Source organism: Chitinophaga solisilvae (assembly GCF_009928525.1).
Lineage (GTDB): Bacteria > Bacteroidota > Bacteroidia > Chitinophagales > Chitinophagaceae > Chitinophaga > Chitinophaga solisilvae.
In genome coordinates, this window is the sequence record NZ_JAABOK010000004.1 from 173,015 (window position 1) to 230,685 (window position 57,671).

Below are 57,671 nucleotides of genomic sequence, written 5' to 3' on the forward strand. Positions count from 1 at the left end.
TAAAAGCATTTTTATACATCACGACGAGGAATGCCTGCATGGATTTTTACAGGAAGAGCCAGCGGCAGGCGCAGTCGAAGAAAGACCTGACATATATCATCGGAGATGATATGGAGGATGAAACAGTGATGGAGAATGAGATGATCCGGGCGGCAGTACTGGGAGAGATTTATAAGGAGATAGAAAACCTGCCGTTGCGGGCGCGGCAGATTTTCAAGCTGAGTTATATCGATGGCATGAAGAACCAGGAGATAGCAGATGAAATGGGGATAGCGATTAACACGGTGAAGAACCAGAAGGCACGGGCGATCCAGCTGTTGCGGGGGATGATGCTGAAGAAGGATGTATGGGGCTTTTCAGCGCTGGCATTACTTTTATCTACCCTGTTACGCCGGAATTAGCGGAAATCCCAGTTTATCCGGATGGGCATAACGTATCAGGAAATGGAGTATGCCGGTATTGCCCACCATGAAATCAGCAGTAGGGAACATATGATTGTCAGCCAGCCAGTAGCATTCATTTTCATTTTCCCCGGTAATTTTCAGATTTTGTAATACCTCTACAATCCAGGTGGCGCGATCCAGCCATTCCTGGTCCCTGAATATCCGGTAGGCCTCCAGATATACTTCTCCCAGGCCGCTTATACCATGACAAATACCCAGGTTATTCATGATTACTCTGGGAGGATGGGCGCGCATCGCTTTTTCAGCGATGGTTTTGTAGGACGGGGTGTTGGTGATTTCGTAGGCGCGCATAAAGGTAAGGGCGATACCGGGAGAGCCCTGGCACCAGGTTTTTTTGATGCTTTTATCCTTGTTGCTTATTGGCCATAACCAGGCATCTTTTTCCTTAATAGCAGTTTTCATGAGCCATTGCAAACCCTTTTGAGCAGCAGCTAATGTTAAGGGATTTTTGAATCTGCGGTAAGAGTCCAGCAGGAAGTTGATGATACCTGCGGCGCCATGCGCAAAGCCGGTTATTTTGGCGGGTTCGTTATTGGCAGAGACAGGAGGGAATATCCAGGAGCCATCTTTTTCCTGACATTGTATAAGAATGTCAGTAATATTAGTGACGGACTGTCGAAGGAAAGCCGGATCCAGGTGTTGTTCGCAAAGCAGCAGGGCTTCGCCTTTGCCGGCGATACCATAAAAAATGTCAAGGAAGTTATTGTCCTGGCTGAGGCATTGAGTGATGAGAGGCAGGGTTTCTTCAGCTGCTGTTATCAGCCCGCTGCGGATAGCAGCAGACAAGGCTACCGCGATACCGGCGCCGCCAACATGAAGGCTGGAGAAGATATTGGGATTGTCCGGCAGGTAGCTTTTAAGCAGGTATGTGATAGTATTGTTCAATAGCTCCTGTATAATTGATTTATCATAATTGAAAGAATCAACCAGTGCAAAGAATAATATTGTCCCTGCTGCGCCTCTGTTAATATATTCGTATTTTACTCTCTGAGATTGAGGACTAAACTCATGAACAGCATCGGTGAAAATCTGTGAGATCCAATAGTTGTCAGTAATACCCATGAAATTATTTAGGCCGGTTATTCCATGTTGAATGAGTGGTGGGATATATGTATTTACCTGATGAGCGGTTTGATTATTAATTGTTGGATTTGTACCTAACAGAGTAATAGCATTTTTTATTACAGATATTTCAGGCCGGTTTTCAGGGTCATATTCGAGGCATTGATAGATTACACCGGCAGTTGTTGGGTTACCGGTTAACCATGCTATTTTGGCGAGAAGTGACCTTTTATCCTGTTTTAAAAGTTTATCCGGATGAATACCGGAAAGGATGTATAACATCATGGCGCCAAAGGAGTAGATGTCATCCTGGGGAACAGGATGTATAAACTCTCTTCCTTCAACCCAGAAGGTCCCTTTCCCGAAGGGCGGATAAGGGTATTGACGTTCCGTACAATAAGCAAGTTCGAAATCAATAATTGTTAATTTATCGTTTTTCCCGACTAGGAAATTATTGGTAGACAGATCTCTGAAAACGATTTTTTCAGCATGTAGTTTATCCGTGATGTCAAGTATTTGTATCAGGTAGTTGATTAATTTTTTAATGATGGGGGCAGGAATATCCAGCCAGTAAATATTGCGTGTTAACTTTTCAATAAGATCGTACAGAGATTCCCCCTTTATGAATTTTATTGCAATGTATTCATCTCCGTAATCGCTGAAAGCGTCTATCAGCCCGGGTAATGGAATGATTTTCTGCAGCTGCAGATGAAGCTGGTATTGCCATCGTATACGGTCGCACATATCTCTGCCGGCTGGATCTATAAACATGCACCAGGTACCTCCTTTTAGTACACATTTGCCGAACCGGAGGAGGTTTTTGATATAGAATCCCTTATAGACATTTCCTCTCAGGTCGAATTTCAGTACTTTCAGGATTCTATGTCCCGGTCCTATGATTGCACCAGGCTTGTATGTTGGCTGGGGTATCTCTGGAATGTCAAATACATTGGCTGCCCACTCAGGAAGATAATGAGGTGTTTCATACCGGTCAATTACATATTGATTTTGGTTGTTGATCAGAAGATTACAGATATTACCCATCGGATCTTCTCCCTGGAGTGTGCCATAGCTTCCAAATCTTGCAAATAGTACCGGCCCCAGCTTGATATCGGTAATGGGGCGTGGGGCCTTAAAATTTCCGGTAAGAGACAGTAAAAGCCGGGCAATAGTTTTCGTGTCTTCATCTGTCTGCGTATAAATAGTAATAGCTTTTCCGATTAGGTGTTCCCCGAATTCTCCCATATTGAGCTGGTAAACAGAAAGGTCTGTTTTCAATACTCTGAAGGCAATGTCGAAATCCTTTATTGCGTTAAAAACCAGTTTATACAAGTCCTGTATGGTGCCAGGGATAGCGGATAAATGAAGAATCCATCCCTGATCCCGTTTTTTGAGGCCTCCATATATCCATTTATCATCTTCAGTTATCGGACAGGTAAGAATACCCTTTATGAAACCGGTGAAATTGAATGCAGTTGGGGACTTTTCGGTAAGCATACAAAATGGAATTTCAAGGTATATAAGTTACTATATTAAGGTTTTTGCCTGCAATCAGCTTGCATGTTCAGTAAGGCGTAATGGTAGCCGCTTAACGATCGAATAACAAATTGTTCAATAAAATTCATTAGTACCGCAGGGATTATATGCGTTTTTAAATTGCAGCTGGATAATGATAAACTTATTACTATGGAGAAAGAAGAACAAGCGTATGCTAATGTAACAAATGTCACGCGTCTGATAATTGCATATTTGCAAAATACCTTAACGGCAGAAGAAAGTATTGAGCTGAATGAATGGATATCGCATGATGAACGGAACCGTATTTTGTTTGTTGAATTGGTTAATGATAAAGGAACCGAGGGGGCTATTAATTATATGCTTGAGGTGGATAAGCCATCCGGACTTAACGGTATAATGAGTCGGATTGGATCAGAAATATCTATTGTCCGTAGTAAATCAGGAAGGTGGATGTATGCCGCTGCAGCAGCTATGTTGATATTAATCAGTGCCTTTACTGTACTCTATTTTGTTAGCCGGGACAATAAAGTTGATTTATCAGTTAAACCTCTGTCCGGAAAGTATAACTATGATGTAAAACCTAATGGATATAAGGCTACCCTGACGCTGGGAAGTGGAAAACAGATAAGATTAGGTAAGGGGGAGGATAGTAGTTTTGTTGTTGATAATAACATTCCGGTAGTAAAGAGGAATGGTGTTATCATGTATGACAGAAATCAAAATGGTATTGTGACGTATAATACGCTGAGTACTCCGGTCAGTGGAACATTTAAGGTTTGGCTAAGCGACGGAACGGAAGTATGGTTGAATGCTGGTTCATCTTTACGTTATCCTACGTGTTTCAATGGAAATGAAAGGAGAGTGTATTTAACAGGAGAAGGATATTTTAAAGTCAAGCGGGATGAGAATATGCCTTTTGTGGTGAATTCCCCCAGATCGACAGTAGTGGTGCTGGGAACGTCCTTTAATGTGACAGACTATGTAGGAGAAACGAAATCCATAACCACCCTGGAAGATGGGCTGGTAAAAGTTTCGAATGGCAGGAGGGCCAAATTACTACGACCTGGTAATGCAGCTGTCACTGATGCAAAGGAGCAGATAGTTATAGAAGCAACGAACGTAGCTTCAGCAGTCGGATGGAAGAATGGTTTCTTTACCTTCAATAATTCAGATATTGATGATGTAATGAAGCAGATTTCCAGGTGGTATGATGTCAGGGTAAAGTATAGCGAAGGTAAAGCTCCTCCGGTTCATTTTACCGGAGATATTAACAGGGAGTCTTCATTGTCGGAAGTGTTGAAAATGCTGGAATCAACGGGAGGCGTGAAATTTAGTACTGCCGATAAAACAATTATTGTATTACCCTGATCAGTATAATTCTTTATAGATTTTTAGGCATATAATTTCCTATTGTTAGAACTGAGTCCCTCAGTCCATCACTTTTTTATCAGTTAGCAATACGATTGATTACCCCGGTTGTATCTTATCAACCTTAAATTATCCGCAAATATGGACATGAATTTTACTGGCCATCAGTGTGGCAGGGGATTTCCTTGCCTGAATAAACCAAGATTTGTACTGCGTTTGATTGCGGTGATAATTGTTGTAAACTGGCTGAGTATTTCGGCTACCGCGGCGTTACAGGCACAGGGCGGGATAACGCTTACCATGAGGAATGCTGCTTTGAAAAATGTGTTTCAGGAGATAAAGAAGCAGAGTAGGTATACTTTTTTGTTTAATGATGAAGTAATGAAGGCGGCTAAACTTGTAAGTATTGAAGTGAGAAATGCAACCATTGAGCAGGTGCTTAAATTGTGTTTTATTGCTCAACCGTTGGATTATGTTGTTAATGGACAGACAATTGTAGTAACTCCCAAGAAGGAGGAAAAGGGTACATCGGAATCATCGGAGGGGGCTTTTAATATTAAGGGAAAGGTAGTAGATGAGGATGGCAACCCTTTGGCTTTTGCTACAGTTAAGCTAAAAGGGGCGAGTACCGGAACACTTACTGGTTCAGATGGTACCTTTCAATTAAAAGGTCTCGATAAATCGCGTGTAATCCTGGAAGTGTCGTTTATAGGATATGAATCAAGGGAAGTCGTTTTTACGCAAGGGAATGAGAATAATGTTTTAAATTTTAAGATTGTATTAAAGAGAGGGAATGGGAAACTGGATGAAGTACAAATCATTGCTTATGGAGAAACAACCAAACGACTGAATACAGGTAATGTAACTACGATAAAAGGGAGCGATATAGCTAAACAACCTGTTAGTAATCCTTTGCTGGCATTAGAAGGACGTGTGCCAGGGCTCTATATTACTCAGAGTACAGGTTTGCCGGGAAGCGGTGTGACAGTTCGGATTCAGGGTCAGAATAGTATTGGATCCGGTAATGATCCCTTGTATGTAATTGATGGTGTTCCCTATATATCCCAGTTACTGCCCAATATGAACGCAATAGTGGGAACATCAACCCCCGGGGGAAGTAGCGGGAGCCCGCTCAGTTACATCAATCCTGCCGATATTGAATCTGTAGATGTCCTTAAAGATGCTGATGCTACTGCGATTTATGGCTCTAGAGCGGCAAATGGCGCTATTCTGATTACAACGAAAAGAGGAAAGCCAGGCCGGACCAGTCTGCACGTTACTTTCCAGAAGGGAATTGGAAAAGTACCAAGAAAACTGAATCTACTTAATACATCAGAATATTTGCAGATAAGACGTGAAGCATTGAAGAATGATGGGTTGACGCCAAGTCCTTACCAGGATTACGATCTGCTGCTTTGGGATACAACACGAAATACTGACTGGCAGAAGGTTTTAATTGGTGGTACAGCTCAATATACAGATGTGCAAGCTACAATTTCAGGCGGTAGCGGAAACACGCAGTTTAGTGTTGGCGCGAATTATCATAAGGAAACGACAGTGTTTCCAGGCGATTTGTCTGATCAGAAAGGAGGTGTCCATTTTAATATCAGCAATACGTCGCTTAACCAAAAATTCCGGATTAAGTTAACGGGTAATTATCAGCTTGATTACAGCCAGTTAATTTACACTGATTTAACTGGTTCTGCTGTATCTACACCTCCCAATGCACCAGAACTGTTTAATGCTGATGGCTCTTTAAACTGGGGGCTGACTGCATCCGGAACTTCTTCCTGGAAAAACCCATTTGCCTATCTCAATCAAAGAAATAAGAATAAAACGAATAATTTAATAGCTAATACATTATTAAGCTATCAGATTATTCCGGGATTAGAAATAAGAGCAAATCTTGGGTATACAAATTTGCAAACAAACGAGCTTACCATTGGAACTTTGGATACCTATGCGCCTGAAATCAGACCATACCTGCAACGGGCAACATTTTTCGTGGATAATAATGTTAATTCATGGATTGTTGAACCTCAGATTAGTTATGAAACCAGTATAGGAAAAGGTAAATTGGATTTCCTGGCCGGAACAACCATTAACAGGATTAATTCAAATGGTATTAATCAAATTGGCAGAGGATTTATTAGTGATGATGTAATGGAAGATATTCATTCAGCAGCAACTGTTAATATTTCTGGTACTGTCATTTCAGTATATAAGTATAATGCATTGTTTGCAAGACTGAATTATAATTGGGCTAATAAGTATATAGTTAACCTTACGGCGAGAAGAGATGGGAGTTCAAGATTTGGTCCGGAAGAACAGTTCCATAATTTTGGATCTATTGGAGGCGCCTGGATCTTTTCAAGTGAGCCTTTTGTTAAAGACAATTTACCATTTCTAAGTTACGGAAAGATTAGAGGTAGCTTCGGAATTACAGGAAATGATCAGATTGGTGATTATAACTTTGTTAATAGATTTAGCAGTAGCCTTTCTAATGTTTCAGTTCCATATCAGGGTAGCCCTGGCGTTCTTCCTATTAATCTGTATAACCCTTATTTACAATGGGAAGAAACCAGAAAGTTACAAGCAGGTATAGAATTGGGTATATTAAAAGATAGATTTCTAATTAACATTAATTATTACAGGAATCGTTCTTCTAATCAGTTGTTATCCTATACACTCCCTATTAGCACAGGTTTTGGGCAAATTATGAGAAATTTCCCGGCTTTAGTTCAGAATACCGGAGTGGAAGTAAGTATTAATGCCACTAATATTAAAAATAAAGATTTTACCTGGAACGCTAATGTGAATTTGACCGTACCCAGAAATAAACTAATCTCATTCCCATCTCTTGAAACCTCTTCATATGCCGCTGACCTGATTGTTGGAGAGCCTATTACAATTTTGAAGGTGTTACATTTTCTGGGAGTCGATCCCATTACAGGTGTCTTTCAGTTTCTGGATAAGCAGGGGAAGCCAACTTTACAGCCATCGTTTCCGGATGACAGAATTGTTTTAATAGATCCCGCTCCAAGGTTTTTTGGGGGAGTGCAGAATACTTTCAGGTATAAGGGCATTGAGTTGGATTTTTTGTTTCAGTTTGTAAAACAAAAGGCCAGAGATTATTCCTTAGGATTTTATCCGGGATCATTACCATATGGCAATCAACCTACATCTGTATTGAATCGTTGGCGGAACCCTGGAGATATAGCATCTATACAGAGGTATAATACTAACTATGAGTTAATCGGAGCTTATTCCAATGCAGAATCATACAGTGATGCAAATTGGGTTGATGCGTCTTTTATTCGCCTTAAAAGTTTGTCGCTCTCATGGCAATTGCCTGAAAGTTGGATGAAGTTATGTCATCTGGCCACCGGAAGGATCTTTGTAAATGGACAGAACCTTTTAACGATTACTAATTATCTTGGATTTGACCCTGAGAATAAAAGCCCGGCGTTATTGCCCCCCTTGCGCGTTATGACAGCTGGTGTTCATTTGACGTTGTAATATTTGTTGGTATTATGAAACTTTAATTTTATGAATGGGTTTAATAGAAATTATTGTACTATGATCCGATTCTTCTGGATTTCAATATTACTGTTTTTGTGTACCTCATTTTTTAGCTGTAAAAAGTTAGTAGATGCCGGTGCACCTATAACAAGCATAAATGGTGGTAATGTATTTAATACAGATGCAGGTGCCGCTGCCTTGCTAACGGGTATTTATACAAAGATGAGTGCCAGTGATCTTGGATTTACAATGGGGGAATGTTTTACGAATTTGTCCTTATTATCGGGATTGTCTGCGGACGAACTTGTATTGTTTAATACGTCCAATAGCGATCTTAGTATGTTCTATTTTAATAGATTGACTAATAGAAACTCCGGTCCATGGGATTTCTGGTCTATCCTGTATCCATACATTTATTACGCCAATACTGCCATCGAGGGGTTAAGCAGTAGTTATACTAAAGTAACACCCGTCGTGAGAAAGCAATTGCTTGGGGAAGCACAATTTGTCAGAGCATTTTGCTACTTCTATCTGGTTAACTTATATGGTGAAGTCCCTCTTGTTTTGTCTACTGATTATAATAAGAATTCAACTGTTTCAAGAGGCACTAAAGAAGAAGTATATAATTTAATAATAGCTGATTTGATAAATGCACGCGGGAACCTTAGTCCGAATTTCCTGTTGGCAAATGTGGTTGAAACTACCACAGAGAGAGTGAGGCCGACAAAATGGGCTGCGATGGCTCTGCTTGCCCGTGCTTACTTATATACAAATAAGTTTGTTGATGCTGAGAATCAGGCGTCGGAAGTCATAGAAAATAAAGGATTGTTTGATCTTGATTCTTGCCAGTATGTGTTTCTTAAGAACAGTAAAGAAGCAATCTGGCAGCTGCAGCCTGTTGGAAATGAGACTGGTGCAAATACCGGAGCTGGAAGGACATATGTTTTGCCTTCAACCGGTCCGGATAACATCGGATTTCCTGTTTATTTGAGTGATAGAATCGTTAATAGCTTTGAGGTAAAGGATGAGCGGAGAATTAATTGGATTAAAAGTATTCATCCTACAGGGTCAAATAATATATATTATTATCCATTTAAATATAAGGTAGGGGCAGGAATAGCTCCTTCGCAGGAGTACATAATGGTGCTCCGTCTGGCCGAATTATATTTAATCAGATCTGAGGCCAGAGCAATGCAATCTAAGCTGGTGGCCGCAATCAGTGATATAAATGTTATCCGGGAAAGGGCGGGGCTTAATAAAACAACTGCCTCTACATTGGGAGGAATACTATCCGCAATTAGACAGGAACGTAAAGTAGAATTATTTGCAGAGTGGGGAGACCGGTGGTTGGATTTAAAAAGAACGGGAACTGTGAATGATGTGATGAGAATTGTTACCCCGATTAAAGGTGGAGGAGTATGGAATAGTAATGCTCAGTTGTATCCTATAATATTAAGAGAATTGAATGCAAACAAGAATTTATTACAGAATCCAGGTTATTAAAGCTGATTACTCCATCCTAAATTAATAAAGATCAAATGAAGTGTGCCTTCTATTTCCTGTGTTTTCTTTTTTTTATGCCAGTGATAGGTGTTGCTCAAAACACTGGTGGGATTAATTTTGATAATCAATTGAGTTGGAGCCAATTATTGGAGAAAGCTAACTCAGAGAGTAAGTTTTTGTTTGTTGATTGCTATACTACATGGTGTGGGCCTTGTAAATCGATGGAAAGGGATGTTTATCCGGCCAGGGAGGTTGGAACGCTTTTTAATACATCATTTATCTCAGTGAAAATACAAATGGATACATCAAAGAACGATGATGCTTATATCCGGAGCAGATATGCGGATGCGGCGTATCTACAAAAGAAGTATAATATTTATAGTTTTCCCACTTTTTTGTTTTTTTCTCCGGGTGGGCAATTAGTACATAAAGAAGTGGGCGCATGTAATCCTGCGCAATTTGTTCAAACAGGAAATAATGCATTGGATTCCACAAAGCAATATTATTCGCTGCTGAATAGATACAAAAGAGGTATAAGGGATACTGCTCAATTGCTGTTGCTTGCTGTCACAGCGCGTAGATTAGAAGATAAACAAGTATCTGATGATATTGCGAAGGAGTACCTGGATAAAATAGTAAGTAACTATTCAGATGAAGAGTTATGTACCCCGGAAAGACTTGCTTTCATTTTTGCTTTTCCTGAGCTCTTATACAAAACAGGGTCTGAAGGGAGGTATTTCAAATTATTGTATAGCAAAGGAGATCGAATTGATAAGATGATGAAGTCAGATATTTCAGGTTTCTATGTTGCGAATATAATTTTAAAAGAAGAGATATATGACAATATAATGAAGAATGATAAGCCGGTACCACATACCCCGGACTGGGATGGGATGAGAAAGAACATAGAAAGAAAGTATAATGTTCATTATGCAGATACCTTGCTGCCGGCTGCTCAAATGGTATATTATAAAATGAAAAAGGACTGGACCTCGTTTGCGAAATTAAAAGACGAAATGATTAGGAAGTATCCACCTAAAAAAGGGGGTGGGGTAGATGGCGATGCATGGAGGTTGAACGATGATGCCTGGACTATATTTATAGGATGTGATAAAAAAAATGTTATTGCTTCTGCAATTGAATGGGTCGATATTTCCATCAGCCTTGAGCCGACCGATTTTCAGGTTGTAGATACTAAAGCTAACCTTTTATTCAAATATGGTAAAGTAAGAGAGGCAATTGAAACGGAAAAGAAAGCGATCAGGATGGCAGCTGAAATTAAACAGGAGCATTATGTAAAAGAGTATACAGAGGTATTGGAAAAAATGCAGAAGAAAATACCAACATGGCCCGTTAAATGAGTATTAGATTTGATTCGGAGGAATTGCCATGGCAGTATAAAATTGTACCTTTCTGTTGTTAGCTGTAACGTGAATAATTGGTAATATTAAGTGATTTATGCTGAAATATTTATTGATATTTTTAAGCTGCTTTTTTCTTGGGATGCCGTCACGCATATTCGGACAAAAAAGAATGCTGGATACAAGTCTTATTAATAAGTGGCCATCCATGGGAAGGGCGGAGATTTCTAATGATGGACGCTATTGTATGTATACAATAGATAACATGCCAGTTGGTAAGACCACCACAATATTACAGTCTACGGATGGAAGAAAGAAGAAGGTACTCGAAAATGTTCATAATGGTATTTTTAGTTCAGATAGTAAGTTTTTTTTCTTTGTTAATAGAAATGACAGTTTGTGTGAATTGTCTCTTTCCGGATTTTATATAAAGTATTATCATAAAGTATCTAGTGTACGATTGATAAAGATGGGTAATGATGAATGGATCGTTTATCAAAATTCTGGTTTCGATAAATCACTTGTTTTTAAACAGTTGAAAACGGGCAAAGAGCAACGATATTCGTATGTGTCGTCATATAAATTGGATGCTGATAATAAAATGATGGCGTTGCTGACAGATACTGTAAGAAGTGATCTGTTATCATTGTACTGGGTGTCACTCCCATCTGGAGTTGCAACCAAAGTATGGAGTGATAGGAATATAACGGAAACCATTATTAGTCCATGTGGAAATCAAATAGCTTTTAGTACTTCATATAAATCAGAATCAACTTACTTTTTATATAATAGGCCGACTGATAAGGTAACCAGATTACTGCATAATGAGCATATTATTCCGGATGGTATGACGCCTGATAGAATTACGCGGTTTAGCAGGAATGGTAAACTGTTGTTCTTCACGCTTAAAGATACAGTGGTAATGAAACCTGATCCTGATGCAGCCCCTGTAGATGTGTGGAGTTATAGTGACGAGATTATACAGTCGGTGCAGCTGAAGTCAATTGATGCCAGGAGTTACCTGGCAGTTCTGGACCTTAATAGCCACAATGTCAACCGTCTTGAGTATGAGTACGAAAATGTATCATTACTTGACACAGATACTGCTACAATTGGTATAGTATCAGCTCACGATGATATTTTTACTAATGAATCATGGAATGTTCTTACCAAACCCAAATTTGCTATTCTTTCACCTGAGACTGGAAAGAGAGAAGAGATAGCCATCAATCTGAGAACAGTCTCACCCTCACATAAGTATATATATGATGATGATGGAAATAATGATTCATATTTATATGATATTTCAAGGCGGAAGTTAATTAATCTGACCAGAAGTTTATCATTGCCACCAACAATGGAATATAGTCCATTACAGGAGGGTAATAACTCATTTTCAATTGTTGGGTGGTTACGTAATGATGAAGGCGTATTGGTGAGTGATGGATATGATATCTGGCAAATTGATCCCTTAAATGAGCATGAGCCAATTTGTATCACTAATCACACCGGCAGAAAATCAGATATCGTTTTTGGATTGCTCAATTACTCTTCCTCCCAGGTGGTAGACCAAAATGAAGTCTTATTTCTGACCGCGTTTGATCAAAAAACAATGAATAATGGTTTTTACCGGAAGATTCTGAAAAAGCCGGGGGATCCGGAATTACTTTCAGCTGGACCATATATATATAGTATTCCGGTAAGTGAGGTAGTCGGAATATACGCAGTTCGTCCTATTTGCAAAGCACAAGGTGCTAAGGTTTATATTGTACGCCGGGAAAGTGCTTCACAATTTCCTAATTATTTTAGTACTTCAGATTTTAAGAAGTTTACACCTTTAAGTAGTATTTATCCGGAAAAGTCTTATAACTGGTTAACCTCGCAGTTAATTCATTATAACTCTCTTGATAAAGTTCCTTTACGTGGCGCCTTGTTTAAACCTGAAGATTTTGATTCTACCAAAAAATATCCGGTGATAATAAATTATTACGAGAAAAGAGCTCCAGGGTTGAACCAGTATCTTTATCCGATCCCAATGTCGAGCGATATTGATTTGCCAACTTTTGTAAGTAATGGATACCTGGTATTGGAAGCTGATATATTTTATAAGAAAGGAGAGCCAGGCCATAGTGCTTATAGTGCTATTGTAGGTGCAGCAAAGGAATTAATGAAGTACCCCTGGGTTGATGCGGGGAAAATAGGTATTCAAGGGCATAGCTTCGGAGGATACGAGACTAACTATATTATAAGTCACTCTGATATTTTTGCAGCAGCATTATCTTCATCCGGGTTTAGTAATCTTATTAGTGCTGCCGGAACGCTTAAAGAAGATGATGGCAGCAATTTTTTCTGTAACTGGTCAGAGTCAGGACAAGGTCGTGTTGGAAGTAGTTTCTATGATAATCCTGAACTTTATATTAGAAACTCACCTATTTTTAAGACCGCTAGTATAATTACTCCACTCTTGATGGTAAATAATAAAGGTGACGGAAGTGTCCCATTTCAGCAGGGAGTTGAACTTTTCCTGGCACTACGCAGATTAGGGAAGAAGGTATGGATGCTACAGTATGATGGGGCAGGACATACAATCGGAGATATGAAAAGCAACCTTGATTATCAAGTCAGAGCATTCCAGTTTTTTGATCATTATCTCAAAGGAAAACCAGCTCCCAAATGGATGACTCGTGGAGTGCCTGCCAGGTTTAAAATGAAAGACAGGGGACTAGGCTTGGATACAAGTACGAATCCGTTTAAATCATCACTTCTTTCTGTCGAAAAATAGAGAAATTAAGTAGAATAATCCATCCATTCTTCTTAATGAGAAAAATGGATGGATTTTCTTTCTGAGTGAAGATTAAAACACTGTGGTTACACCAATTAAAGGACATGTAGTTGTTAATGCCAGGGGCTGGGTACAATGACTCTTAATTGGTGAGAAAGGATCAATTGCCAGTGTTGTAACCAGCATGTTGCACTTCAATTCTCTATTGGGATCTGCACAATATATCCGATTATCAGACATGTTATTCTTTGCTTTTACTGCTAAGACCAGTGATATGATACCAATTATGAATATGATACTTAGGTAAATGCGAGCATTTTTCATAATGTTTTTTTTATAAGATTTTATTGGAAATACTGTTCACTCCTCTTTTCATAGAATGTGAAGGTATTGCACTAGTTAAGTTGGTCTACGCATAATAAAGATTTCATTTGGATCATTTGAGCAGAAGAATTATTGGCTTCCTTATGCTGAATTTTACTGTCAGGTGGAAAATTTTTCGGAATCGTTGTATCTTCTCATAAAGTTATAACGTTTAAAAAATTATGACTTTATGAGAAGATTGAGTCTTATTGACCACCAAGAACTCCAATAGATGGACAGGTAGTAGTTAAGGCTGTAGGACTTGTGCACTGACGCTTAACAGGAGATAGAGGTGCAATTACAAAATTGGTCATCTTTAAATCACACTTTTTGTTGTTGGGGTTGGCACAGTATACATTATTCGAAGTGGTCTTCGCTTTAACAGCAAAGGTGCCACCTATAACAGCCAAAGCCACTATGGAACCGAGGATTATTTTAGCTTTTTTCATAAGTAGAAGTGTTGTGTGATGTTTTTTTTTGCTATAGAGCCATAACCTTTGAAAAGGCTATGGCTCTATAAATGTTCTCCTTATTGTCCAGCAATTACACCTATTGATGCACAGGTAGTAGTTAATGGAAGTGGAGCAGTACATTGGCGTTTAACTGGGGATGCCGGTTGAATTACCCAGGTAGTAACTTTTAAGTCGCATTTTCTGTTTATTGGATTTGCGCAAAAAACATTATTTGAGCTAGTTGTTGCTTTAACAGCAAATGCACCACCTATAGCAGCCAGAACAGCTATTGAACCGAGAATTATTTTAGCTTTTTTCATGATTAAAGTATTAAAGATGTTAGAAATAAAGTTTTCATGCAGCATCATATGGTATGCATGTTTATAATTACTGATTATTAAATTTCAGTAATTAGTCCGCTGAATGCACAGGTTGTAATCAGGGATACTCTTTTATAAGAAGTCATAGCCTGGTAATTGGCTATGACTTCAAAAGATACTTGTTACTGTCCAGCAATTACTCCTATTGATGCACATGTAGTAGTTAATGGAAGCGGAGCAGTACACTGACGTTTAACTGGTGATGCTGGCTGAATTACCAGGGTAGTAACTTTTAAATCACATTTTTTGTTTAATGGATTAGCACAATAAACATTGTTTGAAGTGCTTTTTGCCTTAACAGCAAATGCGCCACCGATAGTTGCCAGAACAGCAATTGCACCAAGGATTAATTTTGCATTTTTCATGTTAATTAGTGCTTTTTAGATTCAAAAAGCTAAACTTTAGGTTTGAAATAAACGATTATAATCGGATGTTTTAAGTCGGTTGTTTTACTTGAATCCTATTTTTTTTCGATAGCTCTTGTAATGTGCTTAACATCTATTTGGCCCAGGTAAGCTTCTTTTAATTTTCCATCTTTCCCATAAATGGCTGTGTAAGGAACTCCACTTGTATTAAAGTATTTTAAGAAGTAGTTTTCAGAGTCCATGCCAATTGTCAGATTTGAGTATTTATTTAGTTTGAAGTATTCTGAAAATGCCTTCATTAATTGAAATGGTGGAGAGGAAAAAATATAGAATTGTATATCCTTTAGTTTAGATTCATTTTTTATAATCATTTCCATCTCAGCGTGAGAGTATGGGCATTGTGGTCCAAAGAAAAATAGTACTACTGGTTTTCCTGCCGGGGCTGCTGCAACATTTACGTGTGTAATACTGTCTGTCAGGAGTAATTCGAATGAAGGTATTGCAGTGCCTTCCTTTCCGGTTTTTTCCGGTTTCCTATCAGGGCCGGAGCAACTATAGAGTATGAAAAGAAGCAGGAGAAAAGGAATTAGTCTCATGGTATTGAATTTTGAGGTATTGTTAAAAAGTAAAGTGACTTAGCTTCCTTTGTAAAAAGAACCCAAATGAAGCAAGAAGTATCAGAGCTGCATTTACAGATAGATGTTGTTTCCAGGAAAGTAATTCAAGAATTCCCCCACAACTACATGGAAGATGTTCGTTGTAGTTTAAGATGAATATTATATAAGTAGTAAAGAGGGTCATGATAATGCAGGTAGCTGCAAATCCAATGACTCGCCATTTAGGAACAATAAGCAATAAGGAAATGATGAATTCCGATATCGGAACTACCCAGGCAATATGCGTGGAAAGACTTGATAGTACAGGAGAAGTAGAAAGTTGCCCTTTGAATACTGAAAAGTTCAGTATCTTGCTCGTGCCTGTATATATAAATAATAGTATGAATATAAAGGCAGTTGCCTCGATTATTATCTTACTATGTGTTAAATTGATTTTTAAGCCTTTGTTTTGGATACCTGGAAACTTAATGTGAATCACTTTATTTGTCATGTCCTTATGTTGATTTTACGAAAATGAAATATCAGCTTTGGATTTTATCAATTGTGTGTTCGTGCCAAAAGCAGACGTGATGATATATCCCATAAAAAGAAAGGTGAATGATTCAAGTACTATAATGGGAAATAATTGAAAACGTAATGCAACTGGTGATGCGAAGACGCTGAATAGAAAGTTTGTCAGCCATAAACCTGATATCAGCACCAATCCAAGCAGTAATCTAGGAGTTTGCCTATGCCCTTGTAATAAAAGAAACCCTGACACACTTAGAAGAAATAGTACATTAAAAATGCCTACCAGAATCTGATAGTAATCCAGTATGTCATTTGTTGGATTTTTAACTCTACTTATAACTTTAGTTGTTTTATATTGAAACCATGCTTTTGCAATGGGTGGAATAGTATCAGTGCCTCCGTTGTATTCCTTTAGAAACTCAACTGGCGGTGCATAGTACTTGATTGCATTTGGCCATAAGTAATACTTTGCAAATGTTAAAGGGTATTCTCTGATCAGGTATTCCCCGTAAGCCCCATAGAGAGGACCCATTGATGCCCAGGATTTGAGATTTTTTTTAGCTGTATCTTTTTTTTGTACTGATGATTTGTATATTAATAATGGAGATGAAGGGTCCCACATATAAACGGTGCTGGCCATCATCATCTCTGAAGGATGTGTACTTAAATCACGGCTGGTGTCAAAGTAGGTGCGTACCATCTTGTCCAGGTTGGTGAATCTTTTTGGAACCGGTTTTACATCTGAACTATCGATGTATCGATAAGCGTATAGTGCATTATTCGCTAATTGCCAACCTGTGAAGGGGGAGAATTGATATTCTCCGGTAAGATCCTTGTATTTTAGACTGGTGTAATGAATGAAGCAACCTATGAATACAATGCCTAGAGCTAATCCTGTTATTTTTATTCGTATCTGTTCCCTTGAAATAAGGAACGCAAACCCCGCTATTAATGGATAGTATAAGGCATTATACCTGATAGTGAAAACAAGAAAGATGATGATGCTGTGAATGATTACCAGCCTAATTCCTGGCTTATGTATAATCCATAGAAGTGTATTGAACCATAGCAGACTCAGGGATAGGAATAATGCATCACTAGATACCAGATTACCCAGGAATAATAAAACCGGATTAAGCACCATGAATCCCCAGAGTAATATTTTTGTTATACTATGTGGATTGTAGAAATAAAAAAGCGTAAATAATAAGCATTGAATGTTTCCCTGTAGAAAGAAATATTGAAAAGCAATTAATGCTGAGTCATAATGCCAGAAGATGTTGAATAATCTCAAAAATACAGAGTATCCAATGGGATATGTATTGACTGATAAATTCCACATAGCTGTTTCCAGATAGGAGAATGAATCACCATGAATAAAATTTGGATATGGATAGAATGACTTGAAAATAATAAGTTGAATTATAGATCCGATTATTCCTGTGATTAAAAGCCATCTGTTTTGTGATGAGCTAAGAATATATTGCTTTAAACTTTTAAGCAGAATGCCTGGTTCTGAAGAGATTATATGCATATCTGTCTTCTTGGGATCTTGTGGAATTTCCAATGCAATTTTTTTTATAACATTATCCGAATGATTAATTTCCTTTTCTGCAAGAGAATAATCAACCATCCAGAAGTTTTTACTTCCGGTATGACTGCTGCTCTCTTTATCCGAAAGGCTGAATTCCGGTTGGTTTGCCGTTGATAATATCAGGAAGTAGTCAGCGTTTATCTCAGAGGCAACACCTGAGTGATCCATTATTAGAACAGATCTTATATTTTCCTGTGTATTCAGATATTGAATCCGGATTATTTGCTGATAGGAAATAACAATGCCTCCGATACTACTTATTTTAGATAGCAGACTTTCATATATTACTTTCTGATCAACTGTTGTTGTTATACTCTCATTTGTATTCAGTACAATGGGGGTTAAATCGGCCTGTAGACACAATTGGTAAACTGCACTTATGCTGATAGAATTTAATCCAATGACAAGAATCTGTTTCTTCATCTTGTATAAATGTTTTGCGCTATTTTCAATAAAGACCTGTTCCATAAGTAGTGAAATACATAGGATGTATGGATATTAATCAGGCCGGGTAAATGTGGAAGAAATAACTTGTTTTATGGAACCACAGGCTTACTTCTGAAATGTTTTAAACTATCAATCGTAGTAGCATCTATACATCCATTCTGAGTTGTATATTCTGTTTAGAAGTATTGCTCTTATAAATATCGCATTACTTTTGACGTTGTCTGGTTTTTGGAAGGATAAAAAAGATTCTTCAAAGGGATTCTTTGAGATATAATCAGAGTAATATTTGCCATTGATATTTGCGTGAAGATGCTCCGAAATTGTTGAACTGTTGTTTGACCAGAAGAGAAAGATCATCCCTGGATATCTTTTTTGAGTTCTTTTCAGCCAGATTGATGTTGATTTCTTTTTGGTTTCCCAAATTCTGTACACTGGTAGCATACCATGTTGTGTGTAGTTTAGGTATAGCAATTCCCATGATCATACCAGGGAGACCTGCGAATGATTCCGGCCCCCCGCTTATGGGTATTCTGTCTGTGTAAAAGGCTATGACTACTAAGGAATCCATTACAGTACAGGATGCCTTTCTGCAGGTTACACCTGCGATTACTCTACTGTCGGTGCTTACTTTCCATGCTGTTGAGAGAATATTATCTGATATCAGAAAGCTTTGTTCAAAGATTTGCTTTTGGATGGTAATAAGATTGCTGGTGAAATCTGTTAATACAATATTTTCAGCGGCTACCTGCCACCAGGCATTGATTGAACCAGATGTGGCTGGGGCTGTTGGTTTATATAATGACCGGTTTTCTATAAAAGAAAGTTCATAGTTTCTTGTGTAAAATGCTGATTGTTGGCTGCTGCCTGTATTGAAGCGCCCTTCTTCCTGGGCGATCCTGGTCAGATTTACTTTTTTCTCAAAAGTAATTTTTCCACTGGTAATAAGCAGCTGAGCATTACTTGTTAAGTATCCTATAGTTAAAATGCAGTAAATGAAGAATTTCATAAGATGATGATTGTACCGGTATTATTTACCCAGCGAGCTGAAGTTCCATATTAGCCGGAACATCCAGTTTCTTCTGAGAATATTGTATGTGTTTTCTGAAAAGGTTCCTGCTGATATACTTCTTGAGATTCCAAAATTTTGGTTAAGAACATCATTTACGGATAATCTTAAACTAAGCTTGTTGTCTAAGAAGGATCTTTCAATGAATATGTTCCATAGAATTACTTTAGGATTAATATCACTATTGTCAATTTTCTGTCTGATTGATAAGGTGGTTTCAGTTGAAATAAACGTGTTTTTTAAGGGGAATAAGTATGCACTTATAGCATATTGCTGAATCCAGTATTGAGTTACATAGGTATGGTTAATACTGGAAGTAGAATGATTATACGCTATGTTAGTTGATAGTAGAATAGATCCAATATTTTCCCTGAGATAATTAATCGTAAAGTTCAAAGATGGAAGGAGAATATTTGTATAATTAAATTGATTATTGATGACTGCATTACTTTTGGAAAACATTGTTTTGATTCCAGAGCCAATTCCCCAATGGGTTCCTACAGGCAGTGTAATGAATTGAACATCACCTGTAAAACTACTATTGCCATTTAAATTCACAGGTTGGTTAATACTTTTGCCGGTTGAATCAATGAAAACATGATTAACTATAGCATTCTTCGTAAAGCTGTAGGATAAATCTGCTGTCAGGGATTTCCTTTTAATAATCTGATTGCCATCATACCTGAGACTGAAAGTATGTACAAAAGCCGGCCTCAGCGCAGCATTCCCCACATACACATTCAACGGATCATAATTATCCCTCAATGGCTGCAACTGCTGTACAGATGGCTGCTGCGTGCTCCCCGCATACGTAAAATCCAATCTCTTGAAATTCGTAATCTTATACTGCATACCCACCCTGGGGAAAAAGTTCAGGAACCTCAGGTTAAACGTGGAATCCTTTACCATATCTCTCTGCTTGTAACCTGCTTCGGCTATATCTCCTCCGATCACGATGTCCGCCTTTGCTTTATTAATATTGATATACGCACCCGCCCTATGCGTCACCGTTGTCAGCGCATAATTACTACTCAGGCTATCCACTATATACCGGTGTGCATCCGGATTATTAAACGTATTCCGGCGTGCTTCCCGCTTGCTCACTGCCACGCCATAATTAATGGTGGCATATACATCTTTCCATAGTGGCTCTGTATACGCCAGTTTGCCCACTATGAGTGTACCGTTGTTTTCATTGACTTTCTGCTGGTCGGTGGTGTCTGCTTTGTCTAAAGTTCCTGTGGCCTTGTAGAAGTTATTGATGGCATACAGGCGGCCGTCTCCTTTATCGGAGCCGGTTTTTACGATGCTTTCGAGGAAAAGGCTGCGTCCCTGTCTGGCAAAGCGTTTGCGCCAGAATAGGTCTGCTGCGAAAGCGCGGTAGCTACCTTTATTCGTGGTAGTACGGCTTCCGTCGTTGGTAAGCACGCTATTTTTGGTGGTGGCGTTGGAGAAGTCGTTACGGCTATCACTGTTATTCAACTGCCCGTTGAGTCTTATTTCCAGCTGAGACAGGGTGTCGGTGGCTATTTTTATGGTGCTGCCTGAAACGTGCTTTTGTGTATGCAGGATGCCATCACTCTGTTGCTGTGTGCTGAATACACCGTCGGCGACGGTTTGCTGCGTGAGGGTAGTGGAGATGGGGTTTATGGATGTCTTGTTGAAGAGATAGTTGCTGTTCAACTGGAATCGGTCTTCATGCCACTTGTTGGAATAGTGTGCGCCGCCGCTCCACGTGATGGGAATACCTCCGGGGCCCGGGCTCACTTCGCCGCCAGGGGCGCCCAGCCCGTTGTCTACTTCCATGCCTATGCCGCCGCCATCGCGGAAGTCTTCTGCTTCGTCTGCTTTCAGCGCGCCGTTGCCGTTGTTGGACATGGTGCCCAGTACGGTCAGTTTCCGTTTGCCCTTAAAGGCGCTCAGCATGGCGCGGTTGTCGTAATACCTGTGGAAGTCGCTGCCGGCTTCTATTTTGCCGAATACGCCCTTTTTCATCTCTTCTTTGAGCCGCAGGTCGATGGTCTTTATCCGCACGCCGTCGTCGATGCCGGTGAACGTGGCCTGGTCGCTCTTCTTATCGAATACTTTTACTTTGTCTATCATGTCTGCCCGCAGGTTTTTGGTGGCGATGGAAGGATCTTCGCTGAAGAATTCTTCTCCGTCTACCAGGATCTTCTGAATAGTCTTACCCTGGGCGGTGACATTCCCGTTTCTGTCTACCTGTATGCCCGGTAATTCTTTCAGAAGATCTTCCACGCTGGCATTAGGACGCACCGGGAAGCTGTCGGCCTGGAATTCCAGGGTGTCGCCCTTCATGCGCACGGGCGACAGGCGCTGCCTCACGATGATTTCCTGCAACATGCGTGTTCTGGTAGTGAGAGGGATGTTGCCCATATTTATATGCGTACTGTCCTGTAATGTCAGCACTTCGGTATAATCCACGTAGTCCGGAAAGGTGACCATCACCAGGAATTTCCCTGCAGGGAGCTTCGGTAAATGAAAAGTACCGTCTTCTCCGGTGCGCGTGAACTTTACCAGGATGGAGTCGCTGTGCCTCAGAACCATTACCACTGCGCCGTTCATCGGCGTGGCGTTGAGCGTATCCTTTACCTGCCCCCGGATGACTGCCTGCTGCCCCCGGCTGATGCCTGCTGTCAGCAATAACAGGTAAAGGAACAGGCAATGCTTTTTCATACGGGATTACAGCGGTTATATTATATTGAATATCATCTTTATAATATTTTTCCGCTTACGAATCGGGGAGTAAAAAATGTCTGAAGAGGAATTTTCAGGGATCCAGCGGCTTCATGGTGCCGGCATTTTTCCTGCGCTTCAGCGTGCCGGGAGGAAAGTGATATTTCTGACGGAAGGCGGCAATGAAATTAGGGCTGCTTTTAAATCCGATGGCAACGGCTATTTCCTGTATGGAATGATCTGTTTCAAACAGCATGCTGAGGGCTTTCTCCATCCGGATATCTGTCAGGTAATCGAAGACGGTGCTGCCGAATAATTGCTTGAAGCCGCGTTTCAGCTTATTCTCGTTGGTGCCGGCTTTATGCGCCAGCTCTTTCAGGGAACAGGGTGTTGTCATATTTTCGTGCAGCCATTTCCGTGCGAACTGCATCTTTTCTACGTCGTCTTCGCGCAAAGGTATCAGGTTGGTCATGGCGGCGGCTTTTTCCAGCCGTATCATTCCCAGCAGCAGTAGTTCTCCGGTTTTTGCACCGATGTAGTTGTTCCGTGGCTCGCCGGTATAGCGGCACGCCAGTATTTCGGTGATGATGCCCTGCATCTCAGGGGTGGCATAGCCGTTAAGCGGACTTATCATTCCCGGTACACCGCGGCCTGTCTGCTCCAGGAAACGTGCCAGTAGCGGAAATGCTTCCCCGTATATGGTCAGGTAGTCTGGGGTGAAGTGTATGTCAAACGTGGTGTAGGAGCGGCCGGCAGACAATCGCAGGCTGCTCTGTACGGCGGGCAGGGAGGCGATGTTGAACTGCATCTCCCGCATGATTATTTTTTCCATCTGCTGTATGCCGAACCACACATCATTTTGCAGGGAGAAATGCAGCTTCAGCACTGCAGATACTGTTTCATCTGTAATGGTGATATCCCTGAGGATCTGATAATGATTGTACCAGATACTGAAACCGCGCCCGGCTATCTCCTGGAAAAGCATCTGCCCGAAATCACCACCAGCATGATATGCAGCGCTGTGCAGCACCGTATATGCCGACAGATCCGGAGGGATGGCGGCTGTACAGTCAGTCAGCTTTACTGTTTCATTCAGAAAATGAAATGACATGGTTGTTCGCATTAAGGTAAAAATGTAGGCGCTGGTTGGTCGGCAGGGCGTTCATACTTTTGGGCAGTCAACAAATGCTACTGCCGTTTGCAGTCCGTTGCTCGGCGGACTGCAGGCATAGCCGGCAGTGTAAAATACAGCTGCTAATATATCAGAATTTGCCGCAAACTGGCTGCAGTGGCTTATTTTACCATGGCGTTCACTACTCTTTTCAGTGTCAGCCCCTGTACAATAATGGAGAATAATACCACAAAATAGCTGGAAGAAAGAATCAGCTCCTTATAGGGAGAATCAGGTAATGATAAAGCCAGCGCTACGGAGATACCACCGCGAAGCCCCGCCCACACAAGGATGGTAATACCCTTGTAAGTGGTCTTCAGCGACCGTTTCAGCAGTATGGAGGGAATAGCAATACTCAGCCCTCTCGCCGCCAGCACAAATAAAGTGGATAACAGCCCTATCTGCCAGTAGTTTTTCAGGGAAGGCATCACCACTATCTGCAACCCTATCATAACAAACAAAATGGTATTCAGCAGTTCATCTATCAGGTTCCAGACATTATGAAAATACCGCTGGGTATCCGGATGATTTTTTATACCCAGTGAAGTATTACCCAGTATCAACCCGGCGGAAACTGCCGCCAGCGGGATAGATACGTGTAACATGGCGCCCAGTACGGAAATAACCATCACCATAGATAAGGATACCAGCACAATAATCTGGAAATCATCTACCCGCTTCATGGTCCGGTAGGCGACAATGCCGGAGATGACACCCAGCAGTATCCCGCCGAAGACTTCCTGCGAAAACAACGCCACCGTATGCGCGAAGGATACATGCGCATCTGCCTGGCCGGCCACTTCTTTCAGAATAACAAATAACAGGATACCGGTACCGTCGTTCAGCAGGGATTCCCCGCCGATAATGGTTTCCAGGGAAGATGGTACTTTCGATTTTTTTAGTACAGACAATACCGCCACCGGATCAGTAGGAGAGATAAGCGCACCGAAAAGCAGGCAGTACACCAGCGGTAAATCAATGTGAAACCATCCTGCTGTCCAGTACAGCAGAAATCCGAATATAAAGGTAGAGCCGATTACCCCCACCGTGCTTAATACGAGCACGGGTATACGTTGTTCTTTCAGCTTCTGGAAATCGAACTGCAGGGCGCTGGCAAAAAGCAGGAAGCCTAACATGATGTCCAGCAGCGTTTGTGTAAAGTCAATGCTGCGGGTCAGGTCCTTGATAAAGTCGTAGGCGCCGGGGAAAATTTTACCGGTCAGCGTAATCAGTACGGATAAAAGCAGCGATACTACTATTACGCCAATGGTTCCGGGCAGTTTGATAAAGCGGTTGTTGATATAGGAAATCAGTGCGCTGATGGTAACCAAAGCGGTAATAATAGTAAATGTATTCATAAGCTCTCCGTATAATAGTTAAGTATGCTGCCAGTAATGCAGAAGCTGCTAAAATAGAAAAACATTTGTAAAACCGGCGGCAGGTCAGCGGGGAAAACCTATTTTTTTTTCGCCAGCGGCGCTTTTGGATTAAATTCTAATGCCATTTTAATCCAGTAATCCAGCTGCTTCTTCGTTTTCAGTACCAGCGGACTGATAAAAAAATAACCTTTGGCTACCCGTTTACCCATCACCATCTGTTCACATCCATCCTGTTCTGCTATCTCATCGGAGTTGCCGGGATCCAGACGTACCATCAGCCGCTCGGGCCGTACGCCGACACACATTTTATCATTGACCATAAAGCAGATGCCGCCAAACATTTTCTTCTCTTCAATTTTATGCGGAGTGTCCGCCATTATTTCACGTACGCGGTCCAGAAGTTTTTCATCGTGTGACATAACCACCATTTTTGAGATAACTAAAGATACATTTTTCCCGCAGGATACGGATGGCTTCATAGGTCCTTTCCTGCTGTATGTTGGTGAAAATAATACAGGCGCGGTCCGCTTCCCTGTCAATGTATACATCGGTGATAAACCCGCCGGGATTGCCGGTATTATGGGAGATGTGATGGCCGTTTTCATCCTGCTCATGAAACCATCCGAAAGCAAAGAAGGGCAGCCCGTAATGCAGGTATTCAAATGTAGTGCGCGGCAGCAGCAAAGATTGCCCCTTCAGTCCTTTCAGCTGCAGTTGTATGAAGCGCACATAATCTTCCAGGCTTACGTTGATGTTGCCTGCTGCCATCAGCCAGTTAAGTTTTGGATTGTTACGTACAGGTTCCGGCAGGCCCAGTTCATGATGGCCGGACAACTGCGTAGAGTCTTTCGCGTTAGGATTGCCGGCGCCGAAGTGAATGTGCTGCTGTGCGCCGAATTTTTTCACCAGTGCCATGTAATCCTGCCCCCCTGCACGTTCCAGCATCATGCCTGCCAGCGTATAACCACTGTTGGACAGGTTAATGGCGGCAGTATCTGTAACCGGCGGCTGCCGCAGCAGCCAGGCAGCAAATTTCCTCCGCTGTATGGCTTCGCTGCCCGTAATCTCCGATACGCGCGGTGCTGCATGAGTATAGGTATATTTCACCAGTTTATTCCGGAAGGTCAGCAGCTGCTGTAAGGTGACTGTATGATACGCCGGATGCGCAGCAGCTTTCATTTCAGGAAAAAGGTCGAAGAAACGCATATCCCAGTGCAACCTGCCTTCCTGCACCAGCAGGGCTGCTACCATACACGTAATGGCTTTGGTATTGGAGCCTATGCGGAACCGGTGCTGTGGTTTTGCTTCTCCCAGCAGCTGTATATCGTAAATACTGTCTGCTGATACCAGGGCGTAACCCAATGCTGGTATCTGGTACGCTTTACGGATGCTGTCCGCGAAAATACGCTGTTGTTGCGCTTTTACAGGTAATTTACATAACAGGATAAGTATGGTGACGGGGAGAAAACGACGCACGGATTTTTTTTGCAAAGAAATTGAAAACTTCGCTTTTACCCTGATTTTTTGTTGAGTATATTGTAGGAAATACTATCACTATGAACCCCCGTTTAATAATACTGTTGTTATTGTTCCCCCGGTTGCTGGCAGCACAACCGGTTAAAATAGTCACCAACCAGGTAGGCTACGAAAAGGAAAGCCGCAAGAAGGCGGTTATTGTGGCTACCGGCGCCGCCAATCCCCTGCAGTGGCAGCTGGTTAATACCAGTGCCGGACAAACCGTGCTAACGGGAACGCCTGTATCAAATGGTCCCGTCGCCGGCTGGAAAGACTTCCGCTTCTGGACAATCGATTTCTCTGCCTGTACTACTCCCGGCACCTACCAGCTGCAGGTTACCTCAGGGCAGACGCAACCGGTTCTTTCTTATCCGTTTGTGATAGGCGACAATGTGCTGGAACGGCAAACCCTCTCTGATGTGATCTACTACTTCAAAGGGCAGCGCAGTGCGGGCCTGATCGATAAGGCGGACCACGCCCTGCAGCTGTCCGGTAAAGGCGGCAACGCTATCGACGCGCACGGTGGCTGGTACGATGCTACCGGCGATTATGGCAAGCATCTTTCACACTTGTCTTTCTCTACCTATTTTAACCCCCAGCAGATATCGCTGACTGCCTACAGCCTTATCTCCGCATATGATCTCCTGCGTAAACGTCCGGGGAATGACTACCGCCAGTTCTGCCGCCGCCTGCTGGATGAAGCCATGTATGGTATGGACTATCTGGTACGGCTGCACGCTCCCGGTGCGTCTTTCTATCGCTCTGTATCTGCACCGGGCCCAGGCAAGAGAGCGGCAGACAGGTCCATCAGGGCAGAGGATAAAGGCTACAGCATTAAGAAAAGCAAAGACCAGCTTTCCAATAACGGTACTATATCGGAAGATTTACGCAGCTACCAGTCCAGCTACCGCTCCGGTGCGGGCTTGTCCATTGCAGCACTGGCAAAGGCGGCCACCTTTGATACCGCAGGTGACTACAGTAAGGAGATATACCTGAAAACAGCAGAAGAAGTATTTGCTTTTCTGGAGAAAAATAATGCCGCTATGACGAACGATGGAAAGGAAAATATTGTAGATGATTATTGTGCGCTCATAGCAGCCACTGAACTGCTGCGGGCTACCGGCAAACCGGTGTACCGGGCCGCCGCCGCCACAAGAGCTGCAAAGCTGCTGGCCCGCCTCCATCAGTGGAAGCAATACCGGAACTACTGGCGCGCAGATGACAGGGACAGACCATTCTTCCACCCGTCAGATGCCGGCCTGCCAGTGGTGAGCCTGCTCAGTTACCTGCCGCTGGCGGATGCGCCGCTGAAAGCACAGATCCTGCAGACGGTAAAAAAGTCGTTGCAGCATGAACTAACGGTCACGCAGGAAGTAAATAACCCGTTCGGCTACAGCCGGCAACTGGTGCAGGATACGGCCGGCGGCCGCTATACGGCATTTTTCTTCCCTCATGGCAGCGAAGCAGCTCCCTGGTGGCAGGGCGAAAATGCCCGCCTGAGCGCAGTTGCTGCCGCTGCCCGTATGGCCGCCCCACTGTATGAAGCCCCGTTCAGCGACAGCCTCCGCACATTTGCGGATGACCAGCTCAACTGGATACTCGGACTCAATCCCTTTGATGCCTGTATGCTGCAGGGAACAGGCCATAATAACCCCGCCTATGGCTTCTTCGGTACGTTTGAATACACCAATGCGCCAGGTGGTATTGTCAATGGTATTACCTCCGGGGTAGACGACGAATCAGATATCGCTTTCAATATTCCATATGCAGTAACGGGTAAGGATTACGACTGGCGCTGGGCGGAACAGTGGCTGCCGCATACCGCCTGGTATCTCCTGGCCGTTGCTTTGAAATAAAATAAAACTGCAGATATGTTCCACCGGTTATTGATAATAGCATTGCTGTCTGCAATCTCCGCTAAGGCACAGCGGTTCAGGGTGCTGGCGCTGGCAGAGGCCGGCGGGCACCATACCGCCTATACGAAAGCGGCACAGATATACCTCAGCCGGCTGGCGGCCGACAGCCAGTTCACGGTAACGTATATACGTAATACTGATAGCATCACAGCGCAATACCTGGATCAGTTCCAGGTGTTCTTGCAGCTCGATTATCCGCCGTATGGCTGGAAACCAGCTGCTGAAAAGGCTTTTATCCGTTATCTGGAAGAGGGCAGGGGAGGCTGGGTAGGCTTTCATCATGCTTCCCTGCTGGGAGAATTTGATGGATTTCCGCTGTGGACATGGTTTTACCGGTTCATGGGAGAAATCCGGTTTAAAGATTATATCGCTGACTTTGCCGATGGAGAAGTTGGGGTAGAAGACCGGCAGCACCCTGTTATGCAGGGGCTGCCGGAAAAATTTATCATTCGGAAGGAAGAATGGTATACCTACGATAAAAGCCCGCGGACAACCGTACACGTGCTGGCAGCCGTCAACGAAAATTCTTATTCACCGCCCGGCTCAAAGAAAATGGGCGACCATCCTGTTATCTGGACCAATCCCCGTATCAAAGCCCGGAACGTTTATATCTTTATGGGACACGCACCGGAACTGTTTAACAATAACGACTACACGAAGTTATTCTCCAACGCACTTTTCTGGGCCGCAGGCAATCATTAATGGATAGCTATGCCATCTGTGCTGCCCGGCGCCGCCAGCTCAGCGCCGATCTGCCTTTTCCCCGTCAGTAATATCAACAGGCCCAGCGCGGAAAACCCGCACATCGTAACTGCCATCGGAAAGGCGGAGGTAGGATTGTACATACTCACGACTACCGATGCGATAGCGCCTATACCCAGTTGCGCCGCACCCATCAGGGAAGAGGCCGTACCGGCAGTTTTATGGAATGGTGCGAGCGACAAAGCCGCCGTATTGGGGTTGATGAAACCCATGCAGCAAAGATAGAGGAACAGTAAGGTGAGCGTGCCCGTTAAGGGAAGCCAGCCAGCCCATGCAGTCAGCGCAAATAACGCGGCTATTATCACCTGTAAGGTGAGGGCTACCGGCACAATCTGCTGGCTGGTGTAGCGTTTCAGCAGCAGGCTGTTTACCTGGCTGCAACCGATGAAGCCAACGGATAACCCTGCGAAGATCCAGCCGTAAACTTTGGCATCCAGATGATATATCTCCATAAACACCTGAGGAGAACCGGATACATAGGCAAACAGTCCGGCAAAGGCTGCCGCACCAGTGAAGGCATAGGTGTAAAACTGCGGCGTGGTAGCCACCGATATAAAACTGCTGATAATAGGCTTCGGCTTCAACGAAATGGTAGGATCCGGTTTGTAACTCTCCGGCAGCCACAGCAGGCAGGAAAGAAATATCAGGATACCTAGGCTGCCTAACACAACAAATACACTGGGCCACGAAAACTCATCTATCATATACCCGCCGATGGCCGGCGCCAGCATAGGAGATGCACCTACCACCAGCATCAGCAGGGAAAACACCTTCGCGTTTTCATGAACCGGGAACAGATCGCGTACCATCGCTACGGAAGCCACTGCCGCAGCGCAGCTGCCAATGGCCTGTATAAATCTCATGACCACCAGGCTTTCTAACGTAGATGCATATACGCAACCTGCGGATGCCAGGATATATAATGTCAATCCCATATATAAAGGCTTTTTACGGCCAAAACGGTCCAGCAACGGGCCATACAGCAGCTGCCCGGCAGATATGCCAATAAAAAAGCTGGAAAGCGTCAGCCCCACCCGCGACGGGTCTACTCCAAAATCCTTACCTATATCCCGGAAACCAGGCAGGTACATATCAATGGAAAATGGCCCCAGCGCGGTCAATGCACCCAATATCAATATGAGAAAGAAATACCTTGTTCTCGAATATTCGTTGTTCAATCTTGTTGGCTTTAGGAATATAAAAAACGCAAAGTTAAATATGATTTGTGGCTAATCATGATAATGGAAATGTCATATTTTTGTTAACATGCGGGCTTTGCAGACAGCAACATACCTGGGGAATACCCATAGCTGCTTTCACGCAGGAGGCGTAATCGTCAGCGAAACATCCTATACACAGAAGGTGTATGAGGGATGGCATTACCATGAAAATCACCTGCTGTCACTGGCCGTAAAGGGAGGTACACTGGAAGCCAGAAGCGGCGGAGAAAGGGAAGTGCTGCCCGGAACGGTGATGTTGTACCAGAGCGGAGAAAAACACCGCAACCGCCATACCCGGCATCCCTCCAGGAATATCAACCTGGAAATAGAGGAGTCGTTCCTGATGCAACACGGACTTACCTTCAGCACCCTGCGTGATGCGCCTTTCGTGAAGACGACCCTGCTGCAGATCTTTCGGGAATCTTTGTCTGCAGCGCCTTTCAGCCAAACGGCCATCGCATCGCTGGTACTGTCCCTGTTTGCCGCGCCGGCGCGCCCGGCCCATGGTCCGCTGCCGGCATGGGTGCCATTGCTCCGCGACTACCTGCAGGATCAATGGAATGAAACTCCGTCGCTGAATACCCTGGCTACCGCTACCGGTGTACATCCTGTAACGATCTCCCATTATTTCCCCGTCTATTTCCATTGCTCGCTGGGAGCTTATCTCCGTAAAATAAAAGTAGAAAAAGCAATCTCCCTGATGCAGCAACCGGAACTGTCGCTCACTGCCATCGCCCACCAGTGCGGATTTTTCGATCAGAGCCATTTTATCCGGACATTCAAAGCCTGTACAGGATTTCTTCCCGGAGAATACAGAAAATTGTAGCGCACTAATTTTATACTATTCCTTCTTACAACAGGTGCAGACTTTTGCATCATAAATTTATTTTTATGAGAAACTATGTCCGGATACTGCTCGCAGCTATTGGCAGCTGCACCCTTGCCTTTACCTCACAGGCACAATCTCCCGCCTTTTCAAAATCCGCTGTGGAAGCGGCCGTGAAAGAAACCGCTGTGCTGATCAGGAAACATTATGTATTCGCTGACCAGGGAGAAAAAATCGCTGCACACCTGCTGGAAAAATACAAAGCCGGCGCATTCGATAAAGCTACGGCCTGGCAGGGATTTGACACTGTGGCTACGCGGATACTGCGCAGCTTCAGCCACGACGGGCACCTGTACATCCGCTGCAGCCCTGAGAAAGTGCGTAACATCCGTGCCATGGAAGAAAGCATGAAGAAACAGCAATCGTTGCCGCCCGGCGTAGATGAGTTTTTCTACGGCCAGGAGGCTGCAGCCATCAACTACGGTTTTGCTGAAGTCAGCGTACTGCCGGGAAACATCGGTTACATCCGCCTTTCGCAGGTTTGCATCTCCGGCGCCAGCCTGCCGGTACTGTACGCAGCTATGGAGTTCGTCGGCAGAACAAAAGCGCTGGTACTGGATTTCCGCAACAACGGCGGCGGAGGCAGCGATACCGGCGCTGTCATCGAAAGCTACTTCCTGCCGCCACATATGCCGCTGCTCAACTTTTACAGCCGCACCGGAAAAGTAACGACCGACAGTACTGTGAGCTGGCTTAAACAAGGACCGTATAAACAGCCGCTGTATATCCTGGTTAATAAAGGAACCGCATCTGCCGCTGAAGCCATCCCGTTTGTGCTGCAGGCGCATAATAGGGCGATTGTAGCCGGACAGCCTTCTGCCGGCGGCGCTAACCATAATGTGCTGCGCCCGCTCAATGATGCGCTCTATATTTCCATATCCGAAGAGGCCCCGCAGCTGCCGGGTACCGCCAGGTCCTGGGAACATACCGGCGTACAGCCGGATATTGTTACTGCGCCGGGTGAAGAGCTGTCAACCGTGCTGCAGCGGCTGCGCGGCAAATAATTTTGTTAACTAACCAATTAAAAATAATAATTATATATTTGTGCTCCTTTATACTTGTCGAGTAAATGAGCACGTCGATCCTGAAAAGCCTGACAGTAGCCCTGCTGCTGTCATTACTTATGCCACTCATATCCGTCGCCCAGGAGGGGATGCCAGCTATCCGCCCGTGCGGTGTTGATATTATGCAGCAGCAATGGAAAAAAGATGCCTCCTGGTTGTCCCGCGAGCGGGCTATCAACCAGGCCATCCTGCAACGGTATTATATCACCGCTCCCGGCGCGGGGGCCACCGCTCCGGCAGTCGTCACCCTGCCGGTAGTGGTGCATATCGTCAACGAAAATCCCAATGCCTACACAGATGCCCAGGTGACAGCAGCCATTAATCTGCTGAACGAAGCCTATGCGGCCACCGGCGCCTTTACGGGCGGCAGAACAGATACGAAAATCCGTTTCTGCCTCGCTAAGACAGCGCCTGATGGCGGCAGAACAACAGGCATTGTCAGATCTCATTCCTACCTGAATGACTTCGACGTGGACATGGAAGGAGGAGAGGTGACGGCGCTGGGAAGATGGGATGGCAGCCGCTATATTAATATCTGGGTCGTATCCGACATCCGGTCTGATTATATGCAGGATTTTAACTGCGGAAAATGGAGCAGGCTGACCATGGGCGGCTACGCCAGCGCAGGCGGCGATATTGTGGTAGCCGGCCTCGGCGTAGGCGTGCTGGCGCATGAAATGGGGCATTACCTGAGCCTCGCCCACACCTTCGCGGCGCGCGACTGTAAAAATGATGACTGCCTCACGGATGGCGATATGGTCTGCGATACCCCTCCGGAAAGAACCATCACCGGCGGATATGCCTGCAATGCGCCACAGAACTCCTGCAGCAGCGATACCCTCTCCGGCTTCACCATAGATGTGCCCGATCTGCCGGATAATTTTATGGACTATGGCCAGGGTACGGGCTGTATCTTAGGATTTACCGATGGCCAGGCTACCCGCATGCATCATTTTATTACTACCTCCCTCGCGGGAATGCTGGGCACAACCGTCTGTAATGATCCCTGTCCGTCTGCCCTTACCGCTGCTTTCACCCGCAGCATTCCTTATCCGGTAGTCGGCGATGTGGTCACCTTCACCAGCACCGGAACAGGTGGAAATACTTATCAGTGGCTGGTAGACGGCGCTGTGATGTCTACGCTCCCGACGCTGACACTTACGGTGACCGCACAGAAAAATTACGATATCCGATTGCGTGTAACCGACAACGTGAGCGGGTGCCAGGCCAGTGCCAATGATGCTGTCCCCGTCACCTGCGGCGTAGTAGCCCGGTTCTATCCCGACAAAAGAAAGATTGCCTCCAAAGCGGGTATTGAGCTGGACCACGTGGTGTTTACCAACCGCTCCCGCAACGCCACCGCCTGGAAATGGCTGATCAGCAACAACCAGGGCATGACGGAACAGGTTGTCAGCACCAGTGAGCAGCTGGACTATACCTTTCAGCAGCCAGGCATCTATAAAGTCCGTCTATACGCTACCGATGGTACCTGCGAAAGCTACACCAATCCCGTACAGATCATCGTGGATGATCCTACCGCAGATGGTATCGTTTACGTATCCAAAGTGGAATGCTATGACCAGAATAAACTCCGCGTATCGCTGTACTTTGAAAACAGGGGCTATCATACCATCCCTAAGCATACGCCCGTATCTTTTTACGATGATGATCCCCGCATCGGGAAAGGAAAGCTGCTCGGCGCTCCTTTCCTGCTGCCAGCAGACCTTCCCGGTAAATGTGTGACTGTACTGTATCATACCATTGTTGATGCCGGCCGCGCCGGTATCGATACGCTCGTCACCGTGTTCAATGATAACGGCGCCACCATGCCGCTGGCGCTTCCCAATACAGCCGTAACAGAAAGTAATTATGGCAACAACATCAGCATCAAACGAGGCTTTAAATTCCATGTATCCCTTGCTCCCGGCGATTTTACCCTGACGCCCCAGCAGCAGCTGACGCTGAAGCCGGTGTCCCGCGGTGGCGCTATCGATAAAGCTGCCTGGGAAGCCTCGCCCTACCTGAGTTGTACGGACTGTATCAGTCCTGTTTTTACAGCGCCTTACCGTAAAGACACGGTGACTACCGTGAAAGTACGCGCCTACTCACCGTACGCCTGCTATGCAGATACGCTCGCTACCATACATATACCGGTGGCAGATGATTATTCTGTAGAAATGAAACAGGTAGCCTGCGCTGCCGGCGACAGCCTGCATATTGACTTTACTATCTGCAACGCCTATACGCCGGGAAATATCCCGCCTGCACTGCAGGTAGATTTTTATGACCGCACTCCGGCAGATCCCGCCGCTGTGCAGCTGGGCAGGCGCTTCCTGACACCGGCCTTTACCGCGGCCGCCTGTGGTAACTACGGACTTAATATCCGCAACCCGGCCGGCGGAAAGGTATTCGCCGTGGTGAACAAGGAGCAGCAGAAACATAAACCGGAAACGGGCCTCAACGAAAAAGACTATACCAATAATCTGCATACCTGGAACTATACGCCTCCGGTATTATCCGTTTTTCCGAAAGATACCACCGTATTCCGCAAAGCTGTATTCCCGCTGTATTACAGCGTGAGCAATTACATTCCGGAAAAAACGCAGTGGGATAACGATGCCGCCTACACGCTTTCCTGCAGTACCTGCCCTTCGCCGAAAGCGGCTATGCTTGACAGCAGTTTCATCGGTGTACAACTCACCAACCGCTACGGCTGCGTATTAAAAAAGCAGGAGTATGTGCGCATCTTCCCGCCGGATCTTACTATTGAGCTGCTGGAATCAGCCTGTTACGATAACGCTCACGTACTGCTGAAATTCAGGATATGTATGTCCAATGGCTACGACAGTATCTTCTCCCGTATTCCGGTATCTTTTTATGACGGCATTCCGGGGCAGGCCGGCGTCTCCTTGCTGCAGCCGCGCTTTTTTACCCCCAGGCCGCGGATGGGAGATTGCCTGACGTTTACCCATGTGCTGAATATGGCGGGGAGTAATAGTATTGTTGCCATGATTAATGATCGGGATGGAAAAGTGTTCAATGAAACCAACTACAGCAATAACAGTAGTACGGTGGATTATACGTCTTTTGAAGTCACCGCCACACCACAGGAAATTGCCCTGCCCCGGCCTTCGCCGGTGCGTTTAACTGCTGCAGTGAAAGGAGGGAAGCCCGCTTCTCTGCGCTGGGAGCCGCAATCGGGATTATCCTGCACCAGCTGCCCTAATCCGGTAGCTGCCGTCACTTCCTCGGTGCAGTACCTGGTGACGGCCGCCAATGAATACTACTGTACCGATACAGCAATGGTACGTATCAAAACATTTGTGAATGCGGGTCTTACTATGCCAAACGCCTTTACGCCCAACGGCGACGGGCAGAACGATTACTTCTACGTAATCGGCAGCTGGGATATCAGGCAGGTGAAAAACTTCACCATCTTCAACCGCACAGGGAATAAAATATTTGAAGGTATCAATACGCCGGCCAATGACCGTGCCTACGGATGGGATGGAACCGTGAAAGGATTACCGTCGCCGTTGGGGAATTACGTGTACTTCGCTACAGTAGAAATGCTGGATGGTACGGTGAAGGTCATTAAAGGAACCGTACTGCTGATAAGATAAAAAGAAGGCCGGTTCCCAGTGAAGAACCGGCCGCTTTAATCATCCCTCACACACTATTCATGAACAGTTTTAAGCATGGTTCCGTTTTGTTGAAAGCGTGCATGCCAGCTAAGTGCCTCCTGCAGCAGATGTGGTGTGTGTCCTCCTGATCTGCAGGCTTCGGTAAAATAGTTGTTCAGTTCGTCTTTGTAGCTGGCGTGCGCGCAGTTGGATATGATAAGCCTGGCCCGTTCGCGGGGTGCAAGCCCCCGCAGGTCTGCCAGACCGGTTTCTGTGACTATAATATCTACATCATGTTCAGTATTATCAACATGTGATGCCATCGGCACTATATGAGAAATGCTGTTGGCTTTGGAAGATGACTGCGTAACGAAAATGCTCAGATACGCATTCCGCGCGAAGTCATTGGACCCGCCAATGCCGTTCATCATGGCAGTACCGCCTATATGTGTGGAGTTCACATGGCCGTAGATATCGCATTCAATAGCGGTATTGATGCTGATAACGCCCAGGCGCCGTATCACTTCAGCAGCATTGCTGATATCCTGCGGCCGCAGGATAATATGCGGCTTATACCGTTCAAAGTTGTTGAACACCCGCTCGTAGCAGGGCTGTGACACGGTAATGGACGATGCGGAAGCAATATCCAGTTTACCGGCATCGATCAGGTTAAAGGCACTGTCCTGTATGACTTCAGAATACATCGTGAGGTGATGGAAATCGCCATCCAGGAAACCTTCCATGACTGCGTTGGCCACCTTCCCGATACCTGACTGCAACGGGCGCAGTGACCGCTGTAACCTGCCTTTCTGTATTTCGTGGGAAAAGAATGTCAGTAAATGCCCCGCAATGGCGGAGGTTTTTTCATCGGGCGCATTGATCTGTGCCGGGCTGTCCGTCGTCGTAGTCAGCACCACCGCCACAATCTTCCCCGGGTCTACCGGGATAGATCTCCGCCCGATGCGTGTATCCGCTCCCGTTATCGGGATAATCTGCCTGTCAGGCCATACGCCTGTGCGGAATATATCATGTACGCCGTATACAGACAGCGGTACGGACATATTAATCTCTACTATTATTTTATCGGCAGCTTCGGCAAAGGTGGCCGTGTTACCCACAGAAGTCGTAGGAACAATACTGCCATCTTCTTCTATGATCAGTGCTTCTATCACTGCGATGTCTATACGCGGAAGGATCTTTTCGTGAATCAACTCCGCGCTTTCGCCCAGATGTTGATCGGTGAACAGTACTTCACCCGCATTGATCTGCTGCCGCAGCACAGGATCCACCTGGAAAGGCATACGCTTGTGCAGTACCTGCGCTGCCGCCAGTGCGCCATCCGTATTGTGTCCCAGCGATGCGCCGGTAATCAGCGTAATATTCCGGGGCGGAACCGGCGTACGTGCCGCCAGTGCTTTTAATACCGCCTTGCTGTCACCGGCTTTGGTGAAGCCGCTGGAAGCCACTACCATATTATCCCTGAATAATAACGCGGCGTTTTCTGCGCTGGCAATTTTCTGTGAGAGTTCCGTTCTTCTGATGCGTTCTTCGTACATGCTCGTGGTGTATGTCCTGTTGGAGGCACAATATTACTACAGCTGCTGATGGCCCAAATGTGAGTGCGGGACAAACTTTTGTTTGTTCCGGCCAGAAGATAAGTTGGTATTGGAAACAGGGATTTCAGTATATTTAATAGGATACAGTAACCACATTAATACATTTAATCTCCCGTGTCATGAAAAGAATTGTTCTCTCCCTGTTATGTGTTTGTTTTTTTGCCGTAACCACCACACAGGCACAAAGTTTACTGGACAAGGCGCAGAAGGCTGCTGCCGGTACACAGCGTCCGTTAGGTAACGGCATAGCCGGTTCTATCCTTGGTAAGCTCACGCCGGCGCTGGGACTCACCAATGCACAGCAACCTAAAGTACTGAACCTGGTAACCGGATTTCTGAAACAGAAAGCCGGCATCCTGCCCTTACAGCAGGCTAACCCTGCTGCCTATACGTCAAAATTCGCCGGCCTGCAGGGCGGCCTCTTTTCCAAACTGAAACTGCTGCTCACCGCCGCACAATACACCAAATTTCTGGGACTGAAACCCAAAACAAATGATGCGGGGAATGTGTTGTCGCAATTGTTCTTTTAAAGCATGATGAATGAGGAAGCCAATTTGATCAGGCAGGAATTGGAATTAATTACGAATTACGAATTACGAATTACGAATTACGAATTACGAATTGCGAATGATGAGCGAAGAGCAGAGCGAATTTCTAATTCGCTCTGCTCTTCGCTTTAATCTTCGCTTCTTCATTCGTAATTCGCAATTCGTAATTCGTAATTATTTATTTGTATTATATTCGCGGCCTTTGTTACCTATGTTATGCCAAAGAAGAGTAAGAGTAATTCAAGCCGTAAGAAGAGTAGTAAGAATAATAGTTTAGTCGTTGCAGTTATACTGATTATTGCCACGTTCGCGATCACGACCTGTTCACGTAAAATTGCGGTAGACAGGGAGAAGGAGCCGCCGAAGAAAACGACCCACCGGAAAAAGAAGCAGCGCCAGGACCAGCCGGCCGCCGCTAAACCCCTGTTGCAGGAAGATTTTGAGCAGGGAAGTAAAACCAATTACAATACAGAAGATATTGATTTCGCCAGTGGCAGCTGGACGTTGAAAGATGCCGTGACCGGCTCGCTGGAACAGGACCGTAAGGCCGGTAAGCAATCGTTGCGTATCAAAGGGAATGGTACTGCTACCATGAATTTCGATATTGCCGTAAAGGGCACGGTAACGGTTACACTGAAATACGCATTGTATGGCGCTGATGAAGAAGGAGAGTGGGAGCTGTGGGCTTCCGTGAACAGGGGACAGCGTTATACGCAGGTAGGTAAGGCCGTAAGTGTAAGCGGGCATCATCTGCGTACAGCCACTTTTACTGCTGCAACCGGAGGAACGCTGCGTTTCTCGCTGAGGAAAACAGATAAGGCCGGTGGCAGAATCAACTTTGACGCATTCGTGGTAACACCAGGAGGAAAGCCTTCTCCACCGGCGCCGGCAGGCGATGCAGTGGCCGGAGATGATGATAATATGTTGCTGGGCAACCCCAGCAATGCCTCCGCCTCGCTGGCTATGTCCAACAACTACCTGATGGATAAAGGCTACTACAGGTTATCCTACAGCCGCGATAAGGGTACGCCCAACTGGGTGAGCTGGCATATTGCAGCCGCAGACCTGGGCAATATGTCAAGAAGTACTGAATTCCGCCCGGATTTCGATCTGCCGGAATCCTGGTTCCAGGTAACACAGTCTGCCTATAACGGAAGCGGATTTGACCGCGGGCATAACTGTCCTTCCGGCGACCGTACCGCTACGCGTAATGCCAACGAAGCTACTTTCCTGATGACTAATATCATTCCCCAGGCGCCTAATCATAACCAGCATCTCTGGGCCGGCCTTGAAAACTATACCCGCTCCCTGGTAAAGAACGGTAATGAAGTTTACGTCATCATGGGCAGCTACGGTACCGGTGGCAACGGAAATAAAGGCGCTGCACGGAAAATAGGAGGTAATAATGTTACTGTACCTGGCCATATCTGGAAAGTCATAGTAGTATTGCCCGAGGGAAATAATGACCTCAGGCGCATGTCAAAATATACCCGTATTATTGCAGTAAATACGCCCAATAATAACGATGTTAATACAAAATGGTCAGCCTACCTGACTTCTGTGGAAGAAATAGAAAAGGCTACCGGTTACCGGCTGCTGGGAAATGTACCCGACGAAGTACGCCGCGAACTGGTGAAAAAAATTGATAACGGGGGATAAAAAACAAGATTAGCATAAAACTTGTTATAATGCGGAAAATAGTTATTTCAACAGCCAACTATACAGGTGGAAAAAATATTATGTCATTGTAATAATTAATTATAAATTGCATAAAATTGCTATATTTTTGAATTTATCAGGTGATTGTTGCATTTTCAAAAATAAGTGTAGTTTTTACAATTCATACTACAGATTGGAACTGTCATAGCCTGATGAAAGTAACTTTATTGGAAATTTGACCTTTTTGTATTGATAGTATGTGTAACATATGAAGACCTTTATGCGTTAACATACATAAGCAAGCTAACTTTGTGGTTAACTGACCAGGAAAGATATATGAACCTACAATTCACGCTTGAAATATCCGGGCATCAGCAGAAGCAGCCTGTTCAGGCCTTCAGCAGGGATATTGAAATAAAAAAAGAGCGTGTGGCGTTATACTCAGATGATTTGAATGGTCGTACCAGCATAGTTTTCCGGCACAATTACTAATTATAATAATTTAAGTTTCAGATAGTATGGGTGATAGCATGTCCGTGGCCTTATTAGTAACTACATATAACTGGCCTGAAGCGTTAAAACTTGTCCTGGAGAGTGTATTGCGGCAAAGCAGATTGCCCGACGAGATCATCATTGCCGATGATGGTTCCGGAGACACTACCAGATTTGTTATTGATTCCTTCAAACGGAATACTACCATCCCTGTAAAGCACTTCTGGCATCCTGATGAAGGATTCCGCAAGACGATCATCATCAATCAGGCTATTACCGGCACTTCTTCCGATTATATTATCCAGATTGACGGGGACATTGTTTTACATGAAGATTTTGTAAAAGATCATGTAAGCGAAGCGGAGAAAGGATTTTATATCCGTGGTAGCCGTGTGCTGCTGCCGGAAGATATAACCCGGCGTTTTCTGCGTGCCGGCGAATTCCATAATGTGACTGCTTTCGGCAAAGGCGTAAGAAACCGTTTCAACGCCCTGCGTATACCGCTGCTGGCCCCGCTGCTGATTAAGAAAAGCAAACGCTCCCGTAACCTGATCGGTTGTAACTGTGCTTTCTGGAAAGAAGATTTTCTGAAAGTAAACGGCTATAATAACGAACTGAAAGGCTGGGGACATGAAGATATTGAACTGGCCGCCCGGTTTATCAATTCCGGCCTGAGCCAGAAAAAGGTGAAGATGAAGGCCGTCTGCTATCACCTGCACCATCCTTTCAACGACAGGGTACACGAGAATGTAAACTACCGCGTATACCTGGATACTTTAAAGAGAGGAATTACCTACTGCACAAACGGCTATCACCACTAAGACCAGCAGAATAATCAGTTTAACAATTTTCCAGCGGTTCGTTCTGAACGGACTGGGATGTTGTTTTACAAAACCCATATCAATTCTTTTCGCAAATCCATTCAACCGGCCGGCAAACAGCACGTCATACAGATAACCGGCCTCCCAGCAATTTTTCACCCACATCAGATGAAAGGCTACCGCCGGCGAATAGGTACGCCCGGTACTGACAGCCCTGAACCAGTTCGTCAGGAACTCCGCCAGCGGTACAATAACCAGCAAGCAAAGCCATAGGGCCATGTGCCCGGTAAACCAGGCCAGCGGCGCTGCTATCAGCAGCAGCAGCAAGGTTTCAAGCGTATTGGTAAAGTCACGGTAGGTATAGTTTTTTTCAGGCTCCTTGTGGGAAAGCTGGCTGGCAGCGATGCCATAACGGAACATCCGGTTGGTCTGCATCGCGCCGTTATCATGCCAGGGATGCGTTACCCGGGCATCGGGTACAGATTTGTAGGTTTCCCTGAAATGCAGCCAGTGCCGCACAAAAAAGTCCACATCTTCACCACCCGCTTTCAGATTGGTGTCAAACAGGCCATCCAGCAGCTTCTCCCGGTTAATCATCATGTTGGTGGTGGGCGCCCAGATGATCTCCGGTTTATGTAAAGCCATTTTAAAATGCCCTACGGAGCCATTCAGCTCCAGCGCCCTGGTGGCGGCATTTACCGGCTCCGGGAAAAAGGTAACGCCGGCATATCCCAACGCATTTTCATCTCCGCTGATGGCAGCCGCATAAGCCTCCAGGAGATCAGGTTGCGGCACAATATCATCATCCAGCAGCAATATCCATTTGCCATGCCCCGCCCTGATACCCTTGTTACGGGTACCGGAAAATCCCAGGTTCACTTCGTTGATCAGCAGATGAATACGGCCTTCCCGGTGAAGCGCTTTTAATTTTTCAGGAATTACGGCAGCCGGGTTGTCGGCTACAATATAGGTGTTTACCTCAAAGGAAGCCGGCTTGTTCAGTTGGATAATATTCAGGAGTAGCGCCTCATTCAGCCGGAAAGAGGGCACTACCACATCTATTGCTTGCTTATTTACCATTGCAGCAAATATACAATTAAAATTATATGGGATCTTTTTCCTGGTTGGATGCAAATGTCTGCATGTCAATCAGTTTTTTATACAATCCGTTATTGGCAATCAGTTCCAGGTGGGAACCCTGTTCTGCAATCTCTCCGTTTTCCAGCACAACAATAATATCGGCATTCTGGATGGTGCTCAGACGATGGGCAATCACCAGGGAAGTACGGTTTTTCATCAGGTTGTTAAGTGCGTCCTGTACCATTTTTTCGGATTCGGTATCCAGGGCAGAGGTGGCCTCATCCAGCAGCATCAGCGGCGGGTTGTTCAGCACGGCGCGCGCAATGCAGATACGTTGGCGCTGTCCGCCTGACAAACGGGAACCTTTATCTCCGATATTGGTCTGGTAGCCTTCTGCTGTATTGATAATAAATTCGTGGGCGTTGGCAATTCTGGCGGCCGCCTCTACATCTTCCATACTGGCGCCGGGCTTACCAAACGCGATGTTGTTGAAGATGGTATCATTGAAAAGTATAGATTCCTGGTTCACAATACCCATCATAGACCGGAGAGACTCCATGGTAACAGATTTCAGGTCGTGACCATCTATCATCACCTTACCTGATTGTGGTTCTATAAAGCGGGGAATCAGGTCCATCATGGTGGATTTACCACCGCCGGAAGGTCCTACCAGCGCCACTGTTTTACCTTTGGGTATCGTTAAATTAATATTTTTCAGAATGGCTTTCTCGCCGTAGGCGAAGCCAACATTTTCAAACTGTAAGGCCGACTGGAAATCTGTCAGCGCCACAGCACCCGGGGCGTTGGTAATGGCCGGTTTCTCATCAATCAGCTGTAACACGCGCTCGCCCGCAGCCACACCGGAGTGAATATTGCTGAAGGAAGTGGATATAGCTTTCGCCGGACGCATGATCTGAGAGAACAACGCGATATACGCAATAAAGGCGGCCGCACTGAGATCTCCCTGGTTAGACAGCACAAGGGTACCGCCATACAATACGATACCGGCTACCATCATTACCCCCAGCGTTTCAGATACCGGTGAGGCCAGCTGCTGGCGCTTCGCCATAGAACGCACAATGCGGGAATAACGGCGGTTTTCTGCATTGAAACGGTCGGTAATGAAGCCCACTGCATTGAATGCCTTGATGATACGGATACCATGCAGCGCTTCATCCAGGTAGCTGATCATCACACCGTAAGTCTGATGCGATGCGGCGGCCTGCTGTTTCAGTTTCTTTACAATCTTGGAAATGATAAAGCCAGCTACCGGAATCACCAGCATGGAAGCCAGCGTAAGTTTATAGGAGATGATGAACAGCATTACCAGGTAGGCAATGAGGGTCACCGGCTCTTTAAAGATCACCTGCAGGGTACCGGTAACAGAATACTGTACCACCTGAACGTCAGAAGCTATTTTTGAAATAATGTCCCCTTTCCGCTCATTGCTGAAATAACCCAGGTGCAGGTTCATCACGTTGTCAAACACAGATTTCCGGAGATTGAGCAGGGTATGGATACGCAGGCTTTCCATCGTTCTGTCGGCCAGGTAACGGAAAAGGTTGCCCAGCAGTACAGATACCACGATACATCCGCAAACGAATTTCAGGGTATTCAGGCTGCCGTATTTGGCATATACAATACTGGTGTAGTAGTTGAAAACAGCAAAAACATCTGCCCAGTTTGTAGGCTCCGCAGTTACGCCATGCGTAGCCTGGCTGTTGAAGAGCGTTGTGAGCAGCGGCGCCAGCAGGGCCAGGTTTAAGGTGTTGAAGATTACAGACAATAAAGTGAATAGTATATAGGGCAGGGCAAATTTATTGATTGGTTTCGCGAACGATAAAAGTCGGAAGTATGTCTTCATATCACATTAATAACTATCGAAATTATGATTATTCTCCATTACATGAAAAAACCGCATCAAAAGCTGATGCGGCTTTTCTTGCAGTGCACAAAATTATATTATTTGCTGTAAATGTCAAAAGAATACAGGATTTATCAGGGTCCACTGCTATCATCTTTGCGTTGAAATGATTAACTTTAAGAAGATAGTATCCTCAAAATATCCTCTGTATGGAAAATCCAAAATCTACCCCGTTTCTGTTCCTGAACAAGGACCTGGACATAGCTTTCCTGCAGCAACTCTACAAGGATGAGCCATTGTATGCCTTCGATATGTTTGAAGGCTTTATGCAGGAGATCGGGCAGCGCATGGCAGATTTATCTGCAGCGGTGACTGCCGGCGACTGGAAAAAGACCCAATACCACGTGCACCAGATTAAGTCCTTTATCGGAATTGTTGGCCTCACCAAAGTACAGGACAAAGCGCAACAGCTGGAGTCCTGCTGTTCTTCAGGTAACCGCGAAATGATCCTCCTGCTGTTCCGGGAAATCAACCTGGCAGTAAGAAAAAGTATGACCCCTGTGAAGCAGGAGCTGGAAAGACTACGTGAATTCCTGTACCCGCAGGCTTAGTTGAATTGTCTGTTTACAAACAGGGAGGTATCCACATGATGCTTTTTCAGTAACTGGTTCAGTCCCTGTACGGCTTCCCGGAATCCGGCAGCATCCATGCCGCCGCCGGTACGGCCTGTCATGTATAAGCGGAAAGTGGGGCGCAGCCTCACCTGGCTGACCATGACCGGCATGCCGGGCATGCTTTCGGTGATCGCGTTATACATGGACTGGCCGGGCTTCACTTCCACCTCCCAGCTTACATTGAACACAGGCCACTGGTCCTGCCCGGAGGTATCTGCGGGATGAATACCGGCTGGTCTTATCCGTTGCTGCGGATCATAGGCACGGAAGTAAAAGTGCCGCGCGGAACTGTCACGCTGCGCATATCGCTGCGGACGCATAATCAGGGAGCTGCTGTCGCCGGCTACCACATAAATAAATAGCGCTGCTGAATCCTTATTGGTCAGAAATGCTTCCAGTCCGCGGTTAGCCTCCACATACATAAACGCTTCCATCCCCAGCGGATTATCAAAATTCATGTCCGGGAAGAGGCGTATGCGGGCGTCTTTATCATTGGTATACAGAAAGGCCGGTCCTTCCTTTTGCCAGCGTGCGGCCACGGCTTCGTTCGTTTCCTGCAGGCGGCGCACAAACATCTGTTCTGAGGCGGTTTTCATGCCGCGTATGTCATTGCGCTTGAACCAGCTGTGGCCACAGGCTCGTACCAGGCCGAGGGCAGCCAGCAACAGTCCCAGGTATACTGTCCATTCCTGCTTGCCCATGCCTTTGTTGGCTTTTTTAAGCTGAGTCACCACATTCTCCGGTTCGGCAGTGGCGGTGGGTTTAATGGCAGCGGCAGTGGTCCGGCTGGTCCGGTTGCCTTGTTTTTTTTCCAGCAGTTGTTCCAGTGCATAGGTGAAATTCCCGAAGGCGGCGAGTTCGGCATCAGTGCTGCTGATGAGGGAACGGGAATTTTTTCCCAGCTGCCATCTGATCTTACGCTTGCCCAGGTGGAGTTTCAGGGCATGGGTAGTGGTCAGTGGCCGTGTGATTTTAATAATATCATCCAGGTATATATCGCCATAAATGGCAGATATAATCCGGTCGTGATACAGGGTGACCGTTTCGGATCTCCAGATCCACCAGCTGATGGCAAATCCGCCTCCCAGGAAGGTGATGAGCATCAGGGCCATCAGCCAGTTAAGGTTCAGGTTCACTGCAAAAGAGGCGGTCAATATGCCCGTAAAAGCTGCCAGCAGCAGGAGTATTCCCCATAGGCTGCGGCGAATATCGGCGGTGCGGAATTCCCATGTTTGTGCCTGTGCCATGTTGTTATAACAGTTTCAATGCTTCCTGGTCCTTGTATTGAATAATCAGGGATTTGAGCGTGGCCTTCAGGCCGGCGGTAATTTTGTCCATCCCTTTTTCGCCGTACAGGTTATGCAGCTGTTGCGGATCTTTTTTAAGATCATACAGCTCCCAGCTGTCTGCCCCGCCATAGAAGCGGATCAGCGAATAATCCCCTGTGCGCACGCCGAAATGCGGGTATACGTGATGCGGTTCCGGAAATTCGTAATAGTGGTAATAGGCGGCGTTTCTCCAGGCGGTAGTCTCCCCTGCTTTCAGCAACGGGAGGAAGGATGTTCCCTGAATATCTGCAGGCACGGGCGCTCCGGCCATTTCCAGGATGGTAGGGGCCCAGTCAATGTTGAGCATGAGCTTATTGCTGGAAGAGCCGGGCTTCACTACACCGGGATACCTGATGATAAAGGGCGTACGGAGAGATTCTTCATACATGAACCGTTTGTCAAACCAGCCATGCTCGCCCATGTAAAAGCCCTGGTCGGAAGCGTAGACCACCACCGTGTTTTCAGCCAGCCCGTTTTTATCCAGGTAGTCCAGGAGGGCGCCGATATTGCGGTCCAGCGAGCGGGCGGTGGAAAGGTAGTCTTTCAGATAACGCTGGTATTTCCATTGTACAAGTGCATCACCGCTGAGATGGAGGGAGTCAAACTCGCGGCTGACAACATTTTCATAGTAGTTCCGGAACTGCTCCCGCTGTGCCGGCGTAAAACGCCCGTATATTCCTTTTTCATAGCCAGCATGCACTTTCAGGTCTTCTTTCAGTCGCATGGTTTTATCTATCGTCATATCCTGGCGCTGTGCCGCAATCCTGTTTTTGTAGTCATCGTGAAAGGAAGCGGGGAGCGGAAAGGTTTTATCGTCATAGGCGCCGAGGTCCTGCAGGTCGGGCAGCCATTCGCGGTGAGTGGCTTTTTCACCTACCACCAGGAAGAACGGTTTGGAAGTATCGCGGTTATTCAGCCAGTTTTCAGACAGGGTGGTGATGATGTTGGTCACATAACCTTCTATACGGCTGGTGTCAATGGGACCAATGAAATCAGGATTGTAATACTGACCCTGGTTGTTGAGAATGCGCCAGTAGTCGAAGCCCTCCGGGAGGTTGCCCAGGTGCCACTTGCCGATCCAGGCAGTCTGATAGCCATGCTGCTGCAATAGCCGGGGAAACAGCTGTTGCCCGACGTTGAATTTTTTTTCGTTCAGCGTATAGCCGTTGATGTGACTGTATTTGCCGGTGAGGAGGGTAGCTCTGCTGGGACCACAGATGGAGTTGGTCACAAGGGCATTGCGGAATATCAGCCCCTGTTGCGCGATGCGGTCAATATTCGGTGTTTGCGCCAGCTTGCTGCCGTATGCACTGATGGTCTGATAAGCATGGTCATCAGAGAAGATGAAAATGATATTGGGCTTCTTTTGCTGGGACCAGGCATTGACGGTTGTCATCAGCATCAGCAGCAGACTGGCAGGCAGACGGAATATCTTCATGGCTTCAGTTTTTATCTGCCCGGCAACAGCGGGGCAGATGGTGAGCATCAAAGATATTTTTTATCCGGTAAATTTTATAATGATAACGTATAACCGTTCAGGTAACCGGGCTGAGATATTTGCTGAGGGCAGTGTCCAGCTGCTTGAAGGAAAACGGTTTTGTAATGAATTCATTGGCGCCCATTTCCATCAGTTCGTCATAGGTTTCCTTAAATGCATCGCCGGAGATAATGATGATGGGAATATGTTTGTATTCATCGAGGCCGCGCATGTATTCACAGACTTCACGGCCACCCATTTTTCCGGTATGTATATCTGAGATAACGGCGGCAGGTATTTCCGTTTTCATGATTTCCAGGGCGCTTTCACCATCCTTGGTGAGGATGGGGGTAACACCGAGTCTTGACAGCTGTGATTTCAATACTTTGAGAGAAAGGGAGTCATCGTCAATAACCACCACCTTGAGGCCCTGGTAGTTGGCAGAAGGAGCGCTGAGCTGACCGGCAGGCACTTCTGTCTGTGGCGGCAGCTGCAGGGGAATATAGAAAGAAAATTCCGTCGTGAATTCATGTTCCGTGTTTTCCACTTTTATTTTTCCTCCCAGTAGCTCCACCAGCGCTTTGGTAATGTACAATCCTATGCCGGTGCCTTCAAAGCGGGCATGTCTTTCTGCCACAAAGGGCTCAAAGATATTGGCCAGTTTATCTTTACCGATCAGCCCCTGATTCCTGATATAAAAGAATATTTTTTGCTGATGCAGATGGGTGCGCAGTTCTATCAATCCGCCAGGGATGCCGAATTTCACCGCATTGGAGAGCAGGTTATTCAGAATTTTGGTGAGCATGAGCTTATCCGTCATGATCTGAAATGGTACCCTGTCGTCAACCGTGAGTTTTATTTCCAGCTTCTGGTATCCCGCCAGGTAGCTGACCAGGGAAGTGGCCTGTTTCAGCACCTCGTTGAGGATGGTGGGTTCCAGGGAGATGGTATCCAGCTTGCCTGCTTCCAGTTTGGAGTGATCCAGTACGTTGTTGACAATATTCCGGGCAGTATCTGCCGCCTGAAAGAGGTCATCCACCCATTCCGTTTTTTCTGCTGATTTAAAATCAGCCCTTTCTGACAGCATCAGCTGAGCGATCCCGTAAATACCGTTAAGCGGCGTTCTCAGTTCGTGATAGGTTTCCTGCAGGAAGGTTTCCTTATTCAGGAGTATGTTGTTGAGGGTATTGTTGGAAGAATTCAGTTCCGCAATCAGTTTATCAATTCTCCTGATATATCCGAACATAATCATGGCAATGAGGCACAGCATAGCGATGGTGGTACTCCACCGCATAATGTAGGTAGACTGTGGCGCAATGGGCATGGGGGTAATGAGCTTGAAATAAAAGTTTACCTGCAGTAATATCAGAAGGGTAACGGTGATACATAGGCAGATGATCCTTGTTTTATTTTTCCGGTAGATAAAACAGGATCCGCAGATCAGCAGGATAAATAGAAAAGCGTAAATAATTTCGAATGGCATGGCATCGCCCAGCGTAACAGGCCAGTAGAAGGCGGCTACGCTGTGAATACTGAACAGCAGGAGATTGGCGGTGGTGTATTTCCTGTTTTTATTGAACCATATCACGCTGAGAAAGGTGAAACCTTCAATCAGCATCGGGATGGTAAATCTGGGAGCTTGTGTGATGGTAAGAAAGTAGGCTCCGATAGATAAAACAGTAATGGAAGAGAACAGGGAGAATATATTGATGATAACGACGGATTGCCTGTCGCTCGGATTATCTATCCCTTCTGTGCCAGCATAAGTGATCCGGTGGAAGAAACTTACGATCCTTGTCGGAAGTGCCTGTATCTGCATTCAGTTAGTTATTTGTGAGGTTTCGTTAAAAAATCAGGTATCCCGGTATGTTTTAGCAAAGGGAAGATATTGGTTTCATAAAGGTTTTTCTGATCTGTTGGTTCCTGGCCTGACGAATCCGATTGCATACAGGTTCATATAATTGCTTTGGTTATTCGTTTTACTACTACTTCGTGGATTCAGCGTTCAGCAATCAGGGTTTTCCTACTGGGAGTTAATTTAAGGAAAATTATTCGTTTTAGCGGAAATTTTTATAAGAGGGGAGGGGGTTCGGAGGTATATCAGCATAATATAACCGATTAAAAATGTGAGATATGCTTTACGTGTCTGAAGAAAAAAATCCCCTTTTGCGGCAACCCTTTCTCATCCGCCCCCGTATTACCCTCCCGGTGACGTCATCTTTCATCTAAAATCCAATTAACATGCAACGTTATTTCAAGTTCGCTGCTATAGTGGCGGCATTTATAGCTATTGCCGGAACGGAGTCCTGCAGTAAAGATGACAACAATGAGCCTCCTGTGAATACTACATTCAATAAAGTACGGCTGGCTGCTTCTGCCAGGTTTGGCGCAGTTATGACCGACAGTGCTGGCCGCACCCTGTATTTTTTCTCGCTGGATGCCAATGGCAGTTCCGGCTGCACCGGTGGATGCCTGACAGCATGGCCGGTATTCTATACTGCGCAGCTTACACTCGACAGTTCGCTGAAAGCCACTGATTTCGGCACTATTAACCGGCCTGACGGTAAGCAGCAAACCACCTACAAGGGGTGGCCGCTCTATTATTATCAGAACGATGCCAAAGCAGGAGATATCAACGGCGACGGCTCCGGGAATAAATGGTTTGTAGCTAAGCCGGATTACAGTATCATGCTCGCAGATGCCCAGCTGGTGGGGCACGACGGCGTAGAGTATAACAGTAAATACCAGCCGGGAAAAGAAGTGACACAGTATATCACAGATGATTACGGCAGAACACTGTATGCTTTTGCACCGGATAAATTCAACAAGAATAATTATACGAAACCTGATTTCTCCAACAATGGTATATGGCCGATACTGGAGTTGAAAACGCTGAAAAATATACCCTCCCTGCTGGACAAAACGGCCTTTGCCTCCACGGATGTTTTTGGAAAAACGCAGCTAACCTACAAGGGATGGCCCCTGTATTACTTCGGACAGGACCAGCAGCTGCGGGGCAATACCAAGGGCGTGAGTTTTCCGCGGCCGGGTGTGTGGCCGGTGACGAATACCGCCAGCGTACCTGCGCCGCAACCATAACCCTGTGAACAGCAAAGCCTGACCGCCAGGGGCACGCGGCCGGCGGTCAGGCTATTGCAATATTCCCCGTACCAGGCTACCCCATTGTACTTTGGAAAGTCCCATCACAGCGCCGGCACTGATGAATAAATTCCTGATTTTGTCCAGCAACCGCTTTACGCCGGTATTGGGTAGTTCGTTTCTTCCATATACGCTGGCCCTGACAGTATTACCGTTTTTCTCCACAACGAACGAACTGGTTGCATACTGTCTGAAAAAGTGGGCCACCTGCCTGCCTGCGCCGGTAGGAAGGGGCAGCGGCCGTACGCGCATACCGGTGTAAGCAGCGTTGCTATCGGCCTGCATAGCTATCTTTTCAATCTGCACCCAGTCGTAACCCTGGCCCGTCTGTGCTCCGGGCCCCGGGATGTTAATACGTATATTATCCCCTTCCAGCGCGCTGCGCCGGAGGGCCCTGCCGTTGCTGTCCGTCAGCGTGAAAGCAGCGGTATATTCCCCGCTTATTTCCTGCCAGTTATTAACGTCCAGCAGCCGCCTGCGGGCATTTTCATACAACTGCTCCGCTTCACGGATGGTATCCGCATTACGTACAAAGGATGTATTGGATTGGGCGCCTGTCTGCTGCGCAGGAATCAGTCCGCTTGCTGATAATGGAATTACCATAAAACAATGCTTTCTGCAGAAATTCCAACAACTGTGCCGCCGCCTCACAAAAATTTGGATGTAACCATTCGGTTACATATATTTGTAACCGAATGGTTACGTAAAATAAATTCAACATGAGACGAGATGTATTTCAGGCGATAGCAGATCCTACCAGGCGGGAAATCATACACCTGCTGTCCGCCAGCTCCATGAGCCTGAATCATGTGGCAGAACATTTTGAGGTAAGCAGGCCGGCCATATCCAAACATGTAAAAATCCTGATGGAATGCGGCCTGGTAGTAATTACCCGGCAGGGGCGGGAACGTCATTGTGCTGCCAATCTGCATAAACTTAAACAGGTGGCGGACTGGGTAGAGAGCTATCGTACATTCTGGAACAATAAACTGGATGCGCTGGAGAATTTTCTCGAAACAGAAAAGCAGCAGACCAGGCGCCGGAAAAAAGATTGAATCTGTTCCATCTTCAACATCTGCACTCCGATCTCCGCTCAGGTCTTTACTCAGATCTCTGCTCAGGTCTTCACGCTGATCTCTGCTCAGGTCTTCACGCTGATCTCCGCTTCAATCTCCGCGCTCATTCGTAATTCGCAATTCGTAATTCGTAATTCACAATTCCCCAACTAAACTTCATTTCAAAATCATCGTATCATGAAAAACGAAGCACCACAGCCACTGATTGTAGAGCGTACCTTCCGGGCCCCGGTAAAGCAGGTATGGGAAGCGCTTACAGACGCTGAAAAAATGAAAAAATGGTATTTTGATGTACCTGATTTTAAGCCGGAAACCGGTAACACCTTTACTTTTACGGGAGAAGACAAAGGGATCACCTATCTGCATCTTTGCCGTGTTACGGAAGTGATACCGGAGAAAAAGCTATCGTATACGTGGAAGTATGACGGATACGAAGGCGAGTCATTGCTGACATTCGAGTTGTTCCCTGAAGGGGATCATACCCGGCTCCGGCTCACACATGCCGGCCTGCATACGTTCCCGCAGCACAATCCTTCCTTTGCCAGAAACAGCTTCCAGGGTGGGTGGGACTTTATCATCAACACATCGCTTAAAAATTACCTGGAAGGAGGGGATGACGCCGGCCGCTGATATGTTACTATATTGCGGACATGAAGAAACCGTTTTTTTCTTTTTCCAATATTGCCTGGACATTGCTGCTGGGAGCATTGCTGACCGTAGCCGTTGTACCGGCAGCCAAGGTCTGGGCCTTACAGCAACTGATGAAGATAGGGCTGTTTCAGCCGGACATACCGGCTGAAACAGCGGCTATGAGCGCCGCTCCTGACATGGTTTTCCGCAATGCCGCCGGAGCACCGGTATCTACCCTTGCCCTGAAAGGTAAAGTGATACTGATTAATTTCTGGGCTTCCTGGTGTCCTCCCTGCAGGGCAGAAATGCCTTCTCTCCATACCTTGTACGGACAATGGAAAAATAACCCCGATATTGTTTTCCTGACCGTCAACGCTGATGGCGACATAGCTGCAGCGGAAAAATTCATGCAGGATAACGGATATGCGTTACCAGTAGTCATTCCTGCCGGAAGTATTCCTTCCAACGTATATACGGGCACGTTACCTACCACGCTGATTATTGATAAGGCAGGCCGTCTGGTACTCCGTAAAACAGGTGTGGCCAGCTTCGGCAGCGAGCGGTTGCAGCACTTCCTGCAGCAACAGGTAAGCGGAAATTAATTGCCTGAAAAAGTGTATCATTGATACCTGATAGCTGACCGTGAAAATTGTACAGGTTTTACCTTAACATCCTCTGTAATGCTTAAAGAAAAAATCAGGCAGCTGGCAGGTGACCAGCTGACAGAAGCGGTGGCCAACCGCCGCCATTTACATGCCAACCCGGAATTATCCTATAAGGAATATAATACGGCCGCTTTCATTGCCGGCAAACTGCAGGCACTCGGCATCCCGTACGAATCGATGGCCGGCACCGGCCTGGTTGCCCTGCTCCGCGGAAATAAACCTGGTCCGGATAAAGTGGTGGCCCTCCGTGCCGATATAGACGCGCTCCCCATTTATGAACTGAACAATGTGCCCTATAAATCGCAGAACGACGGTGTCATGCATGCCTGCGGACACGATGTGCATACTTCGTCCCTGCTCGCTACCGCAGCGATTCTCTCCCGCATGAAAGATGATTTTTCCGGAACCGTTAAATTCATTTTTCAGCCGGCAGAAGAACTGATTCCCGGTGGCGCCAGCATAATGATAAAGGAAGGGGTGCTGGAAAATCCGCGCCCGCACCACGTTCTGGGGCAGCATACCATGCCGGAGCTGCCTGCCGGTAAGGTAGGTTTCCGTGGTGGCCGCTATATGGCCAGCAATGACGAAATTTTTATCACTGTAAAAGGCAAAGGCGGCCATGGCGCTATGCCCCAGCTGGGCATCGATCCGGTGGTCATCGCCTGTCATATCGTGATTGCACTGCAGCAGATCGTCAGCCGCCGCGCCAATCCGCTGCTGCCCTCTGTACTTTCCTTCGGGCGCATGCATGCTAACGGCGCTACCAATGTGATCCCCGATGAAGTACGCCTGGAAGGTACCTTCCGCTCCCTCGATGAAAAATGGCGGCGTGAAGCCCATGAGAAAATAAAACGTATGGCTGTTTCCGTTGCAGAAGGCATGGAGGCTGCCTGCGATATAGAAATTCACCAGGGATACCCGGTACTCATCAACCACGATCAGCTCACTGCCGATACCCGCGCACACGCGATCGATTTCCTGGGAGCAGAAAATGTAGCGGATCTCGATATCTGGATGGCTGCAGAAGATTTTGCCTATTACTCACAGGCTGCCGACGCCTGCTTCTACAGGCTGGGCGTGCGTAATGAAGCCCGCGGCATCACCTCCGGATTGCACACCGCCACTTTCGATGCAGATGAAAATGCACTCGAAACCGGCGGTGGCCTTATGGCTTACCTCGCGCTGAAAACGCTGGGCAACTGATGCCTACAGCTCCAGCGTAGCGGTAACACCTACTTCCGCAGTAAAGGTGGTATCATGCGAAATCACGATCAGCGTGCCTTTGTAGGCGCTGAATATCTGCGACAGCATTTTAATGTTGGAAAGATCCAGGTTGTTGGTCGGCTCATCCAGTATAATCATATCCGGCGATTGACAGGCCAGTGTCATTGTACACAGCGATAGCCGCAGCATCTCCCCGCCGCTTAATACCGAACAGGGTTTATCCCAGCTGTCTTTTTCAAACAGAAACCTGGCCAGCGCCGTTTTTACCTGATGTGGTTCCAGGCCGGTTTCATTAAAGGCTTCGGCCTGCTCCAGCACAGTCCGGTTACGGTCTATCAGCGTATAATCCTGATCTAGCAGCAGCGTTCTGCAGTTGGCGCGGTATAGTTCACCGGTCTGCGGCATAAGTTTTCCCAGCATGAGCTGTATCAGGGTAGATTTGCCGCTGCCGTTGCTCCCTGCGATGGCAAGGCGGTCGCCGCTGCTGATAAGCACCTGCAGCGGTTCTTTCCACATGGGTGTTCCGCCGGGCCAGGCGAAGTTAATGCCTTCCGCTTTGATAAGGGTTTTTCCGTGATGCCCCGGCGGCGTTTCAAAATGTCCTTTCATGATACGGCTGATATGCTCTGCAGCAGTCGCCTTTTCCAGTTCATCCTGCAGTCCGGCAACCTTATCGGTATGCACTTCCTGGAGGCGGGCGGTGGTGCGTTCAGCCAGGTTGCGGCGACCGTTGAGTAATATCTTAGGGATATTGCCTTCTTTGCGTTGCCGCTCTCCGCGGGCATTTTCACGTTGCTGCCGTTCCATGGACTCGCGTTGCTGCTGCCGGGCTTCCTTCACCGTTTTCTCTGCATGTGCAATCTTCCGCTGCAAGGCGGCCTGTTCCTCTGTTTTCTGGCTTTCGTAGAAATCATAATTACCGCCATAGGCTTTCATCCCGGTGGGAAACAGTTCCCAGATAGGATTGCAGATCTGCAGCAGCTGCCGGTCGTGGCTTACGGTAAGGAGTGTGCAGGAAGTCTGCTGCATCCATTCGTATAGCTGTGCCCGTGCTGCTTTATCCAGGTGGTTGGTAGGTTCATCCAGCAGTACCGCCCCGGGGCGGTACAGTTCTGTGCCTGCCAGCAGCAGCCTGGTTTTTTCACCTCCGCTCAGCTGTGTAAACGGCGCCTGCAGTGATATGTGCGAAAGGCCCCACTTGTGCAGCGCTTCTTCGCAGCGGGCGGCTATATCCCAGTTGTCGCCCAGCGCATCGAAATGATGTTCCTGCGTATCGCCCTGCAATATGGCTTCCAGCGCCTGCAGCTGCGTATCGGCACCAAGCGCCTGCGCTACGGTGAGGTGGTTCAGCTGGCCGAAATGCTGCGGCACATAATATAACGGAGCATTGGCCGTGACAATACCGCTGCGCGGCGTCAGCCTGCCGGCCAGTATCTGCAGGAGCGTGGATTTCCCGGTACCGTTATTGCCGGTAATGGCGGCCTTCTCGGATCGGTTGAGCGAAAAATTAATATCGGTGAATAATTCCCTGCCGGAAGGAAGCTGATAACTGATGTTTTGTGCGTTGAGTAGCATAGTAAGCTGTTACAGATGAAGTAATGTTCAACGGATGTTGAAATGAGCGGGACATGATTACAGCTTTAATTTTCATTGGAATAAAATTTTAAAACACCGGGTGACCGGTTGGCAGATTAATAAATAAAATTGTTTGAAACAGCTTGCTGTTATAGGGTTCCGGGTGGAACAGCAGAAATATCAGATGTGAGGATATCTATTACATAATAGGGCAAAGGTAAGAAAAAAAATTAAGCAGCAGGGAAAGAAAGAAAAAAAGTACAGCCGTTACCGGGGTTGTTTTCAAACCAGATCCGGCCAGACTGCGCCTCTGTATACTCTTTACAGAGGTAAAGTCCCAGACCGATTCCTTTTTCATTTCCTGTTCCGAAGGTAGACCGCGCCTTGAGGGAAAATATCTCGGCCATTCTTTTAACATCAATTCCTTTACCGGTATCGCGGATCGTCAGCAGGCAATTATTCTCCTGCTGTTCTGCAGATATATGTATACTGCCCCCGGCAGGCGTGAACTTGATGGCATTGCCAATCAGGTTTCTTAATATCAGCTGCAGCATATTGATATCCGCCATGGCCTGTATGCGGTTATCTATGTTTTCTTCCAGCCGTAGCTTCTTGCTCGCCATCAGCGTGGTGTTGTGATGCAGGATAGGACTGATGGTTTTAAATATATTTACTGGTGACAGCTGCACGGAAAGGCCCTGCAGCTGCGACTTGGACCAGTACAGGATGTTGAGCAGCATATCCTGGGTATTGTTTACCATGTGCAGCAGCTCTTCTTCCATCTGCAGGCGCTCGTGCTGTGGCAACTGAATATTTTTCATCAGTTCCAGGTAAGATTGTATCGATGACAGCGGGTTGCGCAGGTCATGTGAAATGATGGAGAACAGCTTATTCTTTTCTTCATTCAGCTGCTCCAGCACACGGGCTTTTTCTTCTCCCCGTTTCTTCTCTCTGGTATAAATATTTTTCATAAACAGTGTTCCGGAGAAGATGACCAGCACACTGATGACATAGGTAACAGACAAATCCATGAACCGGGAAGCCCTGTCCGGATAAATGTCGGGCACAGACTGCGGAACATAATACTCATAGCCTATAAGGCCCAGCACCAGCAGCAGGTTGAGGCCCAGCCACCAGCTGTACTGCTTTCCGGGCGAAACCATCATGACCAGAAAAAAAGTGAGCGCAAAAGAAAGGAGGGATGCCCCCGCAATGCCGCAGCTGGTAAAATAGTTGATGGCAAACATCACATTTACCGCAATAACGGCAATGGTTACACTAAAATGAAACCGGTTTCTGAAACGGGAAAGATAGTAAAGGCCGCTCAGTAGCAGCAACATCACTGCCAGGAGGGTGGCTGTAACCCGTAAACCGGTGAAATAGTTAAAGGGAATATTAATAATAATGACAATCAGGGCGATCAGACACATGGAGTTGAAAATACGGTTCTCCAGGGGAATGTCCGATGGTTGTCCAACCAAATAGGTGAACGTAGCTGATAACTTGCGTGGTGTATCGTTGTGCGGTGTCGGATGCATGTGGCAAAACTAAGTAAACGACGGGAAACAGGCGTGCTATCGGCATCCAGGGTTGTACTAGATAAATAGGTCCGGTTTCAGTTATTATAAGATGTAAGCTGTTATACTAAAAGCATACCATTTTTATTAAGGAGCAGACAGGCCGGTTTTTATACCGGGTTGTTCCAAAAAGGGCTAACGGACACAATCATTCATGAGTGGTATGCTGTTTGCGGGAGAGTTTCCGGAATGTGCTTTACAGTAGCTGGTTTCAGATGTGTTATTTAGCAGATGTCAACCAACGTACCAGAGCGGTACTGCAGCAGTTGAGCGACTTTAATCTTTATATTTACAGCCATCATAAAATTTAGTTCATGAGCATCGGCGATGCAGTAACATCCGTTAAACTCCCTTTCCCCGCTGATGGTGGTATAGCCGGACAGCTGATACGGGACTTTCCCTGGGAGGATAGTCCGCTCGGCCCGGCCGACCGGTGGCCCCACTCCCTGAAAACATATCTGCATATCCTGCTGCACACGCCGCAACCGATGTGTCTCATATGGGGAACAGACCGGATTACCTTCTGCAATGATGCCTGTATGGATATTACCGGAAACAAAACAGCGGGGCAACCTGCCCACATTGTGTGGAATGCTTACCGG

General features: G+C 46.0%; 44 protein-coding genes (2 of these 44 running past the window's edge). 21 read left to right on the forward strand and 23 right to left on the reverse strand.

Features of this window, described 5'->3' with window-relative positions; all coding sequences use genetic code 11:
* On the forward strand, nt 1–401 hold the 3' portion of the coding sequence (locus GWG06_RS09480; RefSeq protein ID WP_127038625.1) for an RNA polymerase sigma factor. The gene continues 217 nt to the left of window position 1, outside the view; 401 of the gene's 618 nt are visible here — the last part of the coding sequence; its start codon lies beyond the left edge, outside the window; its stop codon occupies nt 399–401.
* On the opposite strand, the gene GWG06_RS09485 is transcribed toward GWG06_RS09480, so the two are convergent.
* On the reverse strand, nt 387–3,023 hold the full coding sequence (locus tag GWG06_RS09485; RefSeq protein WP_160712809.1) for a protein kinase/lanthionine synthetase C family protein: 2,637 nt from the start codon (nt 3,021–3,023) through the stop codon (nt 387–389). The two genes, GWG06_RS09480 and GWG06_RS09485, sit on opposite strands and share 15 nt — an antisense overlap.
* A 189-nt stretch (nt 3,024–3,212) precedes the next feature.
* Between GWG06_RS09485 and GWG06_RS09490 the strand changes: the two genes are divergently transcribed.
* The 5 genes from GWG06_RS09490 (at nt 3,213) to GWG06_RS09510 (ending at nt 13,580) form a co-directional block, all read left to right on the forward strand.
* The gene (locus tag GWG06_RS09490; protein ID WP_160712811.1) at nt 3,213–4,412 is read left to right on the forward strand and encodes a FecR family protein; all 1,200 of its coding nucleotides are present in this window, start codon (nt 3,213–3,215) and stop codon (nt 4,410–4,412) included.
* 141 nt (nt 4,413–4,553) lie between these two features.
* On the forward strand, nt 4,554–7,931 hold the full coding sequence (locus GWG06_RS09495; RefSeq protein WP_160712813.1) for a SusC/RagA family TonB-linked outer membrane protein: 3,378 nt from the start codon (nt 4,554–4,556) through the stop codon (nt 7,929–7,931).
* A 60-nt stretch (nt 7,932–7,991) separates the two neighbouring features.
* A complete protein-coding gene (locus GWG06_RS09500; protein ID WP_160712815.1) occupies nt 7,992–9,437 on the forward strand; it encodes a RagB/SusD family nutrient uptake outer membrane protein in 1,446 nt (481 codons plus the stop codon).
* Between the two features lie 74 nt (nt 9,438–9,511).
* A complete protein-coding gene (locus GWG06_RS09505) occupies nt 9,512–10,798 on the forward strand; it encodes a thioredoxin family protein (RefSeq protein ID WP_160712817.1) in 1,287 nt (428 codons plus the stop codon).
* A gap of 97 nt (nt 10,799–10,895) precedes the next feature.
* A complete protein-coding gene (locus GWG06_RS09510; RefSeq protein ID WP_160712819.1) occupies nt 10,896–13,580 on the forward strand; it encodes an alpha/beta hydrolase family protein in 2,685 nt (894 codons plus the stop codon).
* Nucleotides 13,581–14,149: 569 nt separating this feature from the next.
* Here GWG06_RS09510 and GWG06_RS09515 read toward each other — a convergent pair.
* From GWG06_RS09515 to GWG06_RS09565, 12 genes are all read right to left on the reverse strand, one after another.
* Nucleotides 14,150–14,392, reverse strand: a complete 243-nt coding sequence (locus GWG06_RS09515; RefSeq protein ID WP_160712821.1) for a hypothetical protein — start codon at nt 14,390–14,392, stop codon at nt 14,150–14,152.
* Between the two features lie 80 nt (nt 14,393–14,472).
* Nucleotides 14,473–14,763: a DUF6520 family protein gene (locus tag GWG06_RS09520; protein WP_160712823.1), complete on the reverse strand. Its 291-nt coding sequence runs from the start codon at nt 14,761–14,763 to the stop codon at nt 14,473–14,475.
* Between the two features lie 134 nt (nt 14,764–14,897).
* Nucleotides 14,898–15,140 (reverse strand): DUF6520 family protein, encoded by a 243-nt coding sequence (locus GWG06_RS09525; RefSeq protein ID WP_160712825.1) that lies wholly within the window; start codon nt 15,138–15,140, stop codon nt 14,898–14,900.
* 95 nt (nt 15,141–15,235) lie between these two features.
* Entirely contained in the window at nt 15,236–15,736 is a 501-nt protein-coding gene (locus GWG06_RS09530; protein ID WP_160712827.1) for a TlpA family protein disulfide reductase, read from the reverse strand.
* Between the two features lie 22 nt (nt 15,737–15,758).
* Nucleotides 15,759–16,247 (reverse strand): MauE/DoxX family redox-associated membrane protein, encoded by a 489-nt coding sequence (locus GWG06_RS30820; RefSeq protein ID WP_420826293.1) that lies wholly within the window; start codon nt 16,245–16,247, stop codon nt 15,759–15,761.
* A 15-nt stretch (nt 16,248–16,262) separates the two neighbouring features.
* A complete protein-coding gene (locus GWG06_RS09535) occupies nt 16,263–18,284 on the reverse strand; it encodes a hypothetical protein (RefSeq protein WP_160712829.1) in 2,022 nt (673 codons plus the stop codon).
* 298 nt (nt 18,285–18,582) lie between these two features.
* Entirely contained in the window at nt 18,583–19,314 is a 732-nt protein-coding gene (locus GWG06_RS09540; protein ID WP_160712831.1) for a GLPGLI family protein, read from the reverse strand.
* 21 nt (nt 19,315–19,335) lie between these two features.
* Complete coding sequence (locus GWG06_RS09545; protein ID WP_160712833.1) at nt 19,336–22,068, reverse strand: outer membrane beta-barrel protein; 2,733 nt, start codon at nt 22,066–22,068, stop codon at nt 19,336–19,338.
* Nucleotides 22,069–22,162: 94 nt separating this feature from the next.
* Complete coding sequence (locus GWG06_RS09550) at nt 22,163–23,179, reverse strand: helix-turn-helix transcriptional regulator (RefSeq protein ID WP_160712835.1); 1,017 nt, start codon at nt 23,177–23,179, stop codon at nt 22,163–22,165.
* Between the two features lie 182 nt (nt 23,180–23,361).
* Nucleotides 23,362–24,597, reverse strand: a complete 1,236-nt coding sequence (locus GWG06_RS09555) for a cation:proton antiporter (protein ID WP_127041992.1) — start codon at nt 24,595–24,597, stop codon at nt 23,362–23,364.
* Nucleotides 24,598–24,695: 98 nt separating this feature from the next.
* The gene (locus tag GWG06_RS09560; protein WP_160712837.1) at nt 24,696–25,037 is read right to left on the reverse strand and encodes a TfoX/Sxy family protein; all 342 of its coding nucleotides are present in this window, start codon (nt 25,035–25,037) and stop codon (nt 24,696–24,698) included.
* The gene (locus tag GWG06_RS09565) at nt 25,024–26,094 is read right to left on the reverse strand and encodes a serine hydrolase domain-containing protein (RefSeq protein ID WP_160712839.1); all 1,071 of its coding nucleotides are present in this window, start codon (nt 26,092–26,094) and stop codon (nt 25,024–25,026) included. The genes GWG06_RS09560 and GWG06_RS09565 overlap by 14 nt, the downstream gene beginning before the upstream one ends.
* 80 nt (nt 26,095–26,174) lie before the next feature.
* On the opposite strand from GWG06_RS09565, the gene GWG06_RS09570 reads away from it, so the two are divergent.
* Together GWG06_RS09570 and GWG06_RS09575 are read left to right on the forward strand one after the other, a co-directional pair.
* Nucleotides 26,175–27,989 (forward strand): glycoside hydrolase family 9 protein, encoded by a 1,815-nt coding sequence (locus GWG06_RS09570; protein WP_160712841.1) that lies wholly within the window; start codon nt 26,175–26,177, stop codon nt 27,987–27,989.
* 15 nt (nt 27,990–28,004) lie between these two features.
* Nucleotides 28,005–28,751, forward strand: a complete 747-nt coding sequence (locus GWG06_RS09575) for a ThuA domain-containing protein (protein WP_160712843.1) — start codon at nt 28,005–28,007, stop codon at nt 28,749–28,751.
* Here the strand turns inward: GWG06_RS09575 and GWG06_RS09580 are convergent.
* Nucleotides 28,748–29,989 carry a multidrug effflux MFS transporter gene (locus GWG06_RS09580; protein WP_127041982.1) on the reverse strand — a complete coding sequence of 414 codons (1,242 nt, stop codon included), beginning with the start codon at nt 29,987–29,989 and terminating at the stop codon, nt 28,748–28,750. The genes GWG06_RS09575 and GWG06_RS09580 overlap by 4 nt on opposite strands.
* Nucleotides 29,990–30,086: 97 nt before the next feature.
* On the opposite strand from GWG06_RS09580, the gene GWG06_RS09585 reads away from it, so the two are divergent.
* From GWG06_RS09585 to GWG06_RS09595, 3 genes are all read left to right on the forward strand, one after another.
* Nucleotides 30,087–30,857 (forward strand): helix-turn-helix domain-containing protein, encoded by a 771-nt coding sequence (locus GWG06_RS09585; RefSeq protein WP_160712845.1) that lies wholly within the window; start codon nt 30,087–30,089, stop codon nt 30,855–30,857.
* 65 nt (nt 30,858–30,922) lie between these two features.
* Nucleotides 30,923–31,921, forward strand: coding sequence for a S41 family peptidase (locus GWG06_RS09590; protein WP_160712847.1), 999 nt, complete (start codon nt 30,923–30,925; stop codon nt 31,919–31,921).
* Between the two features lie 65 nt (nt 31,922–31,986).
* Nucleotides 31,987–35,604, forward strand: coding sequence for a T9SS type B sorting domain-containing protein (locus GWG06_RS09595; protein WP_160712849.1), 3,618 nt, complete (start codon nt 31,987–31,989; stop codon nt 35,602–35,604).
* A gap of 53 nt (nt 35,605–35,657) precedes the next feature.
* Here the strand turns inward: GWG06_RS09595 and GWG06_RS09600 are convergent, their stop codons facing one another.
* Nucleotides 35,658–37,160 (reverse strand): succinate CoA transferase, encoded by a 1,503-nt coding sequence (locus GWG06_RS09600; RefSeq protein WP_160712851.1) that lies wholly within the window; start codon nt 37,158–37,160, stop codon nt 35,658–35,660.
* A gap of 179 nt (nt 37,161–37,339) precedes the next feature.
* On the opposite strand from GWG06_RS09600, the gene GWG06_RS09605 reads away from it, so the two are divergent.
* The 3 genes from GWG06_RS09605 (at nt 37,340) to GWG06_RS09615 (ending at nt 40,740) form a co-directional block, all read left to right on the forward strand.
* A complete protein-coding gene (locus GWG06_RS09605; RefSeq protein WP_160712853.1) occupies nt 37,340–37,750 on the forward strand; it encodes a hypothetical protein in 411 nt (136 codons plus the stop codon).
* Between the two features lie 234 nt (nt 37,751–37,984).
* Complete coding sequence (locus GWG06_RS09610) at nt 37,985–39,427, forward strand: DNA/RNA non-specific endonuclease (RefSeq protein WP_160712855.1); 1,443 nt, start codon at nt 37,985–37,987, stop codon at nt 39,425–39,427.
* A gap of 518 nt (nt 39,428–39,945) precedes the next feature.
* The gene (locus GWG06_RS09615; RefSeq protein ID WP_202182983.1) at nt 39,946–40,740 is read left to right on the forward strand and encodes a glycosyltransferase family 2 protein; all 795 of its coding nucleotides are present in this window, start codon (nt 39,946–39,948) and stop codon (nt 40,738–40,740) included.
* On the opposite strand, the gene GWG06_RS09620 is transcribed toward GWG06_RS09615, so the two are convergent.
* Nucleotides 40,696–41,820 carry a glycosyltransferase family 2 protein gene (locus GWG06_RS09620; protein WP_160712857.1) on the reverse strand — a complete coding sequence of 375 codons (1,125 nt, stop codon included), beginning with the start codon at nt 41,818–41,820 and terminating at the stop codon, nt 40,696–40,698. The genes GWG06_RS09615 and GWG06_RS09620 overlap by 45 nt on opposite strands.
* Before the next feature lie 22 nt (nt 41,821–41,842).
* A complete protein-coding gene (locus GWG06_RS09625) occupies nt 41,843–43,684 on the reverse strand; it encodes an ABC transporter ATP-binding protein (protein ID WP_160712859.1) in 1,842 nt (613 codons plus the stop codon).
* A gap of 209 nt (nt 43,685–43,893) precedes the next feature.
* On the opposite strand from GWG06_RS09625, the gene GWG06_RS09630 reads away from it, so the two are divergent.
* Nucleotides 43,894–44,295, forward strand: a complete 402-nt coding sequence (locus tag GWG06_RS09630) for an Hpt domain-containing protein (RefSeq protein WP_127041291.1) — start codon at nt 43,894–43,896, stop codon at nt 44,293–44,295.
* Here the strand turns inward: GWG06_RS09630 and GWG06_RS09635 are convergent.
* From GWG06_RS09635 to GWG06_RS09645, 3 genes are all read right to left on the reverse strand, one after another.
* A complete protein-coding gene (locus GWG06_RS09635) occupies nt 44,292–45,605 on the reverse strand; it encodes a hypothetical protein (RefSeq protein ID WP_160712861.1) in 1,314 nt (437 codons plus the stop codon). The genes GWG06_RS09630 and GWG06_RS09635 overlap by 4 nt on opposite strands.
* Nucleotides 45,606–45,609: 4 nt before the next feature.
* Nucleotides 45,610–47,124: a sulfatase family protein gene (locus GWG06_RS09640; protein ID WP_160712862.1), complete on the reverse strand. Its 1,515-nt coding sequence runs from the start codon at nt 47,122–47,124 to the stop codon at nt 45,610–45,612.
* A gap of 97 nt (nt 47,125–47,221) precedes the next feature.
* Nucleotides 47,222–48,982 (reverse strand): ATP-binding response regulator, encoded by a 1,761-nt coding sequence (locus GWG06_RS09645; RefSeq protein ID WP_160712864.1) that lies wholly within the window; start codon nt 48,980–48,982, stop codon nt 47,222–47,224.
* 422 nt (nt 48,983–49,404) lie between these two features.
* Between GWG06_RS09645 and GWG06_RS09650 the strand changes: the two genes are divergently transcribed.
* Entirely contained in the window at nt 49,405–50,262 is an 858-nt protein-coding gene (locus tag GWG06_RS09650) for a hypothetical protein (protein ID WP_160712866.1), read from the forward strand.
* 51 nt (nt 50,263–50,313) lie between these two features.
* Here the strand turns inward: GWG06_RS09650 and GWG06_RS09655 are convergent, their stop codons facing one another.
* A complete protein-coding gene (locus GWG06_RS09655) occupies nt 50,314–50,925 on the reverse strand; it encodes a hypothetical protein (protein WP_160712868.1) in 612 nt (203 codons plus the stop codon).
* 116 nt (nt 50,926–51,041) lie between these two features.
* Here GWG06_RS09655 and GWG06_RS09660 point away from each other — a divergent pair, with 116 nt between their 5' ends.
* The 4 genes from GWG06_RS09660 to GWG06_RS09675 all read left to right on the forward strand — a co-directional run bounded on the left by GWG06_RS09660 (nt 51,042) and on the right by GWG06_RS09675 (nt 53,896).
* Complete coding sequence (locus GWG06_RS09660; protein WP_127041279.1) at nt 51,042–51,377, forward strand: ArsR/SmtB family transcription factor; 336 nt, start codon at nt 51,042–51,044, stop codon at nt 51,375–51,377.
* Nucleotides 51,378–51,575: 198 nt separating this feature from the next.
* Nucleotides 51,576–52,028: an SRPBCC family protein gene (locus GWG06_RS09665; protein ID WP_127041277.1), complete on the forward strand. Its 453-nt coding sequence runs from the start codon at nt 51,576–51,578 to the stop codon at nt 52,026–52,028.
* Between the two features lie 20 nt (nt 52,029–52,048).
* Nucleotides 52,049–52,630, forward strand: coding sequence for a TlpA family protein disulfide reductase (locus GWG06_RS09670; RefSeq protein ID WP_160712870.1), 582 nt, complete (start codon nt 52,049–52,051; stop codon nt 52,628–52,630).
* Nucleotides 52,631–52,708: 78 nt separating this feature from the next.
* Nucleotides 52,709–53,896, forward strand: coding sequence for a M20 metallopeptidase family protein (locus GWG06_RS09675; protein ID WP_127041273.1), 1,188 nt, complete (start codon nt 52,709–52,711; stop codon nt 53,894–53,896).
* 3 nt (nt 53,897–53,899) lie between these two features.
* Here GWG06_RS09675 and GWG06_RS09680 read toward each other — a convergent pair whose 3' ends face one another.
* Both GWG06_RS09680 and GWG06_RS09685 read right to left on the reverse strand, forming a co-directional pair.
* A complete protein-coding gene (locus GWG06_RS09680) occupies nt 53,900–55,492 on the reverse strand; it encodes an ABC-F family ATP-binding cassette domain-containing protein (RefSeq protein WP_160712872.1) in 1,593 nt (530 codons plus the stop codon).
* 230 nt (nt 55,493–55,722) lie between these two features.
* The gene (locus tag GWG06_RS09685) at nt 55,723–57,030 is read right to left on the reverse strand and encodes a sensor histidine kinase (protein ID WP_127041269.1); all 1,308 of its coding nucleotides are present in this window, start codon (nt 57,028–57,030) and stop codon (nt 55,723–55,725) included.
* Nucleotides 57,031–57,383: 353 nt separating this feature from the next.
* Here GWG06_RS09685 and GWG06_RS09690 point away from each other — a divergent pair, with 353 nt between their 5' ends.
* Nucleotides 57,384–57,671: the 5' end (the start) of a PAS domain S-box protein gene (locus GWG06_RS09690; RefSeq protein ID WP_160712874.1), read on the forward strand. Its footprint extends 2,295 nt past the window's final position; only the first 288 of its 2,583 coding nucleotides appear in the window; its start codon is at nt 57,384–57,386; its stop codon lies off the right edge, out of view.

Bases quoted from the DNA above. Each gene is read 5' to 3' on its own strand.
- GWG06_RS30820 (WP_420826293.1), bottom strand. From the start codon at position 16,247: ATGACAAATAAAGTGATTCACATTAAGTTTCCAGGTATCCAAAACAAA.
- GWG06_RS09500 (WP_160712815.1), top strand. From the start codon at position 7,992: ATGATCCGATTCTTCTGGATTTCAATATTACTGTTTTTGTGTACCTCA.
- GWG06_RS09625 (WP_160712859.1), bottom strand. From the start codon at position 43,684: ATGAAGACATACTTCCGACTTTTATCGTTCGCGAAACCAATCAATAAA.
- GWG06_RS09685 (WP_127041269.1), bottom strand. From the start codon at position 57,030: ATGCATCCGACACCGCACAACGATACACCACGCAAGTTATCAGCTACG.
- GWG06_RS09615 (WP_202182983.1), top strand. From the start codon at position 39,946: ATGGGTGATAGCATGTCCGTGGCCTTATTAGTAACTACATATAACTGG.
- GWG06_RS09640 (WP_160712862.1), bottom strand. From the start codon at position 47,124: ATGAAGATATTCCGTCTGCCTGCCAGTCTGCTGCTGATGCTGATGACA.
- GWG06_RS09650 (WP_160712866.1), top strand. From the start codon at position 49,405: ATGCAACGTTATTTCAAGTTCGCTGCTATAGTGGCGGCATTTATAGCT.
- GWG06_RS09680 (WP_160712872.1), bottom strand. From the start codon at position 55,492: ATGCTACTCAACGCACAAAACATCAGTTATCAGCTTCCTTCCGGCAGG.
- GWG06_RS09490 (WP_160712811.1), top strand. From the start codon at position 3,213: ATGGAGAAAGAAGAACAAGCGTATGCTAATGTAACAAATGTCACGCGT.
- GWG06_RS09520 (WP_160712823.1), bottom strand. From the start codon at position 14,763: ATGATGCTGCATGAAAACTTTATTTCTAACATCTTTAATACTTTAATC.
- GWG06_RS09605 (WP_160712853.1), top strand. From the start codon at position 37,340: ATGAAAAGAATTGTTCTCTCCCTGTTATGTGTTTGTTTTTTTGCCGTA.
- GWG06_RS09530 (WP_160712827.1), bottom strand. From the start codon at position 15,736: ATGAGACTAATTCCTTTTCTCCTGCTTCTTTTCATACTCTATAGTTGC.
- GWG06_RS09575 (WP_160712843.1), top strand. From the start codon at position 28,005: ATGTTCCACCGGTTATTGATAATAGCATTGCTGTCTGCAATCTCCGCT.
- GWG06_RS09550 (WP_160712835.1), bottom strand. From the start codon at position 23,179: ATGTCATTTCATTTTCTGAATGAAACAGTAAAGCTGACTGACTGTACA.
- GWG06_RS09660 (WP_127041279.1), top strand. From the start codon at position 51,042: ATGAGACGAGATGTATTTCAGGCGATAGCAGATCCTACCAGGCGGGAA.
- GWG06_RS09510 (WP_160712819.1), top strand. From the start codon at position 10,896: ATGCTGAAATATTTATTGATATTTTTAAGCTGCTTTTTTCTTGGGATG.
- GWG06_RS09485 (WP_160712809.1), bottom strand. From the start codon at position 3,023: ATGCTTACCGAAAAGTCCCCAACTGCATTCAATTTCACCGGTTTCATA.
- GWG06_RS09505 (WP_160712817.1), top strand. From the start codon at position 9,512: ATGCCAGTGATAGGTGTTGCTCAAAACACTGGTGGGATTAATTTTGAT.
- GWG06_RS09600 (WP_160712851.1), bottom strand. From the start codon at position 37,160: ATGTACGAAGAACGCATCAGAAGAACGGAACTCTCACAGAAAATTGCC.
- GWG06_RS09590 (WP_160712847.1), top strand. From the start codon at position 30,923: ATGAGAAACTATGTCCGGATACTGCTCGCAGCTATTGGCAGCTGCACC.
- GWG06_RS09535 (WP_160712829.1), bottom strand. From the start codon at position 18,284: ATGAAGAAACAGATTCTTGTCATTGGATTAAATTCTATCAGCATAAGT.
- GWG06_RS09670 (WP_160712870.1), top strand. From the start codon at position 52,049: ATGAAGAAACCGTTTTTTTCTTTTTCCAATATTGCCTGGACATTGCTG.
- GWG06_RS09610 (WP_160712855.1), top strand. From the start codon at position 37,985: ATGCCAAAGAAGAGTAAGAGTAATTCAAGCCGTAAGAAGAGTAGTAAG.
- GWG06_RS09655 (WP_160712868.1), bottom strand. From the start codon at position 50,925: ATGGTAATTCCATTATCAGCAAGCGGACTGATTCCTGCGCAGCAGACA.
- GWG06_RS09675 (WP_127041273.1), top strand. From the start codon at position 52,709: ATGCTTAAAGAAAAAATCAGGCAGCTGGCAGGTGACCAGCTGACAGAA.
- GWG06_RS09665 (WP_127041277.1), top strand. From the start codon at position 51,576: ATGAAAAACGAAGCACCACAGCCACTGATTGTAGAGCGTACCTTCCGG.
- GWG06_RS09645 (WP_160712864.1), bottom strand. From the start codon at position 48,982: ATGCAGATACAGGCACTTCCGACAAGGATCGTAAGTTTCTTCCACCGG.
- GWG06_RS09620 (WP_160712857.1), bottom strand. From the start codon at position 41,820: ATGGTAAATAAGCAAGCAATAGATGTGGTAGTGCCCTCTTTCCGGCTG.
- GWG06_RS09515 (WP_160712821.1), bottom strand. From the start codon at position 14,392: ATGAAAAAAGCTAAAATAATCCTCGGTTCCATAGTGGCTTTGGCTGTT.
- GWG06_RS09560 (WP_160712837.1), bottom strand. From the start codon at position 25,037: ATGTCACACGATGAAAAACTTCTGGACCGCGTACGTGAAATAATGGCG.
- GWG06_RS09495 (WP_160712813.1), top strand. From the start codon at position 4,554: ATGGACATGAATTTTACTGGCCATCAGTGTGGCAGGGGATTTCCTTGC.
- GWG06_RS09555 (WP_127041992.1), bottom strand. From the start codon at position 24,597: ATGAATACATTTACTATTATTACCGCTTTGGTTACCATCAGCGCACTG.
- GWG06_RS09630 (WP_127041291.1), top strand. From the start codon at position 43,894: ATGGAAAATCCAAAATCTACCCCGTTTCTGTTCCTGAACAAGGACCTG.
- GWG06_RS09540 (WP_160712831.1), bottom strand. From the start codon at position 19,314: ATGAAATTCTTCATTTACTGCATTTTAACTATAGGATACTTAACAAGT.
- GWG06_RS09545 (WP_160712833.1), bottom strand. From the start codon at position 22,068: ATGAAAAAGCATTGCCTGTTCCTTTACCTGTTATTGCTGACAGCAGGC.
- GWG06_RS09570 (WP_160712841.1), top strand. From the start codon at position 26,175: ATGAACCCCCGTTTAATAATACTGTTGTTATTGTTCCCCCGGTTGCTG.
- GWG06_RS09525 (WP_160712825.1), bottom strand. From the start codon at position 15,140: ATGAAAAATGCAAAATTAATCCTTGGTGCAATTGCTGTTCTGGCAACT.
- GWG06_RS09595 (WP_160712849.1), top strand. From the start codon at position 31,987: ATGAGCACGTCGATCCTGAAAAGCCTGACAGTAGCCCTGCTGCTGTCA.
- GWG06_RS09635 (WP_160712861.1), bottom strand. From the start codon at position 45,605: ATGGCACAGGCACAAACATGGGAATTCCGCACCGCCGATATTCGCCGC.